Source organism: Micromonospora sp. NPDC002575 (assembly GCF_042889525.1).
GTDB lineage: Bacteria > Actinomycetota > Actinomycetes > Mycobacteriales > Micromonosporaceae > Micromonospora > Micromonospora carbonacea.
The window spans coordinates 343,716-401,088 of sequence record NZ_JBIARA010000004.1 but is presented as its reverse complement, the minus strand read 5'-3'; the positions used below and the strand labels follow the sequence as shown (position 1 = coordinate 401,088).

The 57,373-nt window shown below is 72.7% G+C and carries 52 protein-coding genes (2 of these 52 only partly in view); 13 read left to right on the top strand and 39 right to left on the bottom strand.

Features of this window, described 5'->3' with window-relative positions; translation table 11 throughout:
• The 4 genes from ACFYWL_RS09575 to ACFYWL_RS09560 form a co-directional block, all read right to left on the bottom strand.
• Positions 1–150: the 5' end (the start) of an ATP-binding protein gene (locus ACFYWL_RS09575; protein WP_386969794.1), read on the bottom strand. It extends 3,090 nt beyond the left edge of the window; only the first 150 of its 3,240 coding nucleotides appear in the window; the start codon lies at positions 148–150; its stop codon lies beyond the left edge, outside the window.
• Positions 150–803, bottom strand: coding sequence for a hypothetical protein (locus ACFYWL_RS09570; RefSeq protein WP_386969680.1), 654 nt, complete (start codon positions 801–803; stop codon positions 150–152). Before ACFYWL_RS09570 ends, ACFYWL_RS09575 begins: the two co-directional genes overlap by 1 nt.
• Positions 790–1,845, bottom strand: a complete 1,056-nt coding sequence (locus tag ACFYWL_RS09565) for a DUF559 domain-containing protein (RefSeq protein ID WP_386969677.1) — start codon at positions 1,843–1,845, stop codon at positions 790–792. Before ACFYWL_RS09565 ends, ACFYWL_RS09570 begins: the two co-directional genes overlap by 14 nt.
• Before the next feature lie 286 nt (positions 1,846–2,131).
• The gene (locus ACFYWL_RS09560) at positions 2,132–3,001 is read right to left on the bottom strand and encodes an aminoglycoside 6-adenylyltransferase (RefSeq protein ID WP_386969675.1); all 870 of its coding nucleotides are present in this window, start codon (positions 2,999–3,001) and stop codon (positions 2,132–2,134) included.
• Positions 3,002–3,108: 107 nt separating this feature from the next.
• On the opposite strand from ACFYWL_RS09560, the gene ACFYWL_RS09555 reads away from it, so the two are divergent.
• Both ACFYWL_RS09555 and ACFYWL_RS09550 read left to right on the top strand, forming a co-directional pair.
• Complete coding sequence (locus ACFYWL_RS09555; RefSeq protein WP_386969672.1) at positions 3,109–3,309, top strand: hypothetical protein; 201 nt, start codon at positions 3,109–3,111, stop codon at positions 3,307–3,309.
• Positions 3,310–4,016: 707 nt separating this feature from the next.
• Positions 4,017–4,820, top strand: a complete 804-nt coding sequence (locus ACFYWL_RS09550) for an HAD family phosphatase (RefSeq protein WP_043961455.1) — start codon at positions 4,017–4,019, stop codon at positions 4,818–4,820.
• A 59-nt stretch (positions 4,821–4,879) separates the two neighbouring features.
• Here the strand turns inward: ACFYWL_RS09550 and ACFYWL_RS09545 are convergent, their stop codons facing one another.
• A complete protein-coding gene (locus ACFYWL_RS09545; RefSeq protein ID WP_386969669.1) occupies positions 4,880–5,626 on the bottom strand; it encodes an oxidoreductase in 747 nt (248 codons plus the stop codon).
• Positions 5,627–5,839: 213 nt separating this feature from the next.
• Between ACFYWL_RS09545 and acs the strand changes: the two genes are divergently transcribed.
• From acs to ACFYWL_RS09525, 4 genes are all read left to right on the top strand, one after another.
• The gene (gene acs / locus ACFYWL_RS09540; protein ID WP_386969668.1) at positions 5,840–7,804 is read left to right on the top strand and encodes an acetate--CoA ligase; all 1,965 of its coding nucleotides are present in this window, start codon (positions 5,840–5,842) and stop codon (positions 7,802–7,804) included.
• 260 nt (positions 7,805–8,064) lie between these two features.
• Entirely contained in the window at positions 8,065–10,857 is a 2,793-nt protein-coding gene (locus ACFYWL_RS09535) for an immune inhibitor A domain-containing protein (RefSeq protein ID WP_386969665.1), read from the top strand.
• 333 nt (positions 10,858–11,190) lie between these two features.
• Complete coding sequence (locus tag ACFYWL_RS09530; protein ID WP_386969791.1) at positions 11,191–13,623, top strand: immune inhibitor A domain-containing protein; 2,433 nt, start codon at positions 11,191–11,193, stop codon at positions 13,621–13,623.
• A gap of 110 nt (positions 13,624–13,733) precedes the next feature.
• A complete protein-coding gene (locus ACFYWL_RS09525; RefSeq protein WP_386969662.1) occupies positions 13,734–14,666 on the top strand; it encodes an alpha/beta fold hydrolase in 933 nt (310 codons plus the stop codon).
• A 46-nt stretch (positions 14,667–14,712) separates the two neighbouring features.
• Here ACFYWL_RS09525 and ACFYWL_RS09520 read toward each other — a convergent pair whose 3' ends face one another.
• Both ACFYWL_RS09520 and ACFYWL_RS09515 read right to left on the bottom strand, forming a co-directional pair.
• Positions 14,713–15,078 carry a hypothetical protein gene (locus tag ACFYWL_RS09520; RefSeq protein ID WP_386969789.1) on the bottom strand — a complete coding sequence of 122 codons (366 nt, stop codon included), beginning with the start codon at positions 15,076–15,078 and terminating at the stop codon, positions 14,713–14,715.
• The gene (locus ACFYWL_RS09515) at positions 15,075–18,185 is read right to left on the bottom strand and encodes an SseB family protein (RefSeq protein ID WP_386969659.1); all 3,111 of its coding nucleotides are present in this window, start codon (positions 18,183–18,185) and stop codon (positions 15,075–15,077) included. Before ACFYWL_RS09515 ends, ACFYWL_RS09520 begins: the two co-directional genes overlap by 4 nt.
• Positions 18,186–18,335: 150 nt before the next feature.
• Here ACFYWL_RS09515 and mycP point away from each other — a divergent pair, with 150 nt between their 5' ends.
• Positions 18,336–19,553, top strand: coding sequence for a type VII secretion-associated serine protease mycosin (mycP, locus tag ACFYWL_RS09510; RefSeq protein ID WP_386969656.1), 1,218 nt, complete (start codon positions 18,336–18,338; stop codon positions 19,551–19,553).
• Between the two features lie 89 nt (positions 19,554–19,642).
• Here the strand turns inward: mycP and ACFYWL_RS09505 are convergent, their stop codons facing one another.
• Together ACFYWL_RS09505 and ACFYWL_RS09500 are read right to left on the bottom strand one after the other, a co-directional pair.
• Positions 19,643–19,936, bottom strand: a complete 294-nt coding sequence (locus ACFYWL_RS09505) for a WXG100 family type VII secretion target (protein WP_386969653.1) — start codon at positions 19,934–19,936, stop codon at positions 19,643–19,645.
• Between the two features lie 25 nt (positions 19,937–19,961).
• On the bottom strand, positions 19,962–20,279 hold the full coding sequence (locus tag ACFYWL_RS09500; RefSeq protein ID WP_386969786.1) for a WXG100 family type VII secretion target: 318 nt from the start codon (positions 20,277–20,279) through the stop codon (positions 19,962–19,964).
• A gap of 230 nt (positions 20,280–20,509) precedes the next feature.
• On the opposite strand from ACFYWL_RS09500, the gene eccE reads away from it, so the two are divergent.
• From eccE to rarD, 4 genes are all read left to right on the top strand, one after another.
• The gene (eccE, locus tag ACFYWL_RS09495) at positions 20,510–22,393 is read left to right on the top strand and encodes a type VII secretion protein EccE (protein WP_386969650.1); all 1,884 of its coding nucleotides are present in this window, start codon (positions 20,510–20,512) and stop codon (positions 22,391–22,393) included.
• Between the two features lie 71 nt (positions 22,394–22,464).
• The gene (locus ACFYWL_RS09490) at positions 22,465–22,851 is read left to right on the top strand and encodes a phage holin family protein (RefSeq protein ID WP_386969648.1); all 387 of its coding nucleotides are present in this window, start codon (positions 22,465–22,467) and stop codon (positions 22,849–22,851) included.
• A gap of 82 nt (positions 22,852–22,933) precedes the next feature.
• The gene (locus ACFYWL_RS09485) at positions 22,934–23,374 is read left to right on the top strand and encodes a GNAT family N-acetyltransferase (RefSeq protein ID WP_386969645.1); all 441 of its coding nucleotides are present in this window, start codon (positions 22,934–22,936) and stop codon (positions 23,372–23,374) included.
• Positions 23,371–24,321 carry an EamA family transporter RarD gene (rarD, locus tag ACFYWL_RS09480; protein WP_386969642.1) on the top strand — a complete coding sequence of 317 codons (951 nt, stop codon included), beginning with the start codon at positions 23,371–23,373 and terminating at the stop codon, positions 24,319–24,321. The genes ACFYWL_RS09485 and rarD overlap by 4 nt, the downstream gene beginning before the upstream one ends.
• 337 nt (positions 24,322–24,658) lie before the next feature.
• Here the strand turns inward: rarD and ACFYWL_RS09475 are convergent, their stop codons facing one another.
• Together ACFYWL_RS09475 and ACFYWL_RS09470 are read right to left on the bottom strand one after the other, a co-directional pair.
• Complete coding sequence (locus tag ACFYWL_RS09475; protein WP_386969639.1) at positions 24,659–25,357, bottom strand: anti-sigma factor family protein; 699 nt, start codon at positions 25,355–25,357, stop codon at positions 24,659–24,661.
• Entirely contained in the window at positions 25,354–25,848 is a 495-nt protein-coding gene (locus tag ACFYWL_RS09470) for a sigma-70 family RNA polymerase sigma factor (protein ID WP_229406618.1), read from the bottom strand. The genes ACFYWL_RS09475 and ACFYWL_RS09470 overlap by 4 nt, the downstream gene beginning before the upstream one ends.
• Before the next feature lie 249 nt (positions 25,849–26,097).
• On the opposite strand from ACFYWL_RS09470, the gene ACFYWL_RS09465 reads away from it, so the two are divergent.
• A complete protein-coding gene (locus tag ACFYWL_RS09465; protein WP_386969637.1) occupies positions 26,098–28,224 on the top strand; it encodes a PhoX family protein in 2,127 nt (708 codons plus the stop codon).
• Positions 28,225–28,316: 92 nt separating this feature from the next.
• Here ACFYWL_RS09465 and ACFYWL_RS09460 read toward each other — a convergent pair whose 3' ends face one another.
• The 24 genes from ACFYWL_RS09460 to ACFYWL_RS09345 form a co-directional block, all read right to left on the bottom strand.
• Positions 28,317–29,099, bottom strand: a complete 783-nt coding sequence (locus tag ACFYWL_RS09460) for an IclR family transcriptional regulator (RefSeq protein WP_386969634.1) — start codon at positions 29,097–29,099, stop codon at positions 28,317–28,319.
• A 176-nt stretch (positions 29,100–29,275) separates the two neighbouring features.
• Positions 29,276–30,358, bottom strand: a complete 1,083-nt coding sequence (locus tag ACFYWL_RS09455; protein ID WP_386969631.1) for a polyprenyl synthetase family protein — start codon at positions 30,356–30,358, stop codon at positions 29,276–29,278.
• A 90-nt stretch (positions 30,359–30,448) separates the two neighbouring features.
• Positions 30,449–32,002, bottom strand: coding sequence for an NADH-quinone oxidoreductase subunit NuoN (gene nuoN / locus ACFYWL_RS09450; protein ID WP_386969629.1), 1,554 nt, complete (start codon positions 32,000–32,002; stop codon positions 30,449–30,451).
• Complete coding sequence (locus ACFYWL_RS09445; protein WP_043961437.1) at positions 31,999–33,534, bottom strand: NADH-quinone oxidoreductase subunit M; 1,536 nt, start codon at positions 33,532–33,534, stop codon at positions 31,999–32,001. The genes nuoN and ACFYWL_RS09445 overlap by 4 nt, the downstream gene beginning before the upstream one ends.
• Before the next feature lie 64 nt (positions 33,535–33,598).
• Positions 33,599–35,542, bottom strand: coding sequence for an NADH-quinone oxidoreductase subunit L (gene nuoL / locus ACFYWL_RS09440; protein ID WP_386969626.1), 1,944 nt, complete (start codon positions 35,540–35,542; stop codon positions 33,599–33,601).
• 26 nt (positions 35,543–35,568) lie between these two features.
• On the bottom strand, positions 35,569–35,868 hold the full coding sequence (gene nuoK, locus ACFYWL_RS09435) for an NADH-quinone oxidoreductase subunit NuoK (protein WP_007074133.1): 300 nt from the start codon (positions 35,866–35,868) through the stop codon (positions 35,569–35,571).
• The gene (locus ACFYWL_RS09430) at positions 35,865–36,635 is read right to left on the bottom strand and encodes an NADH-quinone oxidoreductase subunit J (RefSeq protein ID WP_386969622.1); all 771 of its coding nucleotides are present in this window, start codon (positions 36,633–36,635) and stop codon (positions 35,865–35,867) included. The genes nuoK and ACFYWL_RS09430 overlap by 4 nt, the downstream gene beginning before the upstream one ends.
• Positions 36,632–37,273, bottom strand: coding sequence for an NADH-quinone oxidoreductase subunit NuoI (gene nuoI, locus ACFYWL_RS09425; RefSeq protein WP_386969619.1), 642 nt, complete (start codon positions 37,271–37,273; stop codon positions 36,632–36,634). The genes ACFYWL_RS09430 and nuoI overlap by 4 nt, the downstream gene beginning before the upstream one ends.
• A 1-nt stretch (position 37,274) precedes the next feature.
• A complete protein-coding gene (gene nuoH / locus ACFYWL_RS09420; protein ID WP_386969616.1) occupies positions 37,275–38,627 on the bottom strand; it encodes an NADH-quinone oxidoreductase subunit NuoH in 1,353 nt (450 codons plus the stop codon).
• On the bottom strand, positions 38,624–41,119 hold the full coding sequence (locus ACFYWL_RS09415; protein WP_386969613.1) for an NADH-quinone oxidoreductase subunit G: 2,496 nt from the start codon (positions 41,117–41,119) through the stop codon (positions 38,624–38,626). The genes nuoH and ACFYWL_RS09415 overlap by 4 nt, the downstream gene beginning before the upstream one ends.
• Positions 41,119–42,435 (bottom strand): NADH-quinone oxidoreductase subunit NuoF, encoded by a 1,317-nt coding sequence (gene nuoF, locus ACFYWL_RS09410; protein WP_386969610.1) that lies wholly within the window; start codon positions 42,433–42,435, stop codon positions 41,119–41,121. The genes ACFYWL_RS09415 and nuoF overlap by 1 nt, the downstream gene beginning before the upstream one ends.
• Positions 42,432–43,523, bottom strand: coding sequence for an NADH-quinone oxidoreductase subunit NuoE (nuoE, locus tag ACFYWL_RS09405; protein WP_386969607.1), 1,092 nt, complete (start codon positions 43,521–43,523; stop codon positions 42,432–42,434). The genes nuoF and nuoE overlap by 4 nt, the downstream gene beginning before the upstream one ends.
• Positions 43,520–44,845, bottom strand: coding sequence for an NADH-quinone oxidoreductase subunit D (locus ACFYWL_RS09400; RefSeq protein WP_386969605.1), 1,326 nt, complete (start codon positions 44,843–44,845; stop codon positions 43,520–43,522). The genes nuoE and ACFYWL_RS09400 overlap by 4 nt, the downstream gene beginning before the upstream one ends.
• Positions 44,842–45,570, bottom strand: a complete 729-nt coding sequence (locus ACFYWL_RS09395; RefSeq protein ID WP_386969602.1) for an NADH-quinone oxidoreductase subunit C — start codon at positions 45,568–45,570, stop codon at positions 44,842–44,844. Before ACFYWL_RS09395 ends, ACFYWL_RS09400 begins: the two co-directional genes overlap by 4 nt.
• Positions 45,567–46,244 carry a NuoB/complex I 20 kDa subunit family protein gene (locus ACFYWL_RS09390; RefSeq protein ID WP_386969599.1) on the bottom strand — a complete coding sequence of 226 codons (678 nt, stop codon included), beginning with the start codon at positions 46,242–46,244 and terminating at the stop codon, positions 45,567–45,569. Before ACFYWL_RS09390 ends, ACFYWL_RS09395 begins: the two co-directional genes overlap by 4 nt.
• A 14-nt stretch (positions 46,245–46,258) precedes the next feature.
• Positions 46,259–46,624 carry an NADH-quinone oxidoreductase subunit A gene (locus tag ACFYWL_RS09385; protein WP_043961418.1) on the bottom strand — a complete coding sequence of 122 codons (366 nt, stop codon included), beginning with the start codon at positions 46,622–46,624 and terminating at the stop codon, positions 46,259–46,261.
• A 136-nt stretch (positions 46,625–46,760) separates the two neighbouring features.
• On the bottom strand, positions 46,761–48,035 hold the full coding sequence (locus ACFYWL_RS09380; protein ID WP_386969597.1) for a geranylgeranyl reductase family protein: 1,275 nt from the start codon (positions 48,033–48,035) through the stop codon (positions 46,761–46,763).
• A gap of 134 nt (positions 48,036–48,169) precedes the next feature.
• Entirely contained in the window at positions 48,170–48,397 is a 228-nt protein-coding gene (locus tag ACFYWL_RS09375) for a hypothetical protein (protein ID WP_386969594.1), read from the bottom strand.
• Between the two features lie 145 nt (positions 48,398–48,542).
• Entirely contained in the window at positions 48,543–49,256 is a 714-nt protein-coding gene (locus ACFYWL_RS09370; protein WP_386969592.1) for a demethylmenaquinone methyltransferase, read from the bottom strand.
• Between the two features lie 103 nt (positions 49,257–49,359).
• Complete coding sequence (locus ACFYWL_RS09365; protein ID WP_386969590.1) at positions 49,360–50,595, bottom strand: cell wall anchor protein; 1,236 nt, start codon at positions 50,593–50,595, stop codon at positions 49,360–49,362.
• Positions 50,596–51,099: 504 nt separating this feature from the next.
• On the bottom strand, positions 51,100–52,290 hold the full coding sequence (gene mqnC / locus ACFYWL_RS09360) for a cyclic dehypoxanthinyl futalosine synthase (RefSeq protein WP_386969587.1): 1,191 nt from the start codon (positions 52,288–52,290) through the stop codon (positions 51,100–51,102).
• Positions 52,291–52,491: 201 nt separating this feature from the next.
• Positions 52,492–52,686: a DUF397 domain-containing protein gene (locus tag ACFYWL_RS09355; protein WP_386969584.1), complete on the bottom strand. Its 195-nt coding sequence runs from the start codon at positions 52,684–52,686 to the stop codon at positions 52,492–52,494.
• Between the two features lie 167 nt (positions 52,687–52,853).
• On the bottom strand, positions 52,854–53,048 hold the full coding sequence (locus ACFYWL_RS09350) for a DUF397 domain-containing protein (RefSeq protein WP_386969783.1): 195 nt from the start codon (positions 53,046–53,048) through the stop codon (positions 52,854–52,856).
• A 7-nt stretch (positions 53,049–53,055) separates the two neighbouring features.
• The gene (locus ACFYWL_RS09345) at positions 53,056–53,904 is read right to left on the bottom strand and encodes a helix-turn-helix domain-containing protein (RefSeq protein ID WP_386969582.1); all 849 of its coding nucleotides are present in this window, start codon (positions 53,902–53,904) and stop codon (positions 53,056–53,058) included.
• Positions 53,905–54,041: 137 nt separating this feature from the next.
• Between ACFYWL_RS09345 and ACFYWL_RS09340 the strand changes: the two genes are divergently transcribed.
• Positions 54,042–54,404, top strand: coding sequence for a hypothetical protein (locus tag ACFYWL_RS09340; protein ID WP_386969579.1), 363 nt, complete (start codon positions 54,042–54,044; stop codon positions 54,402–54,404).
• Positions 54,405–54,505: 101 nt separating this feature from the next.
• Here ACFYWL_RS09340 and ACFYWL_RS09335 read toward each other — a convergent pair whose 3' ends face one another.
• From ACFYWL_RS09335 to paaD, 4 genes are all read right to left on the bottom strand, one after another.
• Complete coding sequence (locus ACFYWL_RS09335) at positions 54,506–55,156, bottom strand: hypothetical protein (RefSeq protein WP_386969576.1); 651 nt, start codon at positions 55,154–55,156, stop codon at positions 54,506–54,508.
• Positions 55,157–55,236: 80 nt separating this feature from the next.
• Complete coding sequence (locus ACFYWL_RS09330) at positions 55,237–55,929, bottom strand: SDR family NAD(P)-dependent oxidoreductase (protein ID WP_386969574.1); 693 nt, start codon at positions 55,927–55,929, stop codon at positions 55,237–55,239.
• Between the two features lie 64 nt (positions 55,930–55,993).
• The gene (gene paaE / locus ACFYWL_RS09325; protein WP_386969571.1) at positions 55,994–57,112 is read right to left on the bottom strand and encodes a 1,2-phenylacetyl-CoA epoxidase subunit PaaE; all 1,119 of its coding nucleotides are present in this window, start codon (positions 57,110–57,112) and stop codon (positions 55,994–55,996) included.
• Positions 57,109–57,373, bottom strand: partial view of a 1,2-phenylacetyl-CoA epoxidase subunit PaaD gene (paaD, locus tag ACFYWL_RS09320; protein ID WP_386969568.1) — the 3' portion only. Its footprint extends 236 nt past the window's final position; 265 of the gene's 501 nt are visible here — the last part of the coding sequence; its start codon lies beyond the right edge, outside the window; its stop codon occupies positions 57,109–57,111. The genes paaE and paaD overlap by 4 nt, the downstream gene beginning before the upstream one ends.

Here is a 57,373-nt window from a genome sequence, read left to right as displayed (position 1 = left end):
CGCGGCCTCGTCCACGCCGGCGAGCACCTCCCTGACGACCGGGACGTGCAGGCCCTCGACGTGGAAGGGCAGCGGACGCCACACGTCGTCGGGGACCGGCGCCCAGTCGAACCGCAGGGCCGCCAGCGCGGTCCGCTCCGCCTCGTCCATCACACGCCGATCGCCAACAGGTGGTTGTCCTGCCCGCCGAGGCGCAACGCGGCGGCGATGTCCGCTTCGGTGAGCGTCCTCTGGTTGGACTCCGGCGCGATGGCGACGCCCTCGGTCCGGCTGAGCCGGCGCAGCGCCTCGTCCAGGTCCTCGCGCGGCACGTCGGCGAAGAACGGGCGGAGGCGGCGCAGGCTCACCCAGGCCCCCGGCGCGTCGGCGAGCGCCCGGTACGCGCTGACCACGCGCGCCGTCAGCGCACCGGCCGCATCGGCGGCGGCCGTGGGCGCCGACGCGCGTACGTCGGTCACGGCGAACAGCTCGGCCAGCGTGGCGCAGCCGCTGCGCGCCAGAACCCGGTCGCGCAGGTTGGCCTGGAGGGCGGTCAACGCGGCACCGAGCGCCGACGCGCCGCGCAGCGCGAAGTCGAGGTCGCTCTGCATCCGCACCCAGCCCTTGTCGTCGAGCTGGAGGGCGTACGTCGATCCGCTCTTACGGCTCGCGACGTAGTGCAGGCGGGTGAGCTTGTCGCGCTGCGGCTTGCGTACGTCGAGGTTATAGCGCTCGCGAAGCTCGGTGTTCAGCACCTCGCGCGCCTCGGCCATGAGCACGACGAGGATCGCGCTCTCGGATGCCGTCAGGTCATCGCCGGCCATGCTGCCGTCCTTCCGCCATGTCCCGCCGACGCTCCCGCAGATACGTGCCGATCTGCCGGACCACGGCACCGACGTCGTGGGTTACCCGGGCGTTGGTGAAGCGCAGGACGGCGTAACCATCCAGTTGCAACTGGACGTCGCGCTGCCGGTCGGCCTCGAAGTGGACCGGACGGCAGTGCTCCGGCCCGTCGATCTCCACCACGCACCGTTCGTCGGGCCACACTAGATCCAGCCGGATCGGCATGGCCAGATCGTGCGACCGGTAGCTCTGGTTCCACCGCCGCCCGACGGCCCAACTCTCGGCGGCGAGCGCCGCCTCCAGCCTCTTCTCGGCCTCGCTCGCCGGATGCGGCCGGCCCACCACCGCCCCCGCGTCGGACGACAGTCCGCCCGGCGCGGGTGGCACGTCGCGCGCTGTGCGTGGCGGCGCGGGCGACGCAGGTGGCACGCCGCGCGCCATGCGTGGCGGCGCGAGCGACGCGGCGCGCGGCACGGGCGGCAGCGCGACCGAGAACTCCGGGACCGCCTCCAGCCCGGCCGCACCGGCACCGAGCAGCCAGGTGACCGGCCCGCCGTGCTGCACCAGCCAGGCCGCCCCCGCCGCGGAAACCGCGCCCGTGCCGGCGGCCGGCTCGACGAGCAGCACCACCCGACGCCGGCCGAACGCCCCCGCGACGAGGCGCGCCAGCGCCGCCGCCCGGGTGCGCAACGGCAACTGCGCGCCGGACGGACGCCGGGCCGTCACCGCGAAGACGGCCAGGTCCGGCAGGAAGGAGCCGGGATAGCGGTCGCGGCGGGACCGCGCCGCAGCGGCGGCCCGGACCGCCGCCAGCCCGGACGTGTCCGGGCGTACGCCGTCCGCGGCCTCGGGCAGCCAGGCGGGCAGCAACTCGACGGCGACCTGTTCGAGCCGGTCCAACGCGGCGTACACGAAGTCCACCGGCAGCGCGATCCGGGCGGCCGGGCGGTGCACCACGGCGGCCAGCTCAGCGTGGTCCCGCGCGATCAGCATGGCCAGCGCGTCGGTGTCCGCGTCGGGCAACGCGACGACCCGGTCGGAGGGAACGTCGGGGAGGCTCCGGTTAACCAGCAGGGTCCGGCCCTCCCCAGCATCGACGCACGTCCCGAACAGAGTACGAACGCACCTCGGGTGACGCCACACCGTTGCGGGCCCGCTACGTAGGGCGTCAGGGGACGGAGGGCTCTCCCACCAGCGGCGGGACGCCCGGGCGACGGCGGAGAGTCGGCTTTCGGACCGTGGGTTGCGGACGCCCCAGGGAACAGGGGCGACCCCTGTCGAGGGATGCCGACTTCCCGGTGCTCCTGGCCTACGCGAGCACCATACGAAGGTGCTCCCGGATCGCATGGTGGGCAACGGTGAGCTCCAGCCCGAGACGCTCGGCGCACTCGCGCTCAAGTCGTTCGAACAGGTTGACGGTCGCCCACAGGGCGCGGGCGACATCGGCCGCATCGTAGCTGGCATAAGCGCTGCGGAGGCCGTGGAGGGCGTGCCGGTCGGCCCACCGTTCAAGAAACCGTCCGCCATGCCACGTGTCCACCTGCGGATGCGACGCCCGGGCATGCCACGCGAGCAGCTTGACCAGCAGAGTCTTCAGGTAGCAGTCGCAGCATTCCTTGGCGGTCCAGATCTCGCCCCGTCGCAGCTTCTTGGCGGTCCACAGCGCGTGATACCAGAAGTCGTGGGTCAGGTGCCCGAATGCAGCGGCATCGGGCGGGGTCGGCGGCACCGGGGCGCCGACACCCGGCAGCTTCCGCTCTAGGTCGACCTTGTCGGCCAGCACCCGGAACCCTCGGCGCAACACTGCGGCGGCCTCGGGATCCGCACCGATCTGCTCCGCCGCGCCTGACGGCAGCAGCGCGAAGTCGACGTCCTGCCCGGTGTCAAAGAGCACTCGCCGCTCGATGAACCCCCCGACCGCAGTGGATTCGGTGAAGGTCAGCAACGGCCGACCGAACGTTGCCAGCCAGCTACCGTCGGTCGCGTAGGTCGTCGGATCGTCGACCACGAGGACGACGTCGATGTCGGACCACTGATCCGCTGGAACGCACGTGCGGGCGTGAGATCCGACCACCAGCACGGCATGGATGTCGTGCCGCTGTTGAGCCCACAGTTGGATGGCGGCCAGCAAGCTCTCGACGTTGTCCACCACGGCAGCGTTCACGGTCGCAGCCAGCATGGGCAATCGATCGCCCGACAGCGCCGGCCGGAGGCACTCACGACGTGCGCCGCCTCGACGTCGGAGGCGCGAGAATAGACGATGGTTCGGGACGCAGGAGGTGAGCTGTGACGTCGAGTAGCGCTGAGCAGGTGCCCGAGTGGCCGACTGCTGAGCACGTGCCGGCTGAGGAGCTGGCGCGTCGCCAGGGAATTCGGCCAGTCGCCTCCGTCGACGACCTGGCGCGGCCCGGCCTGTTCGAGTCGGACGAGGAGTTGGATGACTTCCTCGCCGACCTTTACGCCTCCCGGCGGGCTGGCGTCGCGTGAGCTTGGTCGTCCTGGACACCGACGTAGCGTCGGCAATCCTCGGGGGCGGCTGCCTGACCGTCTCCGTACTCGCCTGGCCGGTAAGACCCTCTGCATCACCTTCGTGACGCTCGGGGAGCTGACCAAGTGGACCGCGCTGCGGAACTGGGGAGCCACGCAAGCTGGCTGAGATTGCGGCGTGCTGCCTGGTCGACCGGCTGCCGTTGGCGACGTTCAACGGCAAGGACTACGCCGACTTCGCCGAGTACGACGGCCTTCGCCTCTTCGACGTCTCCTAGCTCCCAGCAACGCGGACGACCGCCTACTCCTGTCGGACGGGCCGGTGCGGCCATGGATCACCGGGGTCGCCTCCACCTGGCCCGGAACGGAACCGGGAAAGGGACGACCCCCGTCGGGGGGAGACGGGGGTCGTCGGGAGGTTCGGCTCCGGGGGGGTTGAGCCGAACCGGCTCGGCGGTCACGGGGGGTGCGATCGCCGAGGGCCTGCTGTCGTACGACAACGCGAATGTGCGTCGCAAGACCAAGCATGCCTGAGCAAACCGGTATACGTCGAGTGGTGTCGCCTCCACTCCCTGCGAAATCATGGCCGGAGAGTGTGACCGCCGTCACTGATGGCAGGGGGTGGAGGAGGTTGCCGTAGGGGCCGGGCCGGAGTCCGTACCCCAGGCACCCGCCGACCATAGACCATCCGGATAGACTTTCGCGCCGTGGGCCGAAGTGCCGCTTTTTTCGATCTGGACAAGACCGTCATCGCCAAGTCGAGCGCCTTGGCGTTTGGTCGGCCGTTCTACCGGGATGGGCTGATCACCCGGCGGGACGTGGTGAAGTCGGCGTACGCGCAGCTGATGTTCCGGCTGGGCGGCACCGACGAGCAGACCATGGCCAAGACCCGGGACTACCTGGCCGCGCTGTGCAAGGGCTGGCAGGTGGAGCAGGTCCGCCAGATCGTCGCGGAGACACTGCACGAGCTGATCAACCCCTACGTGTACGCCGAGGCGGCGGCCCTCATCGAGGAGCACCAGGCCGCCGGGCGGGACGTCGTGCTGGTCTCCGCCTCCGGGGAGGAGATGGTCCGGCCGATCGGCGAGCTGCTCGGGGTGACCGACGTGATCGCCACCCGGATGGCGGTGGCGGACGGCCGGTACAGCGGCGAGGTGGAGTTCTACGCGGCCGGTCCGAGCAAGGTCGAGGCGGTCAGCGAGCTGGCCCGGCTGCGCGGCTACGACCTGGCCGACTCGTACGCGTACTCCGATTCGATGAGCGACCGGCCGCTGCTGGAGTGCGTGGGGCACCCGTCGGTGGTCAACCCGGATCGGGCGCTGCGCAGGCTGGCCACCGAGAACGCCTGGCCGGTGCTGGAGTTCCGGCACCCGATCCCGCTGGGCCGCCGGCTGCGGGAGCGCCCGGCGGTGCCGGTCGCCGCGGCGGCGCTGGGCGTCGGCGTCGGGGTGGCGATCGGCATCGCCTGGTACGGCCGGCACCGCCGCACGCGCACCACCCCCGTGGCCTGACGGGCGGCCCGCGACCGGTCAGGGCGGCCCGGCCAGGCCAGCCGGGTCAGCCAGCCGGTTCAGGCGGCGGCGAGGATCTCGTCGCCGACGGCGGTGAGCTGGTCGGCGCCGAGTTCGACGGCGGCCATGTAGTGCCGCAGCCAGGAGCGCAGCCCGTCGGGGGTGCCGGTGGCGAACGCCCCGGCCGCGCCGACGTACTCGGGTTCGCGCTCGCGGTGGCCGACGTCGACGCCGACGAGCCCGCGGGGGTCGAAACCGGTGGACATCAGGACGAGCCGGGCGGCTCCCCGGGCCACCAGGCCGGACGGCCCGGCGAACGGGCGCAGGTTGAGCAGCTCGCCGTGCACGACGGCGGCGAGCACGAGCGGGGGCACGGCGGTGCCGCCGGCGACGAGCCCGGCCAGGCCGTCGAGCCGGGCGGCGACCACCGGGTCGGCCACCGGCCGCCCCAGCTCGTTTTCGGGTACGACGTCCCGCGCGGCGAGCACGTGCAGCCGGGCGAGGACCTGCCGGGGCGAGGTCGGCCAGCGCTCGGTCAGGCCGAGCAGCGCCCCGGCGACCCGCAGCGCGCCCTGGCTCACCGGGTCGGTGACCGTGCCGGCCCGGACGGACTCGCGGTCGTGGGCGTACCCCTCCAGGGCGGCGCTGGCCACGGCGGAGCGGAGGCTGACCTCGGCCGCGACCTGGCCGCCGTGCCGGCGCAGCGCGCGGTGCCGCATCGCCTGGTCGACCCGGTCGCGGGCCCGCTCGGCGGCGGGGGCGACGTCGGCGAGCGCGAGCAGGGGCGCGAGCGGATCAGCGGTCACGCTGCCACGCTAGCCACCTGCGGGAACGGGCGGTAAGAAGGGGACCCTTCTCTACCGTATGCGTTAACAGGGGGCCCTTCCTTGCAGCTCGGCGCGTGGCGGGGGCCGCTCGGCGCGCGTGGGTTCGGGGAGCTGTCGCGGCCTCCGGCCGCCCCGGCTAACCTCTGCGGGGGTAGGAGACGCAGGTCACGCGAGCGACGAGGGAGTCACGGCATGAGCGAGGCACTGGCCAACTTGCTGAACGAGACGCGGCAGTTCCCGCCGCCGGCCGCACTCGCCGCCAACGCCAACGTGACCGCCGACGCGTACGCCGAGGCCGCCGCCGACCGGCTGGCGTTCTGGGAGCGGCAGGCCGGGCGGCTGGCCTGGGCGCAGCAGTGGGAGCAGGTGCTCGACTGGTCGAACCCGCCGTTCGCGAGGTGGTTCGTCGGCGGCCGGCTGAACGTGGCGTACAACTGCCTCGACCGGCACGTGGAGGCGGGCAACGGCGACCGGGTGGCGATCCACTGGGAGGGCGAGCCGGGCGACACCCGCACCATCACGTACGCCGACCTGCACCGGATGACCTGCCAGGCGGCGAACGCCCTGACCGACCTGGGCGTGGTGGCCGGCGACCGGGTGGCGATCTACCTGCCGATGGTGCCGGAGGCGGCGGTGGCGATGCTGGCGTGCGCCCGCATCGGCGCGACGCACAGCGTGGTCTTCGGCGGCTTCTCCGCCGACTCGCTGAGCAACCGCATCTCCGACGCCACGGCCAAGGTGGTGATCACCGCCGACGGTGGGTACCGCCGGGGCAAGCCGTCGGCGCTGAAGCCGACCGTGGACGAGGCGGTGGCGAAGTGCCCGTCGGTGGAGCACGTGCTGGTGGTCCGCCGCACCGGTGAGGAGGTCGCCTGGTCGGAGCGGGACCACTGGTGGCACGAGACGGTGGAGACCGCGTCGGCGGAGCACGCCGCGCAGCCGTTCGACGCCGAGCACCCGCTGTTCATCCTCTACACCTCGGGCACGACGGCCCGGCCGAAGGGCATCCTGCACACCACGGGCGGCTACCTGACGCAGGCGGCGTACACGGCGCACGCGGTGTTCGACCTGAAGCCGGAGACGGACGTCTACTGGTGCACCGCCGACATCGGCTGGGTGACGGGGCACTCCTACATCGTGTACGGGCCGCTGGCCAACGGCGTCACCCAGGTCATGTACGAGGGCACGCCGGACACCCCGCACAAGGGCCGGTTCTGGGAGATCGTCGACAAGTACAAGGTGAGCATCCTCTACACCGCCCCGACGTTGATCCGCACGATGATGAAGTGGGGCGAGGACATCCCCGCCGGGCACGACCTGTCCTCGCTGCGGCTGCTGGGCAGCGTCGGCGAGCCGATCAACCCCGAGGCGTGGATGTGGTACAGGCAGCACGTGGGCCGGGGTGAGCTGCCGATCGTGGACACCTGGTGGCAGACCGAGACGGGGGCGATCATGATCTCGCCGCTGCCCGGGGTCACCGAGACCAAGCCGGGTTCGGCGATGACCCCGCTGCCGGGCGTCGTGGCGGACGTGGTGGACGACCAGGGCAAGTCGGTGCCGAACGGCGGCGGCGGTTACCTGGTGCTGCGCGAGCCGTGGCCGTCGATGCTGCGCACGATCTGGGGCGACGACAGCCGGTTCGTCGAGACGTACTGGTCGCGGTTCGAGGGCATGTACTTCGCCGGGGACGGGGCGAAGAAGGACGACGACGGGCACATCTGGCTGCTGGGCCGGGTGGACGACGTGATGCTGGTGTCGGGCCACAACATCTCCACCACGGAGGTGGAGTCGGCGCTGGTGTCGCACCCGTCGGTGGCGGAGGCGGCGGTGGTGGGGGCGACCGACCCGACCACGGGGCAGGCGATCGTGGCGTTCGCGATCCCGCGCGGCTCGGTCGACACGGCCGGCGAGGCGGGCGAGCAGTTGATCTCCGACCTGCGCAACCACGTGGCGCGGACGCTCGGCCCGATCGCCAAGCCGCGGCAGATCATGCTGGTGCCGGAGCTGCCGAAGACCCGCTCCGGCAAGATCATGCGCCGGCTGCTGCGGGACGTCGCGGAGAACCGGTCGCTGGGCGACGTGACCACCCTCCAGGACTCCTCGGTGATGGAGCTGATCTCCTCGGGGATGGGCGGCGGCAAGTCCGACGAGGACTGACGGCAGGCGTACCCCTTCGGAGGGTGGCGGGCCCCGCGCGGGCCGCCACCCTCCGCGTCTGCGCGGTCGCGCAAACGGTGCGTGACCGGAAAATCTCGGTCGGTCGGCTGAGGGGCACCGGCTGAACGGACACAGGGGACGCCACCCCCTGTCGGAAGGGTTGTTTCTCCTTATAGGTTCAGCCGCATCGGTCGGTTCGACGGACGTCTCTGCCGTGCGCGCCGGCCGGCTCCACGCCCATGCCCGAGAAACGGAGCGGCATGCACATGATTCCGCAACGACGGTCGCGCCGACGCCTACTCGTCGCGCTGCCCGCCATCGCCCTCGCGGCCACGTCACTGACCGTGACGGGGACCGCGTCGGCCGAGACGTCCGGCCCGGCTCCTGCCACGATCGGGGCGGACGAGCACTACATCAACTACGCCGAGCCCGAGGTGCAGCCGGACACCGCAGGCAAGGAGGTCAAGGGCGCCGACGGCGTGTACACCACGCCGGCGGACGAGGCACGGGCCTACGACCGCAAGTACGCCGCGGGCAACCCGACGACCGCCAAGCAGCTGGCGAAGCTGGAGGCCCAGTCGATCCGCTCCGGCAAGAGCCCCCGGTGGATCAAGAAGGCCCCGACCACCCAGAAGGCGAAGCTGCTCACCCTGCTGGTGGAGTTCAACGACCAGGCCAACGACGACTTCACCGGCACGATGGTGCCGAAGACGGTCTTCGAGGACCGGACGTGCGTCCCCGGCACGGTGCAGAACGGGCCGAAGCACAACAACATCCCTAACCCGGCGAGCCTGCCGCACAAGGACAACAACTCGATGTGGGTGCCGGACTTCTCGCCGGCCCACTACAACAAGATGCTCTACACGAAGACGGGCATCACCGAGCGGGTCCGCAAGGACCTGAAGGGCCCGGACGGCAAGAACGGCATCAGCCTCGCCGGCCGGACCATGCACAACATGTACCTGGAGATGTCCAAGGGCGCGTACACGGTGGACGGGCAGGCCAGCCCGTGGATCACCGTGCCGCACTCGGAGGGCTGGTACGCGGCGTCGCGCTGCTTCCAGGACGAGAACGGCAACTGGGTCGCCGGGCGTGAGCAGGCGATGAACGGCCACCCGGACAACCCGGCCGGGGCGGGCCGGCTGGCCACGGACGCGATCGACGCGCTGGCCGCCATGGACCCGAACTTCCCGTGGGCCGACTACGACATCGAGGACCAGAGCGACCGCGACGGCGACGGCAACCTCTTCGAGCCCGACGGGGTGATCGACCACCTGGTGCTGGTGCACGCCGGCCAGGGCAAGTCCCGCGGCGGCGGCGCCGAGGGCACGTACGCGGTGTGGGCGCACTCCTCGACCGTTCCGGGCGGCTACACCATCCCCGGCACGCAGCTCAAGGTGTCGAACTACATCGTGCAGCCGGAGGACGCCGGCGTCGGCGTGTTCGCCCACGAGTACGGGCACGACCTGGGCCTGCCGGACCTCTACGACACGTCCGGCAACGCCGACTCCGACGTGGACTTCTGGGACCTGATGGCCTCCGGGTCGCACAGCGGCGAGATCTTCCAGGCGCTGCCCACCCACATGGGCATCTGGGACAAGTGGGTGCTCGGCTGGGCCGACCCGGTGACGGTCGCCCCCGGTTCTTCGCCGCGCACCATCAAGCTCGGGCAGACCTCCCGCACGCCGGTCGGCACGGCCGACGGCATCAAGGTGGACCTGCCGGACAAGGTGATCACCCTGGCCACCCCGCACAGCGGGTCGAAGATGTGGCACAGCGGGGCCGACCAGAACTGGGCGGACGTCAAGCTGAGCCGCTCGGTGAGCGTGCCCTCGGCCGCCGACGCCAAGTTCTGGATGTGGAACAACTACATCATCGAGGAGGACTGGGACTACGGCTTCGTCGAGCTCTCCACCGACGGCGGGGCCACCTGGTCCGAGCAGAAGGTCTACGACGCGAACGGCGCCGTGGTCACCACGCCGGACAACTACGCCGACCCGAACGGCCGGATGGCCGACTTCGGCGGCAAGAAGTACGGCCTGACCGGCTCCTCCGGCGGCTGGCGGCACGACTACGTCGACCTGTCGGCGTACGCGGGGCAGACCGTGCAGCTGCGGCTGCGGCAGGCCACCGACGAGGCGTTCGTGGAGCGCGGCTGGTTCGCCGACGACTTCTCGGTCACCGGCGGCGGCGCCACCACCTGGAGCGACGACGTCGAGGGCGGCGCGAACGGCTGGACCGCCACGGGCGGCAGCTTCACCGACACCACCGGCGCGGGTTGGAAGACCAACTCGGGCACCGAGGTCCGGGCGCACTACTACCTGGCCGAGTGGCGTAACTTCGACGGCTTCGACGAGGGCCTGAAGTACGCGTACGACACGGTGTACTCGCACGAGGCGTGGAAGGTCGACCGGATCTCCTACAACGCCCCGGGCATGCTGGTCTGGTACCGCGACACCGCGCTGGGCGACGTCAACCACGTCACCGGCCAGCTGACCGCCCTGCCGAGCTACGGCGCCAAGGGCGGCCTGCTGATCGTCGACTCGCACTTCGACCCGCTGCGGCGGCAGGGCACGGCGGCCGAGAAGGACCCGTCGGTGCTGGACAACCTGCCCAGCCGGCCCCAGTCGTCGAACGCGGCGTTCGGCCTGAAGAAGACGTACTCCTTCAAGGAGTGCCTGGAGGCGGCGGACGAGCCGTACAGCGAGTACTGCACGAACTTCCCGGCGCAGCCGGCGGTGCCGCAGTTCACCGACTCCAAGGGCTGGTACCCGGGCATCGAGATCCGGGACGGCTCGCCGTACGCGCGGGACAGCGACGCCTCCGTGGTGCTGCCGTCGCGCGGCAACGCGCAGTACACGACCCGGGTGGTCAACCCGGACGGCACCCCGGCGCCCTCGTTCTACGGGGTCACCCTGGGTGGCGGGGCGATCGTCCTGGGCACCGGCAACCCCGGTGACGCGGGCGTCGCCTACGGTGTCTCGCTGACGGTCAAGAAGGCCACGGGGAACAACTCCGTCGCCACGGTGAAGGTGACCGCGGCGACCCCGTGACGACGGGCCGCAACTGATCGGAAGATCAACGAAGGGGCCGGTGGCGTCGCCGCCACCGGCCCCTTCCGCATATGTCGGACCACACCCATCGAAATTCGTCGCTGCAATTCATGGTCGGGCGTCCGCGCTGCTCAGCGGGCCGGCGAAGGCGATCGGTGTGACGGTGAAAAGCGTTCCCAACAAAAGTTTGCAACAAATCGACGTACGCATCTTCCCACCCGTCCCGGGAGACTCTATGTTCACCATTGGTCCCACAGTCGGGACGACTCACCGGCTCCTACCCCCGTTGGGCCGGTTCCCTCACACCGGAGGTACCACGTGCGGAAAGTCGCAGTGGGTCTGCTCGGGCTTTCGTTGACGGCGACGGGCCTGGTGGTTGCCACCACCGCCAACGCGGCGCCGACCGCGAAGGTCCCGACGGCCGCCCCGTCGGCCGCCGAGAAGGCCCCAGCGGATCACGATCTGCCGGACAAGCTCGAGGACAAGCGCCGCGCGCTCCGCCAGGAGGGCCTCAGCGAGGTCCTCTCCGGCCGGGCCAAGGCCCAGAAGATCAACGGCAGCACCGTCGTCAAGGTCGGCAAGACCGCCGGCGGCGCGGCCTCCGCGGCCGGCGCGCGCAGCGCCAAGAAGGGCCAGAAGGACCAGTACGTCGAGCTGTCCCGGGAGCGCACCGACAAGATCTTCGTCATCCTCGCCGAGTTCGGCGACGAGCGGGACCCCGCCTACCCGGACAAGGACATCAACCCGGACATCGCCGGGCCGACCACCTTCGACGGGCCGCTGCACAACGAGATCCCCCAGCCCAACCGGTCGGTGGACAACTCGACCGTGTGGCAGGCCGACTACAGCGCGGACTACTTCCGCAAGCTGTACTTCGGCACCGGGCAGGGCGACGAGTCGCTCAAGCAGTACTACGAGGCCCAGTCGTCCGGGCGCTACAGCGTCGACGGCATGGTCACCGACTGGGTGAAGGTCAAGTACAACGCGGCCCGCTACGGCCGCTCCGACGACCCGATCGCGGACGACGACACCGACAACCCGGCCAACGACCCGGCGGTCTGCGCGGACAACATCTGCCAGAACACCTGGGACCTGGTCCGCGACGCCGCCAACCAGTGGGTCGCCGACCAGAAGGCCAAGGGCCGCACCGACGCCCAGATCAAGGCCGACATGCAGTCCTACGACCAGTGGGACCGGTTCGACTACGACGGCGACGGCGACTTCAACGAGCCGGACGGCTACATCGACCACTTCCAAATCGTCCACTCCGGCGGCGACCAGGCCGACGGCGACCCGCACCAGGGTGAGGACGCCATCTGGAGCCACCGCTGGTCGGCGTACAACACGTCGCGCACCGGCCCGGCGAATTTCCCGATCGGCGGCACCCAGATCGGCAACACCGGCGTCTGGATCCGCGACTACACCATCCAGCCGGAGAACGGCGGCCGGAGCGTCTTCTACCACGAGTACGCTCACGACCTGGGCCTGCCGGACGACTACAACAACCTCAACGGCGGCGACAACAACAACGAGCACTGGACCCTGATGGCCCAGAGCCGGCTCTCCGCCAAGAACGACGCCGGCATCGGCGAGCGCGGCGGCGACCTCGGCGCCTGGAACAAGCTCCAGCTCGGCTGGCTCGACTACGAGGTGGTCAAGGCCGGCCAGAAGAAGACCCTGGAGCTCGGCCCGCAGGAATACAACACGGCCAAGCCGCAGGCCGCCGTGGTGGTCCTGCCGCAGCGGGAATACACCTTCGACTACGGCGCGCCGTTCGAGGGCAGCAAGCAGTTCTTCTCCGGCAACGACGACGACCTGGACAACACCCTGACCAGGACGATCGACCTGACCGGGAAGACGTCGGCGGCGCTGTCGCTCAAGGGCCGGTTCGACATCGAGTCCGGCTACGACTACCTCTTCTTCGAGGCGTCGACCGACGGCGGCACCACCTGGAACGCGCTGCCCGGCACCGTGAACGGCAAGGCGATCCCGCCGGTGTCCAGCACCGACCCGACGCCGGGCCTCAGCGGCAGCAGCAACGGCGCGTGGACCGACATCAACATCCCGCTCAACGCCCTGACCGGCAAGAGCATCCAGTTCCGCTTCCACTACATCACCGACGGTGGCGTGGCCGAGGGCGGCTTCTTCGGTGACAACATCACCGTCACCGCCGACGGCCAGACGCTGGCCAGCGACGGCGCCGAGAGCGGCACCGGCGACTGGGCGGCCAAGGGCTGGAGCATCGTCGAGGCGTCCTACACCCGGCTCTTCGACAACTACTACATCGCCGGCCACCGGTCGTACGTCTCGTACGACCAGTACCTCAAGACCGGCCCGTACTACTTCGGCTACGGCAACACCCGCCCGGACTACGTGGACCACTACGCGTACCAGGAGGGCCTGCTGATCTCGTACTGGAACCTCCGGTTCGCGGACAACGACACGTTCGAGCACCCGGGCGAGGGTCGCAACATGATCATCGACTCGCGTCCGCAGCCGATCTACAACCTGACCGGCAACCCGTGGCGGGCCCGGGTCCAGGTGTACGACGCGCCGTTCAGCACGAAGAAGGCGGACTCGTTCACGCTGCACATCAACGGGCAGGCCCAGTACATCCGGGGTCAGGCCGCGCAGCCGCTGTTCGACGACACCAAGCAGTACTGGTTCCCGGAGCTGCCGAACCACGGCGTCAAGGTCCCGGCCACCGGCACCAAGATCAAGGTGCTGGAGCAGAACGGCACCTCGATCAAGGTCCGCTTCTCCTGATCCACAGATCGGCATGAGCTGATCGACCGTTCCACCGCGATGCCCGGGCGGGCCACCTGCCCGGGCATCGCCCTTTCCGCCCCGGTGCTCCGGGGTCCTAGGCTGGGGTCATGACCGAGCAGCGCGGCGGGGCCGTCGACGAGTCCTGCGTCCTGACCGAAGGGCCGTGGACGCACCGGTTCGTCGGGGCCAACGGCAGCCGCTTCCACGTCGTCGAGGCCGGCACCGGCCCGATGGTGCTCCTCCTGCACGGCTTCCCCGAGCACTGGTGGGCGTGGCACGACGTGCTGCCGGCCGTCGCCGACGCCGGGTTCCGGGCCGTCGCGGTCGACCTGCGCGGCTACGGGGCCAGCGACAAGCCGCCCCGGGGGTACGACGGCTACACCCTCGCCGCCGACGTCGCCGGCCTGATCCGGGGCCTCGGCGAACGCTCCGCCACCGTCGTCGGCACCGGCGCCGGCGGCCTGATCGGCTGGACCGCCGCCTCGTTCCACCCGTCGCTGGTCCGCCGGCTCGTCGTGCTCGGCGCGCCCCACCCCCTGCGGCTGCGGGCCGCGATCTTCGCCGACCCGCGCGGCCAGTTCGCCGCCGCCACCCCGGCCCTGAAGTTCCAGCTTCCCCGCTACGAGCACGTGCTCACCCGCGACGACGCGGCGGCCGTCGAGGAGATGCTGCGCCGCTGGGGCGGCCCCCGCTGGGTCGACGGCCCCGACTTCGCCGCGTACGCCCGGCGCTGCCGGGAGGCGATGCGGATCCCGCAGGCCGCGTTCTGCGCGCTGGAGGGCTACCGCTGGGCGTTCCGGTCGGTGCTGCGGCTGCACGGCTACCGGTTCGTACGGCTGATGCAGAAGCCCCTGGTCACCCCGACCCTGCAACTGCACGGCGCGTTGGACGTCGCGTCCCTGCCGCGCACCGCCCAGGGCTCCGGCCGCTACGTGACGGCCCCCTACGAGTGGCGGCTGCTGGACGACGTCGGCCACTTCCCGCACGTCGAGGCGCGGGACGTGGTGCTCGGCGAGATCCTGCGCTGGGCGAAGTCCTGAGCCGGTCCCGCCCCGGCCCCGGCTCCCGACCCGGCCGCCGGTCGGGTCAGAGCCGCTGCTCGCGCAGGTCGGCGACCGCGCCGGCCGGGGCCCAGCCCTGATAGACCCCGAAGTCGAAGACCTCCAGCCCCATCGCCTGCGCCACCGGCCACCGGCCACCCGTGTACTCGACCCGCAGCCAGCCGTCGTGCTCGGCGAGGACGATGAACGGCTGGCCCTGCCACGTGCAGGTGGTCCGCACGTACGCCAGCTCCTCCACCTCGGCGGCCGGCAGCACCCGGACGTAGCGGCCGGGGCGGATCTCCTCGAACCCCTCGCCGGGCTCGGGCTGGTAGAGCCGCACGTCGTCGCCGTCGGGGCTGGCCTGGTATTCCCGGCCCCGCCAGCGGGCCACGTAGCCGTCGCGCATCAGCCATCACCGGCCCGACGCCACAGCAGCGCGTCCGTGTCCAGGGTCGCGACCACCCGTTCGGTGCCGTCCGCCCCGATCCGCCAGAGCTGCGCGCCGTGCGGCAGCCGGGCGCTGTCCACCTTGAACTCGGCCACCACGTCGCTGCTGTCCCCCGGCGCGAAGCCGTTGCCCCGGAACGGCGGACGTTCGATGACCCAGCCCTCCATGGCCCGCATGGCGCCCTCGTTCTGCCCGCCGTACGGAATGCGGTAGAGGCTCGGCCGATGGGCGGGCCAGCGCAGGACGTAGATCTCCTCCGCGTCCCGCGAGAACGGCGAGCCGGGGTGGCTCAGGCCGAGCGCGTCGTGCAGCTTGGCCGGGGTGTTCAGGTGGGCCAGCTCGCTGGCCCGGTGCACGAAGCCGGAGACCCGGTCGTAGCCGCGCTCCAGATAGTAGGAGAGCTGGCTGGGGGCGACGGCCTTCTGCATCACCACCGGCCGGTTCGGGTCGACCGGCGGCGGCACCTGCCGGGACGCCCCGGCCGACGCGCCGACCGCCGGCTGCGGCTCCGGCTCGCTCTCGACGTCGTCGCCGAGCCCCACGTCGGCGGCCCAGTTCGCCAGCGCGACGATCTGCTCCCCGGGCAGCTTCGCGCCCACCGGGGTGTTCGGGTTCACCGCGAACGACCAGGCGTCGTCCGGCCAGCGGCGGATGAGCTGGGCGAACTTGACCGACACGGTCTCCACCGGACCGTCGGCGTGGTCGGCCATCCGCTCCGGGGAGGTGTAGACCACGACGTACCGCTCGCCGTCGAGCCGCTCGGTGCGCCACACGAAGCCCGGCTCGCCGGGCCGGCTGCCGTCGGCCGAGTCGGGTGCCACCGGGAGCAGCACCCGGGCCAGCAGCAGGGTGGACAGGAAGGTGTCGGTGCTGCCGGTGCCGGCGGCGGCGAGCAGGTCCTCCTCGACCTCGTTCGCCGGCCGGAACTCGGGGGCGGGCGGCGCGACGGGCGCCGGATCCGGATCCGGAAACTGCTCCGCAACGGCAGCGCCGGCGACCGCGGGCTCGTCGGCGACCGCGGGCTCGTCGGCGACCGCGGGCTCTCCGGCCGGTGCGGCACCGTCGGCCGGTGCGGGCACGCCGGTCGACGCCGGCGGGGCGGGCGCGGGTGGGGCCGGATCGGTGGGGGCGCTCGGCTGGAGGACGGACCCGGCCGACGGGTCCGGCGCGGGCCGCTTCGACGGCGTGAACAGGGACACCGTCGCCTCCGGGTCGGCACCGCCGACGGGCGGGGCGGCGGCTGCGGAGCCGGCCAGGGTGATGGGCAGGGTCACCGGGTCGGCGGGCGCGGCGGCGGACGGGTCGGAAACCGGCCCGGCCGGAACCGCGGTGTCCAGCGGGACGGTGGCGTCCGGCGAAACCGCCGGGCTCAACGCGACCGTCGCATCCGGCGAAACCGCCGGACTCAGCGCGACCGTCGCGTCCGGCGAGGCGACCGGGTGCGGCGGGGTCGCCGGTGCCGGTGCGGGCAGATCCCGCGCCTCGATGATCGTGCCCTCGATGACGATCGGGGAGAAGGACTGGCGGGGCGCGGGCGGCCCGGAGACCGGCTCGGCGATCGAGGCGGTCACCTCCTCGACGAGTTCCTCGGCCGGGGCGGGGCCGGGACGCTCCGCCAGGGGCCGGGTGGGCTCGTCGTCGGCCGCGCCGGGGCGGGGGCGCGCGAACGCCTGCTCGGCCCCCGGCCCGGGACCGCGACGCGGCGCGTTCTCCGCCACCCCGGCACCGGTCGTGCCGAGGGGGCGGGTCGGCTCGTCCGCGCCACCCGCCGGGCCGAAGAGGCCGCCCGCCGCACCGCCGGCCGGCGCGAAGGGACGGGTCGGCTCGTCGCCGGGCGGCACGGCCCGGAAGGCTCTGGTCGGCTCGTCGGCCGGCGACGTCCGGGGCGGCACGACGGGCGGCATGCCGCCGCCGGGACGCAGGCGACGGGTCGGCTCGTCGTGGGTCGCAGCCGGGCCGGATGCCTCGGCCGGCGACGCCGCCGGTGCCGCACCGGCCCGGCTGATCGGCATCGTCGGCGGCTCCGGGGCGGGAGCGGGGGGCGGACGGAATGCCTGGGTCGGTTGCTCGGCGAGTGGGTCCGGCACGGGACGCCGCCGGGGGAACGGCTGGCCAGCGCCGCCGAAGCCCCGGGACTGCGGGGTGGGCCGCTCGACGGGACGACGGGGCTCGCCGAGCACGCGGGCCGCACGGCTGCGACCCGACGCCGGCTCGAAGAAGGAGGTGGGCTGGCCGGGTGGCCCCGGCGGGGCGGCGGGTGGGCCGCTGCTGGTCGGCGTCGCCTCGCTCGGCGGCGCCTCCACGGGCGGTCGCCGCCGGGGGACGTTCAGCCACGCCGAGCCGCCCGAAGCGGGCTCGCCGTCGGCCGTGCCGGCGGAGCTGGGGGCACCGGCGGCGGGGGCGCGGACGCCCCCCGGCCCGTCCGGGTGCGGCGGGGCCGGGGGAAGGTCGGTCCCCTGCGGACGGGGCGGGGCCGGCGGCGACACGGTGAGCCGGGTGGTGGGCGCACCGGAGACGTCGGCGGGCCCGGTGGCCGGTGCGCCCGGCGGCGGGCCCACGGCCGCCGGGCCGGGGGCGGGCGACACCGGCGCGTCCCGGCCGGGGACCACCGCCGTGGCGCGGGCCTTCGCGGCGGACTCGACGCGGTCCAGGCGGGCGCGGGCACCCAGGGTGCGGCCGGGCAGCCGCACGTCGCCCCTGGAGAGCTGGGAGACGAACCAGGCGGGCAGGTAGCCCTCGATGGGCAGCCCCGGGTTGACCGCCAGCCACCACTCGTGGTTGGGCCATTCGGCGGCGAGGTCGGGGTACGCGCTGCGCCGGCTGGGCGCGGTGCTGCCGCCGAGGCAGGCCCGCAGCGCGGCGGGCGAGGTGAAGGCCAGCACGTGCGTCCGGCCGCCGGTGGTCCAGGTGCCCCACCCCATCGGGACCTGCCCGGCCAGCGCCTCGGCGGAGACCGGCAACAGCAGGTCGGTGCGGGCGAGGATCCGGAAGTAGAGCTCCTGGTCGTTGGCGCGGAGGGCGTCCCGCATCGCCGCTTCGGCCTCGGTAGCCGGCTCCCAGTCGGTCACGGCCACCTCTCCTCCCGCAATCAGGCCATAGCCATCGCGTACAACCTACAAGGTGGTAACAAGATCACAATGGCTGGCCGGGGACGCCCCGCCGGACAATCCGGGTGCGGATAACATCCGGTTTCGAAGCCGACACGATACGGAGGCGCGATGCCCCGGCCCACCGCGCGTCCGGCCCTCGCCGCAGCCGCCGCGGCCCTGCTGACCGCGCTCCCCACCGCGCCGGCGCAGGCGGCCGGGGCACATCGCGCGGCCCCCGGCTGCGCCACCCCGCCGGCGCCGGCACGGCCGGTCGCGGCCACCCCGTGGCCGCAGCAGCGGTACGCCCCGCAGCGGCTCGCCGCCCTGGCCAGCGGGGCGGGCGTCACCGTCGGGGTGATCGACTCAGGCGTGGACCGCCGGCACCCGCAACTGGCCGGGCGGGTCGGCCCCGGGGCCGACTTCCTCGACCCGGGCGGCGACGGCGGCGGCGACTGCGCCGGGCACGGCACCGGTGTGGCGAGCATCATCGCGGCCGAGCCCCGCACCGGCGTCGCGTTCCAGGGCCTCGCGCCGGGCGCCCGCATCCTGCCGGTACGCGTCAGCGAGCAGCAGGTGGTCGAGGGGCGCGAGTCGGGGCGGACGGTCAGCGCCGTCGACTTCGCCCGGGCGATCCGCTGGGCGGTCGACCACGGGGCCGACGTGGTGAACCTCTCCGTCGTGCTGTACACCGACAACCCGGCCGTCCGGGCGGCGGTCGGCTACGCGGTCGAGCGAGACGTGGTCGTGGTGGCCGCCGCCGGCAACCTGCACGACAGCGGCGACCCGCGGCCGTATCCGGCCGCGTACGACGGGGTGCTGGGGGTGGGTGCGATCGGCGCGGACGGTCGGCGGGCCGACTTCTCCCAGACCGGCCCGTACGTCGATTTGGTCGCCCCGGGCGGCGAGGTGCTGATGGCCGCACCGGGGCAGGGCCACCGCCAGGCCGAGGGCACCAGCTATGCCGCCCCGTTCGTGGCGGCCACCGCCGCCCTCGTCCGGCAGTATCGGCCGGAGTTGACGGCTGCGCAGGTGACGCGGCAGATCCTCGCCACGGCCGACCCGGCGCCCGGCAACGGCCCCGGCGGCGGGTACGGCGTGGGTGTGCTCAACCCGTACCGGGCGGTCACCGAGACCGGGGCGGGCTCGCCGGGGCCCGCTCGCCGGGCCGTGGCCCTCGCGGCGGACGAGGCCGACCCGGCGCTCGCCGCCCGCCAGGCCCGTCGGGCGGCGGCCCGGGACCGGGCGGTGGTCGTCGCGACCGTCGTCGGGGCGGCCGTGGCGAGCGCCGTGCTGCTGGCGGTGGTGCTGCCTCGGGGCGGTCGCCGCCGGTGGCGGCCGGCGGCCTGACCGCCCGCGGTGGCGACGCCCGGCGTCGCCGCCGGACGCCGCCGTCGCCGCCCACCGGAACGCCGCCCCCACCGGAACGCCGCCGCCGCTCACTGGAACAGGTTGACGTTCCGCTTCTCGGTGTCGAGGTAGTCGGACGCGGAGTCGTCGACCGCCAGCTTGATGTCGCGCAGCATCGCCTGGAGGTCCTGCGAGGCGGAGCGCCACCGGGCCTGCCGCTGCTCGTACGCCTGCCGGGCCTCGCCGTCCCAGCCCGCCACCAGCGGGGCGGCGTCGCGTTCGAGCTGGCCGAGCTGGCTGTCCAGGGTGTTCAGCGCCCGCTGGATGTCGGCACCCGCCTGCTGCAACGCGGCGAAGTTGACGACCAGAACCCCATGGTCCATCGGATGATCCCCTTTCCGGGAGGTGCTACAGCGGCAGCTGGATGCCGCGGTTGGTGCCGGCGACCCGGCTGGCGGCTTCGTTGTCGGACACGTCGTACTGCTGGCCGGCGGTGCGGATGGCGGTGGCGGTCTCCCGCAGCGCCCGCTGCAACGCCGCCTGGTCCTGCGACCACTGCCGCTTCACCTGCTCGAACGAGCGTCCGCCGGCACCCCGCCAGGCCTGCTGCAACACCTCCAGCTCGGCCAGCAGGCTGGTCAGCATGGCCTGTAGGGACTGGTCAACCTGCTCGAACTTCGCGGCGGTCTGCTGCATCACCGCGGCTTCTGCCTGGGTCTGTGACACCCCGGACGTCACCTCGTCTCCTCGATCGTGGCTGGCCGTCGGGCGCGCCCGCGGCGGACGCGCCGCTCGCCTGTCCCGGCGGCGACGCCGGGGCGGGATGGGGTCAGCTAACTCGTCGCTGACGGTAGCGGCCCGGTGGCCGTTCTGCTACCCCGCCCGGCTCCCCTGTGGACAACCGCGGCTCCCACGATGGCGGGGCGGAACCATACGATGACGCTGCGGAACCGACCGTGGCCACGCCCGGGCCCGGCGGCGTCCCGGGCGAGTGTCGAGGAGGCGCGGTGACGACCAGCACGACCACGGCCCCGGTCCAGCCGGCGCACCGGCAGCCGTTGCCCCCGCAGTGGATTTCGGCCACCGCCCGGCGGGGCCCGGCCGGGGTGCGGGTCGGCCAGGTGGTCGCCACGCAGGCGGCGGTGGCGCTGGTCGCCGCAGGGGTCGGCCGGGGCGCGGCCGTGACCGTGGCCGCCGTCGCGGTGGCCGCGCCGCTGCTGGCCGGCGCCTGGGTCCGGGTGCGCGGGCGCTGGCTGTTCTCCTGGCTCGGCGTCGCCGGCGGCCACCTGTCCCGTCGGCGCGCCCCGGCGTCGACCACCGACCCGGGTGCGCTGCTGGGGCTGCTCGACCCCGGCGCGGTGATCCGGGTTGCGGAGCTGGCCGGCGGCCCGGTGGCGATGGTCGACGACGCCGAGGGCCTGACCGCCGTGCTGGAGGTCGGCGACCCCGGCGACCTGCTCGGCGACGGGGCCCGGGCGCTGCCCGCGCCGTCGACGCTGCTGCCGCCGGTCTCGCCGGAGCTGCCCCCGATCCGGCTCCAGCTCCTGCTCAGCGGTTCTCCCGCGCCGGTTGTCGCGGCCGGGGGGAGCACGGTGGCGACGTCGTACCGGCAGCTCACCGACGGGCTGCTGGCCGGGCGCGACTCGGCGCTGCTGGCGGTGCGGGTCCTGCGGGTGGACGGGTGGACCGACGAGGACCTGCGGGCCGCCCTGTCCGGGGTGGTCCGGCGGATCGTGCGCCGGCTGGGGCCGGTGACCGTCCGCCCGCTCGGCGAGCACGCCGCGCCCCGTGTGCTCGCCGAGCTGGCCCACCTCGACGGCGGCGGGCCGGTGCTGGAGACCTGGCCGACCGTGCGGACGGGGGCCCTGTGCCAGACCACCTTCCGGGTGCGGCGCGGGCCGGACCCGGCCACCGAGGCGGGCCGGCGGCTGGTGCCCCGGCTGCTCACCCTGCCGGCCGCCGCGACCACGGTCTCGCTCTGCGTGGGGCCGCGCGCCGGTGCCGGCGGCGCGACCGTGCCGGCCGAGCTGACCGTACGGCTGGCCGCCTGGACCCCGGCCGGGCTGGCGGCGGCGACGCAGTCGTTGCGGCGGCTGGCCGACGGCGCGGGCGCGGAGGTCGACCGGCTCGACGGCCAGCAGCTTCCCGCGCTGGCGGGCACGCTGCCCCTCGCCCTTGCCGTGCCGGGCGCGACGGCCGACCCGGCGGTCCTCGACGGGCTGGAGCTGCCGGTCGGCGACGCGGGGCTGATGGTCGGCGCGAACCGGCGCGGTGCGGCGCTGACGATCCGGCTGTTCCGGCCGGAGGGCACCCGGTTGATGCTGGTCGGCGGGGTGCGCGCCGCGCAGCTGCTGGCCCTGCGGGCGCTGGCGCTGGGTGCCCGGGTCGCGGTCCAGACGACCCGGCCCCGGGCGTGGGAGCCCTTCGTCCGGGGCGTCGCCACGCCCGACGGGCCGATCCCGGTGCTGCCGCCGGGCCGCGCGGTGGGCGCGGTGGCCGGTTCGGCGCTGCGGCCGTTGCTGCTCGTGGTGGACGCGGGCCCGCTGCCCGCCGACGCCGGCCCCGGGCCGGCCTGGCGCTCCACCCTGGTGGTCCGGGACGGCCTGACCTCGTCCGACGCCGACCAGTTGGGCCGGGCCGACCTGGTGGTGCTGCAACCGTTGCGGCCCGCCGAGGCCGCGTTGGCCGGCGTCGCGCTCGGCCTCGGCGGCTCGGCCGAGTGGCTGACCCGCATCCGGGAGGACATGGTGGCCGTGGTGAACCGCCGGGCGCTGCGCTGGGCGCTGCTGTCGCCGACCCCCATCGAGTCGCAACTGATCGGCCGCCCCGGTCGGGGTTGACGCCGCCGGGCCGGGGTTGACGCCGCCGGGCGGGTTCCGCCGGTGGCGGGTCCGTGGCACGATCCGTGGCCATGGGTTTCCTGAAGGGTCTTCTGATCCGGCTGGGCAGCACGGCGGTGGCCTTCTGGTTGGCCACCCTGCTCATCCCGGGCATCACGCTCGACACGGGTTCGGCCATCGAGGCGGTCATCACGCTGCTGCTCGTCGCGGTCATCTTCGGGGTCGTCAACGCCGTGCTCCAGCCGATCATCAAGACCGTGGGCTGCGGCTTCTACCTGCTGACCCTGGGGTTGATCGCCCTGGTGGTCAACGGCCTGCTCTTCCTGCTGACGAGCTGGATCGCGGGCGAGGCCGGGCTGCCGTTCCACGTGGACGGCTTCTGGCCGGAGGCGGTGCTCGGCGCCCTGTTCGTCGGCGTCGTGACCTGGCTGCTCGGCGCGGTCCTCGACCGCGACTGAGGCGAGCGGGGCCGATCCCGGCCCGGGCGGGGTGGGCGGATTCACGGCGCGCGCCACCGGGCGGGCGCGCTAGCGTCGCAGGGTGTTCACCCTGACCCGCGACGACGGCCACCAGCTCAGCACCGACCCCGCCCGGCTCGACCTCGACCTCGTGCACCACTGGCTCTCCACCGACGCGTACTGGGCGCTGGGGCGGGACCGGGAGACCGTCGGCCGGGCGTTCGCCGGCTCGCTGCCGTACGGCGTGTACCGCCCCGGCGACGGCCGGCAGGTGGCGGTGGCCCGGGTGGTGACCGACGGCGCGACGTTCTGCTGGCTCTGCGACGTCTACGTGGACCGGGCGGTGCGGGGGGTCGGGCTGGGCACCTGGCTGGCCGGCGCGGTCCGCGACCACCTGGCCACGCTGGGCGTACGCCGGATCGTGCTGGCCACCTCCGACGCGCACGGGGTCTACGCGAAGATCGGCTTCGCCCCGGTCGAACCGGACCGTTTCATGGAGTACGACGGGCGGGGGCAGTCGTGAGCCCGCTGCGCCTCGGCTACCTCTACGGCATCGGCGCGTACCTGCTCTGGGGGTTCTTCCCGCTCTACCTCAGGGCGCTCAAGCCGGCCGGCCCGCTGGAGATCCTGGCGCACCGGATCGTCTGGTCGGTGCTCTTCGTGGCGCTGCTGCTCGCCGCGCTGCGCAACGTGGGCTTCCTGCGCCGGCTGGCGCGCCGCCCCCGGGCGCTGGCCGGCATCGCGGTGGCCGCCGCGCTCATCGCGGTCAACTGGGGCACCTACATCTACGGTGTGAACTCGGCGCGGGTGGTGGAGACGGCCCTCGGCTACTTCATCACCCCGCTGGTGTCGGTGCTGCTCGGGGTGACCGTGCTGCGGGAACGGCTGCGCCCCGGGCAGTGGCTGGCGCTGGGCATCGGCGCGGCGGCGGTGGCCGTGCTCACCGTCGACTACGGCCACCTGCCCTGGCTCGCGCTCACCCTGGCCGCCAGCTTCGCCGCGTACGGGCTGGTCAAGAAGCGCCTCGGGCTGCCGGCGGCGGAGGGGCTGTTCGTGGAGTCGGCGGTGCTCGCCCTGCCCGCCCTCGGCTATCTCGGCTGGCTCGCCGCCGCCGGTGGCCCGACCTTCGGTCACGTCTCGGCCGGGCACACCGCGCTGCTGGTGCTGGCCGGCGCGGCCACCGCGACCCCGCTGCTCCTCTTCGCCGGCGCCGCGAACCGGCTGTCGCTGACCGCGCTGGGCATGCTCCAGTACCTCGCCCCGATCCTCCAGCTCGGCTGCGGGGTGCTGATCTTCCACGAGCCGATGCCCCCGGCCCGGCTCGCCGGGTTCGCCCTGGTCTGGCTGGCCCTGCTGACCTTCACCGCCGACGCGCTCCGCCACGGCCGCAACTCCCGGCGCTCCCGCCGCCCCGCCGCGCCCCGGCCGCTTGCGCCGGCCTCAGCGGGACAGGGGACGACGGTGCCCTGAATCCGCTGCCGCGTCTCGTGACGTCCCGTGACGTGACGTGACGATGCAGCGCCGAGCGCCGCAGGCCGCCGATCTCACCCTCAGTCACCACCGCCTGACCTCGCCCAGGATCTCGCGATCCCTTTGCTCTGCACCCACCCACGCAGCACCTGTGACGGCCTGGAGAAATAGAAGATCACGGCTTTGCGACGGCCCGGCGTGTGGTTGCGGCGCGTGGTTGCGCCGCGTAATCGTTGCGTATCCGGGTGCAGAGCAAAGGGCTGGAATCGGGGGTGGCGCGGCCGGCCGGGCCGACTACAGGCCGCAACGCCGCGCGGGCGGGTTCAGCGGGCGGGGCTCAGCGGGCGTCGTAGGCGAGGACCGGGGTGCCGTCGGCGCGCAGGAGTTCCAGGCGGACCAGTTCGCCGTCGGTGAAGTGGGTGGTGGCGGTCAGGCTCAGCTCGTCGCCGGGGGCGGCCAGCCAGGAGCCGATCTGCTCCGTCGCGCCGTCCGGGCCGTGCGCCACCAGCCGGAAGGTGTACGCCTCGCGGTGCCCGGCCCGCCGGTCGTACCCGCAGCGCATGGTGACCTCGGTGCCCCACGGCGTGCCGGTCAGCCCCACCTCGGCGCGCACCGGCACGGTGCCGGCGATCGGCCGCATGGACGCCAGCGCGATCTGCGGGGTGGGTGTCGGGGTGACCTCGACGGGCGGCCGAATTGTGGCCGCGCCGAACCCGGCGAGCACCGCCAGGACGGCGGCGGCCAGCGCGGTCAGGGCGTACCGGCGGCGGGCGGCCGACCGCTCGCGGCGTCGGCGGCGGCGGGCGGCGTCGAGCAGCGCGGGCACCCGGGAGACCTCGGCGGGCGGCTCCAGGAACTGCTCCAGCCCGGCCGGGTCGAGCCGGCCGAGCAGCCCGGGGAGCACGGCGATCTCGGCGACCGCGTCCCGGCAGGAGGCGCAGCCGCCGAGGTGCCGTTCATAGGCGGCCCGGTCGGCGGGGGCGAGGGCGCCCAGCACGTACGCGCCGTCGTCGTGCGCGAAGTCGCAGCGGGTCATCCCGTCACCCCCATCTCGGCCAGCGCCAACCGTAGCGAGCGCAGCGCGTAGTGGGTGCGGGACTTGACCGTGCCCGGCGGCACGCCCAGCCGGACCGCCGCCTCGGACACCGAACGCCCCTGGTAGAAGCACTCGATCAGCACCTCGCGGTGGGTCGGGCTGAGCCGGTTCAGCGCCTCGGCGACCGTCCACGCCTCCACCGCGCGCTCCGCCTCGTCGATCGTCTCCGGGGGTTCGGGCAACTCGTCGGTGTAGATCTCGCCGACCCGGGTGGAGCGCCGCCGCCACGCGTCGATCGCCAGGTTGCGGGCGGTGGTGAACAGCCACGCCCGCACCGACCCGCGCGTCGGGTCGAGCGACTCCGGGTGCCGCCAGGCCCGCAGCAGCGTCTCCTGCACCAGGTCCTCGGCCCGGGTCCGGTCGCCGTTGACCAGCCGCAGGGCGTGCGCGTAGAGCGCGTCGGCATGCTCGTCGTGCAGCGCGCGCAACAGTTGGGCGTCGTGGTCGCTGATGACGACCTCCTCGCTGTCGCCGAGTGTCCAGCGGTGCGTTCGCCCGACAGTACGTACGGTGTCGCCGATCGGTTCATCCGCAGGTCGACGGGGAGGTCCGGCGCAGGTGTTCACATCCGGTTCATGTTCGGGCCGACCCGCGCTCACCACGCCCTCCTAGCGTCCGCCGGGTACGCACGTCGGAGGGCTGACCCCGGCGTGCACCGACTTCCTTGGAGGCACCTCCCGATGAGCGACCGACCCCGGCTGCTCCCCCTGCTGGGCGCCACCCGCCACGGCAGCCGTGACGCCATGACCTGTCTCTACCGGTGCGGCAACGCCTGTGACCACCCGGTGCCCAACACCTCCGACAACCCGTACCTCGGCGACATCGTCGACGCCGAGGTGTCCCGGCGCGGCGTGGTCCGGGCCGGCGCGGTCGGTGCGCTCGTCCTGGGCTTCGGCGGCGCTGCCGCCGGGGCGCTGGCCGGCGCCGGCGCCGCGTCCGCAGCGCCGGCCACCCCGGTCGTGCCGGAGGCCGCCGGGTTCGGCCGCCCCGCCGGCGGCGTGGGCAACGGCGCGCTGACCTTCCGGCCGATCCCGCCGAACAAGCTCGACACCCTGGTCGTGCCCAACGGGTACGACCACAGTGTCGTGATCCGCTGGGGCGACCCGGTGGTGCCGGGCGCGCCGGAGTTCGACGTGCACGCGCAGACCGCCGCGAAGCAGGCCAAGCAGTTCGGCTACAACAACGACTTCGTCGGCGTGCTGCCGCTGGACAAGCGGGGCCGCCGGGCGCTGCTCGTGGTCAACCACGAGTACACCAACGAGGACCTGATGTTCCCCGGCTTCACCAGCCTCGACGCGCTCACCGTCGAGCAGGTGAAGGTCGCCATGGCGGCGCACGGCATGTCCGTGGTCGAGTTGGAGCGGGTCGACGGCACCGGACAGTGGCGGCCCGTCGACAGCGGCCGGCGGCCGTACAACCGGCGGGTCACCGCGCTGGCCACGAAGTTCGAGCTGACCGGCCCGGCCGCCGGCTCGGCGTGGCTGCGTACCGCCGCCGACCCGAAGGGCCGGACGGTGGTCGGCACGCTGAACAACTGCGCGGGCGGCGTCACCCCGTGGGGCACGGTGCTCTCCGGCGAGGAGAACTTCAACCAGTACTTCGTCGGCGGCGACGCCGCGCCGGAGGAGCTGAAGCCGAAGCTGGCCCGCTACGGCATCAACACCACGGAGCGGTACCCGAGCGGCAACCGCAAGTGGGACCGCGCCGACGAGCGCTTCGACCTGGCGAAGCACCCGTACGAGGCGCACCGCTTCGGCTGGGTCGTCGAGATCGACCCGTTCGACCCGGAGAGCCGGCCGCGCAAGCACACGGCGCTGGGCCGGTTCAAGCACGAGGGCGCGAACGTCATCGTCGCCCGCAGCGGCCACGTGGTGGCCTACATGGGCGACGACGAGCGGTTCGACTACCTCTACAAGTTCGTCTCCGACAAGAAGTTCATGGCCGGCGACTCGTGGGTGGCCCGCAAGCACAACCTGACCCTGCTGGAGTCGGGCAGCCTGTACGTGGCGCAGCTCGAAGGCAACTCGGCGGCCGAGATCGACGGCACCGGCAAGCTCCCCGCCGACGGGGCGTTCAACGGCCGGGGCCGCTGGATCAAGCTGGTCAGCGGCAACCGCTCGTACGTCGACGGGATGACCGCCGCGGACGTGCTCACCTTCACCCGGCTGGCCGGCGACAAGGTCGGCGCGACCAAGATGGACCGCCCGGAGGACGTCGAGCCGAGCCTGCTGACCGGCAAGGTGTACGTGGCGCTGACCAACAACACCGACCGCGGCAAGGCGGGCAAGGCCCCGGCCGACGAGGCCAACCCGCGCAACCTCAACAAGCACGGTCAGATCCTGGAGCTGGTCGAGGACGGCAACAACAACGCCGCCGAGACGTTCGCCTGGTCGCTGCCGATCGTCTGCGGCAACCCGACCGACCCGTCGACCCACTTCGCCGGGTACGACAAAGCCAAGGTCTCCCCGATCTCCTGCCCGGACAACGTCGCCTTCGACGCCACCGGCAACCTCTGGATCTCCACCGACGGCAACGCGCTGGGCAGCAACGACGGCCTGTTCGCCACCGCCGTGGAGGGGCCCGAGCGGGGGCACCTCAAGCAGTTCCTCACGGTGCCGCTGGGCGCGGAGACCTGCGGCCCGTTCATCACCGGCGACAACCGCTCGGTGTTCGTGGCGGTGCAGCACCCGGGTGAGATCACCGGGGCGAGCGTGGAGAACCCGGCGTCGACGTGGCCCGACGGCGACTACGCCAAGCCCGGCGTGGTGGTCACCTGGCGGCTGGACGGCGGCCCGATCGGCAGCTGAGCCCGCTGGGCGTCGCGGCGGGCCCCCTCCCCACCAGGGAGGGGGCCCGCCCTGTCTCAGCTCCCGGCCCCCGGTCCCCGGTGGCGGCGGTGTCAGCTCTCGGCGGCGACGGCGTCGGCGATGGCGCGGGCGGCGGTGAGCAGCTTGGCCCGGACCACCCGGGCGGAGGTCATCATCTCGCTGGCCGGCAGCGAGCAGGCCAGCACCATCCGGCGTTCCATGTCCTTGTCGGGGACGACGAGCACGGCGGCGCACGCCACGCCCTGCCGGAACTGCCCCAGCTCCAGCTGCATGCCCCGGCGGTCGCCGGCCGCCACGTCCGCCTCGAACGCCTCGGGCGTGGTGAGGGTGGCGTTGGTGAACGGGCGCATGCCGTATTCCCGCAGGTAGCGGAAGCGTTGCTCGGCGGTGAGGGTGGCCAGCAGCGCCTTGCCGAGCGCGGTCGCGTGCGCGCCCTCGTCGAAGCCGGGGACCAGGTCCTCCAGGTGCGGGGAGCGGTGCCCCTCCGCGACGGCGGTGATGGCCACCTGGCCACCGACGAAGCGCCCCAGGTAGTGGCTGTAGCCGGTGTCCAGGGCGGCCCGGCGCAGGCACTCGCCGACCGCCGCGGGCCCGCGGAACGCGGTGACCAGCTCGCGGTAGCGGTCGGCGATCTCCAACCCCACGATGTACGTGCCGTCCTCGCGGCGGATCACGTAGCCCTCGTAGGCCAGCGTGCGGACCAGGTGGTAGGTGGTGGCCACGGTCAGCTCGCAGCGCCGCGCGATCTGCTTGACGGTCAGCCCCTTCGGGGCCCGACCGACCGATTCGAGCACGCGTAGCGCGCGGGAGACACTCCGGATGAGGTCCGAAGGTTCCGCCAAGGGGTCGCGCACAACCACCTCCGCCGCCGGGGACTTACACCATATGAAATCCAGGCGTCCGGCGAAATGCCTGTTCGGGTCGACGCTGCCAGATCATCCTAAACGGTCAGTGCGTCGAGCGACACGGTGAGTTGTCCGAGGCGGACTCGCGAAGGGTCACGCGGAACCCGCCCCGGGACCCGGGTCGGTCAGCCGGTGCGGTCGGCGATGTAGTCGCAGAGGGACTCCAGGGCACGCCGCGACGGGGTCTCCGGCAGCAGGGCGAGCTGCTCCCGCGCCTCCTCGGCGTAGCTGCGGACGGTCTCCCGGGCGCGCTTGAGCGCCGGGGACTCGCGCAGCAGGCCGAGGGCCTCGGCGTGCAGGGCGTCGTCGACGAGCGGGCCGGTGGCCAGGATCTCCCGCAGCCGCACCGAGGCGGCGTCGGAGTCGTCGGCGGCGAGCGCGTAGAGCACCGGCAGGGTCGGCACGCCCTCGCGCAGGTCCGTGCCGGGGGTCTTGCCCGACTGCACCGACTCGCTGGCGATGTCGAGCAGGTCGTCGGAGAGCTGGAAGGCGACGCCGATCGTCTCGCCGTATCCCGCCAGGGCCTCGGTGTGCGCGGCGGACGCCCCGGCGAACAGGCCGCCGAAGCGGGCCGAGGTGGCGATCAGCGAGCCGGTCTTCTCGGCGATCACGCTCAGGTAGTGGGTCACCGGATCCTGCCCGTCCCGGGGGCCCACCGTCTCGGCGATCTGGCCGTGCACCAGGCGGGCGAACGTGCGCGCCTGGAGCCGCACCGCCTCCGGGCCCAGGTCGGCCGAGAGGTCCGCCGCACGGGCGAAGAGATAGTCGCCGACCAGGATCGCCACCGAGTTCGTCCAGCGGGAGTTGGCGCTCGGGGCGCCCCGCCGCACGGCGGCCTCGTCCATGACGTCGTCGTGGTAGAGCGTCGCCAGGTGGGTGAGCTCCATCACGACGGCGGCGGAGACGACCCGCGGGTCGGACGGATCGCCGAACTGGGCCCCCAGCGCGACCAGCAGCGGCCGGAACCGCTTGCCGCCGGCCTCCACGAGGTGCCGGGCGGCCTCCGTCACCAGCGGGTCGGCGCTCGTCACGGTGGCCCGCAGCTCCGCCTCGACGGACTCCAGCAGGCCCAACACGGACGCCTCGACGCGGGCATCGGCCAGATGCAGGCCGAGCGCGCCGAACTGACCCATGCTCATCCGACCCCGCCGAGCGGAGCCGGTGGCACCTGAACGCTCGCCAGCCGGATTCACCACGCTATCCACCATGCCACACCCGTTCGACCTGCTCCGGGGCGGGGATGCGGCGACGGGGCCGGCACGCTGTCGCGTACCGGCCCCGTCGCGGGGAAACGTCGGTCATCGCACGAATTCGGCGGCGCCGTTGGCGAGGTCGAGCAGCGGGCCCGGCACGACGCCCAGCACCAGCGTGGCCAGCACGCCGATCATGAGCGCCGCCGAGGTCAGGCCGCCCGGCACCGTCACCGTCGGGGTGGACTCCCCCGGCTCGGACAGCCACATCATGACCACGACCCGCAGGTACGGGAACGCGAGCACCATGCTGGTCAGCACGCCGGCCACCACCAGCCACGCCTGGTCGGCGTCCAGGGCCGGGGCGAAGACGGCGAACTTGCTCATGAAGCCGCTGGTGAGCGGGATGCCGGCGAAGGCCAGCAGGATGAAGGTGAAGATCGCCGCGAAGAACGGCGAGCGCTTCCCCAGCCCCGCCCAGCGGGACAGGTGGGTGGCCTCCCCGTCGGCGTCGCGGACCAGGGTCACCACCGCGAACGCGGCCAGCACCGAGAAGCCGTACGCGGCCAGGTAGAACATCGTGCCGGCGAGCCCATCCCGGCTCGGCGCGAGCACGCCGACCAGCAGGTAGCCCGCGTTGGCGATCGACGAGTAGGCCAGCAGCCGCTTGATGTCGGTCTGGGTGACCGCCAGCACCGCGCCGACCAGCATGGTGAGCACCGCCACCGCGCCGAGGACCGGGGTGAAGTCCCACGCCGCACCGGCGAACGCCACGTGGAAGACGCGCAGCAGCGCGCCGAACGCGGCGACCTTCGTGCAGGCCGCCATGAAGCCGGTGACCGGCGTCGGGGCGCCCTGGTAGACGTCCGGGGTCCACACGTGGAACGGGGCGGCGGCGGCCTTGAACAGCAGGCCGATGGCGAGCAGCGCCATGCCGGCGAAGAGCAGCACCTGGCTCGCCGGGGACTCGCCCACCGCCGCGTGGATGGTGGCGAAGTCGACGCCGGCCGGGCGGCCCGGGATGCCGGAGGTGAAGCCGTACACCAAAGCCACGCCGAACAGGAAGAACGCCGAGGCGTACGCGCCGAGCAGGAAGTACTTCATCGCCGCCTCCTGGCTCAGCAGCCGCCGGCGGCGGGCCAGCGCGCAGAGCAGGTAGAGCGGCAGGGAGAAGACCTCCAGGGCGATGAACATGGTCAGCAGGTCGTTCGCCGCCACGAAGATCAGCATGCCGCCGATGGCGAAGCTCGCCAGCGGGTAGACCTCGGTCGCCCCGTTGCTGCCGTCGGCCTGCCGCCGGTCCTCGACCGACTCGGCGGTGACGGCGGCCTGGGCGACGAACGCCCCGCCCCGCTCCACCGAGCGCTCGCCGATGAGCAGCAGCGACATGGCGGCGAGCACCAGGATCGCGCCCTGGAGGAACAGCGTCGGCCCGTCCACAGCGAGCGCCCCGCCGGCGGTGATCAGCCGGTCGTCGGCGTTGAAGATCACCATCACCAGCGCGGCGAGCACCGCGAGCAGCCCCAGCGAGAGCTGGACGAGGTGGCGGTGCTTGCGGGGCACGAACGCCTCGACCAGCACGCCCAGCAGGGCGGCGCCCAGCATGATCAGGATCGGAGCGAGCGCCGCGTAGTCGATCGACGGCAGCTTGAGCTCGGTCACTTTGCGGCCTCCTGCACGACACCGCCGACCTCAGGGGCCGGATCGGTCCTGCCGACGTCCTCCATGGTGGCCCGGACGGCGGGGTTGATGACATCAGTGACCGGCTTGGGATAGAAGCCGAGCAGCACGATCAGCGCGATCAGCGGCGCGACCACGACCTTCTCGCGCAGGTTGAGGTCGCGGCGCATCGGCTCTACCTCGGTCAGGGCCGGGTTGAGGGTGCCCTGGGTCGTCCGCTGCACCATCCACAGCACGTACGCGGCGGCCAGGATGATGCCGAGCGTCGCGATCACCGCGACCGGCTTGTTCACCGTGAAGGTGCCGATCAGCACCAGGAACTCCGAGACGAACGGCGCGGTGCCGGGCAGGGCCAGCGAGGCCAGGCCGGCGAAGAAGAGCACCCCGGCCAGCAGCGGCACCAGCTTGCCCGCGCCGCCGAAGTCGCTGATCAGGGCCGAGCCGCGCCGGGCCACCAGCATGCCCACCACCAGGAAGAGCAGGCCGGTGGCGAGGCCGTGGTTGAGCATGTAGAGCACCGCGCCCGTGCCGGCCTGGGTGGTGAAGGCGAAGATGCCGACCCCGATGAACCCGAAGTGCGCGATCGAGGTGTACGACACCAGCCGCTTCAGGTCGTTCTGGCCGACCGCCAGCAGCGCGGCGTAGATGATGCCGATCACCCCGAGCGCGAGCGCGTACGGGGCGAACCACTTCGACGCCTCCGGGAACAGCGGCAGGCAGTAGCGCAGGATCCCGAACGTGCCCACCTTGTCCAGCACGCCGACGAGCAGCGCGGCGGCCCCGGCCGGGGCGGCCCCACCGGCGTCCGGCAGCCAGGTGTGGAACGGGAAGAACGGCGCCTTGATCGCGAAGGCGAGGAAGAAGCCGAGGAACAGCCAGCGCTCGGTCCCGGTGGAGATGTCGATCTGGGTGAGCGCCTGCCAGTCGAAGGTCTTCCCGCCGACGACCCACAGGCCGATCACCGCGGCCAGCATGAACAGGCCGCCGACCAGCGAGTAGAGGAAGAACTTCACGGCCGCGTACTGCCGCTGGTGGCCGCCGTAGCTGCCGATCAGGAAGTACATCGGCACCAGCATGACCTCGAAGAACACGTAGAACAGGAAGACGTCGGCGGCGGCGAAGACGCCGATCATCGTGGATTCGAGGACGAGCAGCAGGGCGAAGTAGACCGGGATCGAGCGCTTCGACGACTCGGCGTCGTGCCAGGACGCGAGGATGACCAGCGGCACCAGCACCGCGATCAGCATCAGCATCACCAGGGCGATGCCGTCGGCGGCGAAGGTGAACCGGGCGTCCCACTGCGGGATCCAGGTGTACGACTCGCGGAACTGGAGCCGCTCACCGCCGGTCTTGAAGGCCAGCCACATGACCACGGACAGGGCGAGCACCAGCAGCGACCACCCGAAGGCCACCTGCTTGGCCAGCTCCGGCCGGCGGCGCGGCAGGACGGCCACGACCAGCGCGCCGACCAGCGGCGCCACGGTCAGCACCGAGAGGAACGGGAAGTTGGACATTATGCGGCCTTACCTCCGTCGTCACTGCGTGGTCCGCCGGCGGGGGCGGCCGTAGAGAGGTCGATCACGCCAGCCACCCCGCCTGCACGGCCAGGAACGCCGCCACCACCAGCAGCGCGCCGGTGAGGATGGACGTCGCGTACGACCGGACGAAGCCGGTCTGCAGCCGCCGGAGCCGGCCGGAGCCCCCGCCCACGGCGGCGGCGAGGCCGTTGACCAGCCCGTCGACGCCCCGGTTGTCGAGGAAGACCAGCGCCCGGGTGAGGAAGATCCCCGGCTTCTCGAAGACCGCCTCGTTGAAGGCGTCGGTGTAGAGGTTGCGCCGGGCGGCGGTGACCAGCACACCCGCCGGCTGCGGCTCGGTGGCCGTGCCGTTGCGGAACAGCGACCAGGCGAGCCCGGCCCCGGCGATCGTGACGACCAGCGACAGGATCGTGATCACCGTGTGCGACAGCACGGCGTGGTGCTCCTCGCCGGCCTCGCCGAGCACCGGCGTCAGCCAGGAGGCCAGGCCGTCGTTCCACACCATCAGGCCACCGGCGACCACCGAACCGATCGCCAGCAGGATCAGCGGGATCGTCATCAGCTTCGGCGACTCGTGCGGGTGCTCGATGTCCTCGGTCCACCGCTTCGGGCCGTGGAAGGTGAGGACGAACAGCCGGGTCATGTAGAACGCGGTGAGCCCCGCGCCGAGCAGCGCCGCGCCGCCGAACAGCCACGCCGTCCAGTCGTCGCGCGTGAAGGCGGCGACGATGATCGGCTCCTTGGAGAAGTAGCCGGACAGCGGCGGCAGGCCGATGATGGCCAGCCAGCCCATCATGAACGTGAGCCAGGTGACCTTCATGTGCTTCGACAGCCCGCCGAAGCGGCGGATGTCCACCTGGTCGTTCATGCCGTGCATGACCGAGCCCGCGCCGAGGAACATGTTGGCCTTGAAGAAGCCGTGCGCCAGCAGGTGGATGATCGCCAGGGCGTACGCCCCGCCGCCGAGGCCGACGCCGAGGAACATGTAGCCGATCTGGCTGACCGTCGACCAGGCCAGCACCCGCTTGATGTCGTCCTTGGCCGCGCCGATGACGCAGCCGAGCAGCAGGGTCAGCGCGCCGACGCTGACCACCACGAGCTGGAGCGTCGAGTTGGCCGAGAAGACCGGGTTGGACCGGGCGATCAGGTAGACGCCGGCGGTGACCATGGTGGCGGCGTGGATGAGCGCCGACACCGGGGTCGGGCCCTCCATCGCGTCCGGCAGCCACGCCTGGAGCGGGAACTGGCCGGACTTGCCGGCCGCGCCGAGCAGCAGCAGCAGGCCGAGCACCAGCACCGTGGTGCCGGTCAGCGAGCCGACGCCGTTGAACACCTCGTCGTACTGCGTGGTGCCGAGGGTGGCGAACATGACGAAGATGCCGATGGCCAGGCCGGCGTCGCCGACCCGGTTCATCAGGAACGCCTTCTTGCCGGCGGTGGCCGCGCTCGGCCGGCCGTACCAGAAGGAGATCAGCAGGTACGACGCCAGGCCGACGCCCTCCCAGCCGAAGTAGAGCATCACGTAGTTGTTGCCGAGCACCAGCAGGAGCATCGCGGCGACGAAGAGGTTGAAGTAGGCGAAGAACCGCCGCCGGCCCTCGTCGTGCGCCATGTACTCGACCGCGTACAGGTGGATCAGGAAGCCCACCCCGGTGATCAGCAGGACGAAGACCGCGGCCAGCGGATCGAACAGCAGGCCGAAGTCCACGTGCAGGTCACCGACGGCGATGAAGTCCCACAGGCTCAGCTCCGCCGACTTGTTCTCCAGGCCGCGGAGCTGGAAGAAGTAGGTCAGGCCGAGCACGAAGGAGGCCCCGATCGCGGCCACCCCGAGCCAGTGCCCCCACCGGTCGGCCCGCCGCCCCAGCAGCAGCAGGACCGCCGCGCTGGCCAGCGGAATCGCCACCAGCAGCCAGAAGCTGCCCAGCAGGCCGCTCGCCGCAGCGTAGGCGACTTCACCTGCCGGCTCAGCCGGGGCGTTCATCAGAATCTCTCCCACCGCAGGGCCCCTTAGTACTTCAGCAGGTTGGCGTCGTCGACGCTGGCCGAGCGCCGGGTCCGGAAGATGGACATGATGATCGCGAGGCCGACCACGACCTCCGCCGCGGCCACCACCATCACGAAGAACGACATGATCTGGCCGTTCAGGTCACCGTTGATCCGGCTGAAGGTGACCAGGGTCAGGTTGGCCGCGTTCAGCATCAGCTCGACGCACATGAACAGCACGATCGCGTTGCGGCGGACGAGCACCCCCACCGCGCCGATGGTGAACAGCACCGCGGCGAGCACGAGATAGTAGTCCGGGGTCACCGGTCCGTCCCCTTCAGCGTGGTCTCCTCGGCGGTCAGCTCCCGGGCCGGCATGATCTCCGGGATGCTGCGCTCGGTCAGCCGGCCGTCGGGCAGGCGGGCCGGCGTGGCCACCGAGGACGAGGTGGCGAAGACACCCGGGCCGGGCTTCGGGCCGGGGTAGTTGCCCGGGGCGAAGCGGGCCTTCATGGTGGCGATCTGGTCCATCTTGTCCTCCCGACGCCGCTCGATGTGCGCCAGCACCATCGCGCCGACGGCCGCGGTGATCAGCAGCGCCGAGGTCAGCTCGAAGGCGAAGACGTACTTGGTGAACAGCAGCCGGGCGATGCCCTGCACGTTGCCCTCGGCGTTGGCCTGCTCCAGGCCGACCGCCGAGACACCGCCGAGACCCCGGTAGAGGCCGCCGCCGACCAGGCCGGCGAAGCCGAGGCCGAGCACCACGGCGGCGACCCGCTGGCCGCGCAGGGTCTCGATCAGCGAGTCCGAGGAGTCCCGGCCGACCAGCATCAGCACGAACAGGAAGAGCATCATGATCGCGCCGGTGTAGACGATGATCTGCACCATGCCGATGAACGGCCCGGCCTGCAGGACGTAGAACACGCCCAGGCAGAGCATCGTCAGCACCAGCCAGAGCGCCGAGTGCACGGCGTTGCGGGCCGCGATCATGCCGATCGCGCCGAGCAGCGCCAGCGGGGCGAGGATCCAGAAGGTGACCTCCTCGCCGCCGGAGACCCCGCCCGCCGCGGCGAGCACCGTCTGCGTGGTCATGCCTCGTCCCCCTTGCCCGCCGCAGCCCGCTGGGCCTGCTGCTCGGCGCCGGGGAAGGTCACCCCGGGGTGCTCCTCGACCTGGTAGCGACCGGGGCTGTTCGCCGCGCGCTCGGCCCCGGCGGAGGTGCCCGGGTTGCTCAGCGCGCCGACGTAGTAGTCCTTCTCGCTGTCGCCGAGCCGCATCGGGTGCGGCGGCTGCTCCATGCCCGGCAGCAGCGGCGCGAGCAGCTGCTCCTTCGTGAAGATCAGGTCCTGCCGGTTGTCCCGGGCCAGCTCGTACTCGTTGCTCATGGTGAGCGACCGGGTCGGGCAGGCCTCGATGCAGAGCCCGCAGAAGATGCAGCGGGCGTAGTTGATCTGGTAGACCGACGCGTGCCGCTCACCCGGGGACAGCCGGTTCTCCTCGGTGTTGTCCCCGCCCTCGACGTAGATCGCGTCGGCCGGGCAGGCCCAGGCGCACAGCTCGCAGCCGATGCACTTCTCCAGGCCGTCCGGGTGCCGGTTGAGGATGTGCCGCCCGTGGTAGCGCGGCGCCGAGACCGGCGGCTTGAACGGGTAGTCGGTCGTGACGACCTTCCTGAACATGTGCGAGAAGGTGACCCCGAAGCCCTTGAACGTTCCGGTGATCGCGCCCACGTCACACCTCCCTGGAGTCCGAGCCGGCGGCGACGTTGGCCGGCTCCCGCTCGGCGACCACGCGCTTGGTGCGCGGGCTCGGTGGCACTTGCAGGTCCATCGGTGGCAGCGGGAAGCTGCCGTGCGGGCGGCTGTTGACCTGCTCCTGGAGCGTCGGCTGCGGCTCCTTCTTGCGGCTGGGCCACAGCAGCGTCACCAGCAGCAGCACGCCCGCGCCGAGGCCCGTGGCGAGCAGCCGGTCCCGGGTCTGCCAGCCCTCGATCGAACGCAGGCCGGCCAGGACCAGGATCCAGACCAGGTTGATCGGCAGCAGCACCTTCCAGCCGAACCGCATGAACTGGTCGTAGCGGAGCCGGGGCAGGGTGCCCCGCAGCCAGACGAAGACGAAGACCAGGGCCAGCACCTTGCCGAAGAACCACAGCATCGGCCACCAGCCGGAGTTCGCCCCCTCCCAGAGGGTGATCGGCCAGGGGGCCCGCCAGCCGCCGAGGAACAGCGTCGTGGTGACCGCGGACATGGTCACCATCGCCACGTACTCGCTGAGCATGAACAGCGCGAACTTCAGCGAGCTGTATTCCGTCATGAAGCCGGCGACCAGCTCCGACTCGGCCTCGGGGAGGTCGAACGGGGCCCGGTTGGTCTCACCGACGGTGGCGATGAAGAAGATGATGAAGCTCGGCAGCAGCAGGATCGCGTACCAGCCGGGGGCCGGCACCTCGACGCCGGCGATGGTCAGCCGGGTGGCGTCGCCCTGGGCGGCGACGATCCCGCTGGTCGACATCGTCCCGGCGGTCATGAACACCGCCACGATGCTCAGCCCCATCGCGACCTCGTACGAGATCATCTGGGCGCTGGAGCGCAGGCCGCCGAGCAGCGGGTACGTCGAACCGGACGCCCAGCCGCCGAGCACGATGCCGTAGACGGCCAGCGACGAGCAGGCCAGCAGCACCAGCACCGCCACCGGCACGTCGGTGACCTGCAACGGCGTCCGGTGGCCGAAGATGCTGACCATCGGGCCGAACGGGATCACCGACAGCGCGGTGACCGCGCAGACCACCGAGATGACCGGCGCGAAGAAGTAGACGACCTTGTCCGCCGCCTTCGGGAGGATGTCCTCCTTGAAGGCCATCTTCAGGCCGTCGGCGAGCGTCTGGAGCAGGCCGAACGGGCCGGCCTGGTTGGGGCCGGGCCGCACCTGCATGTAGCCGACGACCCGCCGCTCGAACCAGACGCCGAGCAGCGTGGCCAGCAGGCCGAAGACGAAGGCGAACAGGACCTTGATCAGGACCAGCCACCACGGGTCCTTGCCGAAGTCGGCCAGCGTCGGGTCCTGCGCGAGGTAGACCGCGTTCACTGGGAAACACCCCCGGTGTTGAGGAGGGGACCCGGGCGGCCGGCGACGTCGGCGGCGACCGGGGCGGTCGCGGCGGGCGCGCTGATCCGTACCACCGTGCCGGACGTCGCGCCGAGGCCGCGCCGCACGGTGGAGCCGGGTGAGTTGGTCGGCAGCCAGACGACGCCGTCGGGCATCTCGGTGATCGCCGCCGGCAGGGTGATGGCCCCCCGGTCGGTGCCCACCGTCACCGGGTCGCCGTCGGCGACGCCGAGCGCCTCCGCGGTGCCCTTGCCCAGCCGGGCCACCGGCGGGCGGGCGGTGCCGCCGAGGTGCTCGTCGCCGTCGGTCAGGCTGCCCAGGTCGACGAGCTGGTGCCAGGTGGCCAGCACGGCCTCCCCGGCACCCGGCTGCGGCACCGTGGCCGGCTGCACCGACGGCGTGGACGGCCGGTCGGCCCGGGTCGGCGGCAGGCTGCCCAGCTCGCGGCGGACGCTGAGCACGTCGCCGGTGCCGAGTTGCACGTCGAGCAGCGCGGCGAGGGCGTCGAGCACCCGGCCGTCGGTCATCGCGGCGGTGTGCAGGACCGCCTCGAAGGGGCGCAGGCGGCCCTCCCAGTCCAGGAAGCTGCCGGCCTTCTCGGCCACCGGGGCGACCGGGAGGACCACGTCCGCCCGGCGGGCCACCGCGCTCATCCGCAGCTCCAGGCTGACCAGGAACGGCACCGCATCCAGGGCCTGCTCGGCCAGCCGGGGGTCGGCCAGGTCGGCCGGGTCGACGCCGGCCACCACCAGCGCGCCGAGCTGGCCGCCCGCCGCCGCCGCGAGGATGGCGTCGGTGTCCCGGCCGGCCTGGCTCGGGATCACGCCGGCCGGGATGTCCCACGCCTCGCCCAGCTCGGCCCGCGCGGCCGGCTCGGTGACCGGACGGCCGCCGGGGAGCAGGTTGGGCAGGCAGCCCGCGTCGACCGCGCCCCGGTCACCCGCGCGCCGCGGCACCCAGGCCAGCTTCGCGCCCGTACGCCGGGCCACGTCCGCCGCCGCCGACAGGCCGCCGGGCACCTCGCCCAGCCGCTCGCCGACGATCAGGATCGCGCCGGGGGCGCTCAGCGCCTCGGCCACCGTGGCGTGCTCGGCGAGCACGCTCGCCTCCTCGCCCGGCGCCACCCGGGCCAGCTTGGCCCCGAGCTTCTCCAGGCCGCGGGTGGCGAACGGCGCGATCGCGTACACCGTCAGCTTCTTCTTCAGGTACGCCTTGCGCAGCCGCAGGAAGAGGATCGGGCACTCCTCCTCCGGCTCCAGGCCGACGAGCACCACGGCGGGGGCGTTCTCCACGTCCGCGTAGGTGACGTCGGTGCGCCCGGCGACCGAGCTGGCCAGGAAGTCGGACTCCTCGCGGGAGACCGGCCGGGCCCGGAAGTCGATGTCGTTGGTGCGCAGGGCGACCCGGGCGAACTTCGCGTACGCGTAGGCGTCCTCGACGGTGAGCCGGCCGCCGGTCAGCACCGCCGTGCCCCGGGCGGAGTCCCGGGCCGCGGCCAGCCCCTCGGCGGCGACGGTCAGCGCCTCGCTCCACGACGCCTCGCGCAGCTCACCGGTCGCGGCGTCGCGCACGAGCGGGTTGGTGAGCCGGTCGAACGCGCGGGTGTACTGGAAGCCCCAGCGCCCCTTGTCGCAGTTCCACTCCTCGTTGACCTGCGGGTCGTCGCCGGCCAGCCGGCGCAGCACCTTGCCGCGCCGCCAGTCGGTGCGCTGCGCGCAGCCGGCCGAGCAGTGCTCGCAGACGCTGGGGCTGGAGACCAGGTCGAACGGGCGGGCCCGGAACCGGTACTGCGCGCCGGTGAGCGCGCCCACCGGGCAGATCTGCACGGTGTTGCCGGAGAAGTAGGAGTTGAACGGGACGTCGCCCGCGTCGCCCTCCTCCCCGTACGCCTCGTCCCGGTAGATGTTGATCTCCTCGGCGGACGACCGGCCCATCAGGTCGATGAACTTGTCGCCCGCGATCTCCTCGGAGAACCGGGTGCAGCGCTGGCAGAGCACGCAGCGCTCGCGGTCGAGCAGCACCTGGGTGCTGATCGGCAGCGGCTTGGGGTATTCCCGCTTGTGCTCGTGGAACCGGGAGTCCGTGCGGCCGGTGGACATCGCCTGGTTCTGCAGCGGGCACTCGCCGCCCTTGTCACACATCGGGCAGTCGAGGGGGTGGTTCATGAGCAGCAGCTCCATGACCCCCTCCTGTGCCTTCTTGGCGACCGGCGAGGTGAGCTGGGTGCGCACCACCATGCCCTCGGCGACGGTCTGGGTGCAGGAGGCCACCGGCTTGCGCTGGCCCTCCACCTCCACCAGGCACTGGCGGCACGCGCCGGCCGGGGCCAGCAGCGGGTGGTCGCAGAAGCGCGGGATCTCGGTGCCGAGCTGCTCGGCGACCCGGATCAGCAGCGCGCCCTTGGGTGCGGTGACCTCGACGCCGTCGATGGTGAGCGTGACGGTCTCGGTCTGCTTGGCTACGTCGGTCATCAGTGCGCTCCCACCAGCTGCTTGTCCGACAGCTTCGGCGCGGTACGTCCCTCGATGTAGTCGAGGTAGTCCTGCTTGAAGTACTTCAGCGACGAGGTCACCGAGCTGGTCGCACCGTCGCCCAGACCGCAGAACGAGCGGCCGAGGATGTTGTCGCAGGTGTCGAGCAGGGTGTCCAGGTCCTCGTGGGTGCCCTGGCCGGCGAGGATCCGCCGGTAGACCCGGACCATCCAGTAGTTGCCCTCGCGGCACGGGGTGCACTTGCCGCACGACTCGTGGTGGTAGAACTCCAGCCACCGGTAGGTCGCGTAGACCGGGCAGTCCTGGTCGGAGAAGATCTGGGTGGCCGTGGTGCCCAGGATCGAGCCGGCCGCCGCCACCCCCTCGAAGTCCAGCGGCACGTCCAGGTGCTCGGCGGTGAGCAGCGGGGTGGACGAGCCGCCCGGGGTCCAGAACCGCAGGTTGTGGCCCGGCTGCATCCCGCCGGCCAGCTCCAGCAGCTCGCGCAGCGTGACGCCCATCGTGCACTCGTACTGGCCGGGGTTGGCGACCCGCCCGGAGAGCGAGTAGATCATCGGCCCGGACGACTTCTCCGTGCCCATGGTCTTCCACCAGTCGGCGCCGCCGAGCACGATGTACGGCACGCTGGCGATGGTGCCGACGTTGTTGACCACGGTGGGGCTGGCGTAGAGGCCGTGGGTCGCCGGGAACGGCGGGCGCAGCCGGGGCTGGCCCCGGAAGCCCTCCAGCGAGTCCAGCAGCGCGGTCTCCTCGCCGCAGATGTACGCCCCCGCGCCCGAGTGCACCACCAGGTCCAGGTCGAACCCGGAGCCGAGGATGTTGCGCCCGAGGTAGCCCTTGGCGTACGCCTCCTGGACGGCGTTGCGCAGCCGGCGCGCGGCGTGCACCGCCTCGCCCCGGATGTAGATGTACGCCCGGCTGGCCCGGATCGCGTACGACCCGATGATCACGCCCTCGACCAGCGAGTGCGGGTCGTGGGTCATCAGCGGCAGGTCCTTGCAGGTGCCCGGCTCGCCCTCGTCGGCGTTGACCACCAGGTAGTGCGGCTTGCCGTCGCCCTGCGGGATGAAGCCCCACTTCAGGCCGGTCGGGAAGCCCGCGCCGCCACGACCGCGCAGCCCGGAGTCCTTGATGAGCTGGATCAGGTCGTCCGGGTGCGCCCGGAGCGCCTTGCGCAGGGCGGCGTAGCCGTCGAGCTTCTCGTAGGTGCCGATCCGCCAGGCGTCCGGCGACAGCCAACGCTTGGTGAGTACGGGGGTGAGCTTGGCCAGGGTCTCCGGCCGGGGAGTCGTCACTGCTGGGCCTCCGCTTCCTTGAGGGAGCGCTCCTGGGCGTCGGCGTCGTCGCCGGCGGGCTTGCCGTCGCCGGCCGGCGGGTTCGCGGCGGCACCGGCGGCCTGGGCCTCCCGGGCATCGCGCGGGGCCGGGGGCACCCCGTCGGCCGGGACCTTGGTGCCGGGGGCGTCCGGCACGGCGGTACGCGCGTCGGGCTGCCGCGTCTCGGCGGCGCGCACCTGGGGCGACTTGTCGTCCGGGGACTTCACGTCGGGGGCGGTGCTGCCGGTCGCGGCGGCGGGCGACACCGGCTCCGGCCGCGCGGCGGGCGCGGCCTTCTCCGCCTCGGCCTTCGCCCTGGCCTCGGCGGCGGCCTTCTCGGCGTCTGCCTTGGCCTTGGCCTCGGCTGCCGCCCGGTCGGCCTCGGCCTTGCTCCGGATCGGGGTGTTCGGGTCGTAGCCCGGCACCGAGATGCCGTGCTGCTCGGCCAGCCGCAGGCCCCGCAGGGTGGGCTCGCCCGGGCCGCCGTCGGCGACCGCGCCCTGGCGCTCGTCGGCGAAGCCGGCGAGCTGCACCGACATCTCCTTCAGCGTGCAGAGCCGCGCGCCCCGGGTCGGCATCGGCCGGCCGCCGGCCCGCAGCTCCTCGACCACGCCGACGGCGGTCTGCGGGTCGACGCCGTCGAAGAAGTCGTAGTTGACCGTCATGACGGGGCCGTAGTCGCAGGCCGCGAGGCACTCGGCGTGCTCCAGGGTGACCTTGCCGTCGGCGGTGGTCTCGTCGTGCCCGACGCCCAGGTGCTCGGCGAGGGTGTCGTAGACCTCCTGCCCGCCCAGCACGTTGCACATGGTGTTGGTGCAGACGCTGACCAGGTAGTCACCGGTCGGCCGGCGCTTGTACATCGTGTAGAAGGTGGCGACCGCGCCGACCTGGGCCTTGTTCAGGCCGAGCACCTCGGCGCAGAACTCGACGCCGGCCGGGGAGACGTACCCCTCCTCCGACTGCACCAGGTGCAGCAGCGGCAGCAGCGCCGACCGGGACCGATCGGCCGGGTAGCGGGCGATGATCTCGCGCGCCCGCTCCCGCGTCTGCTCAGTGAAAACGCTCATCGGTCACAACCACCCATCACGGGGTCCAACGAGGCACCGCCGGCGATCACGTCGGCGATCAGGCCGCCCTCGGCCATCGCCGGGAGGGCCTGGAGGTTGACGAAGCTCGGCTCCCGGTAGTGCACCCGGTAGGGCCGGGTGCCGCCGTCGGAGACCGCGTGCACGCCCAGCTCGCCCCGGGGCGACTCGATGCCGACGTACACCTGGCCAGGCGGGACCCGGAAGCCCTCGGTGACGAGCTTGAAGTGGTGGATCAGGGACTCCATCGACTGCCCCATGATCTTGGCGACGTGCTCCAGCGAGTTGCCCATGCCGTCCACGCCGATGGCGAGCTGCGCCGGCCAGGCGATCTTGCGGTCGGCCACCATCACCGGGCCCGGCTTGAGCCGGTCCAGCGCCTGCTCGACGAGCTTGAGCGACTCCCGGATCTCGGCGAGGCGGACCTGGTAGCGGCCCCAGACGTCGCCGTCCGGGTGCGTGGGCACGTCGAACTCGTAGGACTCGTAGCCGCAGTACGGCATCGTCTTGCGCAGGTCCCACGGCAGGCCGGCGGAACGCAGCACCGGGCCGGTGACGCCCAGCGCCAGGCAGCCGGTCACGTCGAGCACCGCCACGTGCTTGGTGCGCTCGACCCAGATCGGCTGGCCGGAGAGGAGGTCCTCGTACTCCTTGAGCTTCTTCGGCATCATCTTCAGGAAGTCGCGGATCTTGCGGATCGCGTCGTCCGGGACGTCCTGCGCCACGCCGCCCGGCCGGACGTACGCGTGGTTCATCCGCAGGCCGGTGATGGTCTCGAAGATGTCGAGGATGTACTCCCGCTCGCGGAAGCCGTACAGCATGATCGAGATCGCGCCCAGCTCCATGCCGGTGGTGGCCAGCCAGACCAGGTGCGACGAGATCCGGTTGAGCTCCATCATCAGGACCCGGATCGTCGTGGCGCGCTCGGTCACGTCGTCGGTGATGCCGAGCAGCTTCTCCACCGCGAGGCTGTACGCCGTCTCGTTGAAGATCGGCGAGAGGTAGTCCATCCGGGTCACGAACGTCGAGCCCTGCACCCAGTTGCGGTACTCGAGGTTCTTCTCGATGCCCGTGTGCAGGTAGCCGACGACCGACCGGGCCTCCCGGACGGTCTCGCCCTCCAGCTCAAGGATCAGCCGGAGCACGCCGTGGGTCGACGGGTGCTGCGGACCCATGTTGACGACGATCCGCTCGTCGTTGATCGGGTCCGTGCCGGAGACCACCTGGTCCCAGTCCCCACCGGTGACGGTGAAGACCTTGCCCTCGGTCGTCTCGCGCTCGGTGGCGTAGTTCGACGTCGTCACTGGTAGGACCTCCTACGGTCCGGCGGGGGGATCTCCGCGCCCTTGTACTCGACGGGCACGCCGCCGAGCGGGTAGTCCTTGCGCTGCGGGTGCCCCTCCCAGTCGTCCGGCATGAGGATCCGGGTCAGGTTGGGGTGGCCGTCGAAGACGATGCCGAACATGTCGTACGTCTCCCGCTCCTGCCAGTCGGCGGTCGGGTAGACGGCGGTGACGCTCGGCAGGTGCGGGGCCTCGGCGGAGACCGCGGCCTCCAGCCGCAGCCGGCGGCGGTAGGTCATGGAGGTGAGCTGGTAGACCACGTGCAGCCGGCGCTCGTCCGCGCCCAGGTAGTCCACCCCGGACACCGAGGAGCACAGCTCGAAGCGGAGCGCGAGGTCGTCGCGCAGCACCTGGCAGACCTCGGCGATGCGCTCCGGGCGTACGTGCAGGGTCAGCTCGCCCCGGTCGACAACGACCTTCTCGATCGCGTCGCCGAAGTCGGGGTACGCCTCCTCCAGCGCGTCGCGGACCTCGTCGAAGTAGCCCCCGTACGGCCGGGGGGCCTCCTCGATCGGCCGGCGCTGGCGGACCAGGCCGCCGAAGCCGGAGACGTCGCCGCTGCCCTGGTTGCCGAACATGCCGCGCCCGGCGGGGCTCGACGGCGGGTGCTCGGCGGGTGCGCCGCTGCTCGCGCCGGCCGGCGTCGCCGGCACAGGCACGCCGCCGGTGCTGTTGTTGTCGCTCACTTGGGCCCCCGCTGCGGGTGGAGGTGGTTCTGCGCGTTCATCCAGTTCTCGATCCGCAACTGCTCCTCGCGCCCCTCGCGGACCGCCCGGGTCCACTCGGCGCGCCGGGCCTTGTCGTTGCGGTACGACGAGGGCATCGAGCCGTACGGCACGACGGGGACGTCGCCGCGCTCCTGGCGGGCCTGGAGCATCTTGCGGCCGTTCGGGCCCAGCGGCTCGTACATGATCTTCTCGCGGAGCTTGAGGATCGCGTCGATGAGCATCTCCGGCCGGGGCGGGCAGCCCGGGAGGTACATGTCGACCGGGACGATGTGGTCGACGCCCTGCACGATGGCGTAGTTGTTGAACATGCCGCCGCTGCTGGCGCAGACGCCCATCGAGAGCACCCAGCGGGGCTCGGCCATCTGGTCGTAGATCTGGCGCAGGACCGGGGCCATCTTCTGGCTCACCCGGCCGGCGACGATCATCAGGTCCGCCTGGCGTGGCGAGGCGCGGAACACCTCCATGCCCCAGCGGCCCATGTCGTAGTGCGGGCCACCGGCGGCCATCATCTCGATGGCGCAGCAGGCCAGGCCGAAGGTGGCGCCCCAGACGGACGACTTCCGCGACCAGTTGACCAGCTTCTCCACGGAGGTGAGCAGGACGCCGGCGGGAAGCTTCTCCTCGATACCCATCTGACGTACCTCCCTCAGTCCCAGTCCAGGCCGCCGCGCCGCCACACATAGGCGTACGCGACGAAGACCGCGACGATGAACAGGACCATCTCCACGAAGCCAAAGATCGGCAGGGCGTCGAACGAGACCGCCCAGGGGTAGAGGAAGATGATCTCGATGTCGAAGACGATGAAGAGCATCGCCGTCAGGTAGAACTTGATCGGGAACCGGCCGCCCCCGACGGGCTGCGGGCTGGGCTCGATGCCGCACTCGTACGCCTCGAGCTTGGCCTTGTTGTACCGGCGCGGGCCGGCGAAGCGGGCGGCGGCCACGGAGAACAGCGAGAACGCCGCGGCGAGGGCGAACAGCCCGATAATGGGTGCGTAAGGCGAGAGCGTCATCGTGGTCTCCTGCTCGTCCTTCCCTGCCCTCGGCGGTGGTGGGCCAAAATCACACTATTCACGTCCCTCACGACGGCTGTCGGCGGGGGTCGATCTCTGCCTGGCCGGCGGTCCTCGTCGACCTCGACCCGACGGCTCACACGGCGGGTGCCGCCTTCGTCATCGCGTTGATGACCCGGTCCATCGCGTCCCCGCCGCGCGGGTCGGTCAGGTTGGCCAGCAGCTTGAGCACGAAGCGCATGAGGGCGGGGTGCGGCATGCCGTGCTTCGTGGCGATCCGCATGATCTCCGGGCGGCCGATCAGCTTCACGAAGATTCCGCCGAGCCGGTAGTAGCCGCCGAAGCGGGCCTTCAGCTCCTGCGGGTAGGCCAGCAGCGCCCGCTCCCGCTCGGCGCCGGCCGGCCGGGCGAGGGCCTGCACCGCGACCTCGGCGGCCAGCTCGCCGGACTCCATCGCGTAGGCGATGCCCTCGCCGTTGAATGGGTTGACCATGCCGCCGGAGTCGCCGACCAGCAGGACGCCCCGGGTGTAGTGCGGCACCCGGTTGAAGCCCATCGGCAGCGCCGCGCCGAGGATCGGCCCCTCGGCGTTCGCCTCGTCGGCCAGCCCCCAGTCCTGCGGCGTGTTGGCCAGCCAGTCGGTGAGCAGCCGCCGGTAGTTGGTCTTGCCGAAGGCGGTGGAGGAGTTGAGGATGCCGAGGCCGGCGTTGACCCGCCCGTCGCCGAGGCCGAAGATCCAGCCGTAGCCGGGCAGCAGCTCGCCGTTGCCCTTGCCGCGCAGCTCCAGCCACGACTCCAGGTAGTCGTCGTCGTGCTTGGCCGGCGAGCGGTAGTAGCGCCGGACGGCCACGCCGATCGGCCGGTCCTCCCGCTTGGCCAGCCCGAGGGCGAGCGGGAAGCGGCCGGAGACGCCGTCGGCGGCGACCACCAGCGGCGCGCGGAAGGTGGCGGGCTCCTTCTCCGGGCCGACCTCGGCCACCACGCCGACGACCCGGTCGTCGGCGTCGAGCACCGGGCCTGTCACGTTGACGCTGGTGCGCAGCTTCGCCCCGGCCGAGACGGCGCGCTGGGCGAGCAGGTCGTCGAAGTCCAGCCGGGTGCGCACCAGGCCGTAGTTGGGGAAGCTGGCCAGGTCGGGCCAGTCCAGCTCCAGCCGGACACCGCCGCCGATCACGCGCAGGCCCCGGTTGTGCAGCCAGCCCGCCTCGGTCGAGGTGTCCACGCCCATCCGGATGAGCTGCCGGACCGCGCGCGGGGTCAGCCCGTCGCCGCAGACCTTCTCCCGGGGGAACTCGGTCTTCTCCAGCAGCAGCACCCGGACGCCGTGCCGCGCCAGGTGGTATGCCGTCGCCGAGCCGCCGGGACCGGCGCCCACGACGATCACGTCGGCGTCGTTCTCCACCGCGGTCATCTGCGCCTCCTCCCGCCTGCTCGTGAAATGCTTCACAAGCCAGTCGGGTGGAGTCTATGACCGGCGCAACACGCGCGCCTGGTTAGGTGGCCCTAACTTGCCGAGGTGAGGGCCACCAAGGTCCACTTCGGTCGTCAGTACGGGGCGGGCGTCGCGGCGTCCAGCCCGGCGTCGGCCCGGATCGACTCGGGCAGGTGTTCGCGCAGCGCGCCGCCGGCCACCCGGTCGAGCGCGGCCAGCACCTCGGCCACCACGCGGCGCACGTCGGCGGGATCGGCCCCGGCAAGGCCCCGGAGCTGGGCGACCAACTCCGACGCGTCGTCGTCCGGCGGCGCGCCGCCCGCCTGATCTGCTCCGGTCATGCCGCGAGCCTAAGCGGCAAAATGGATCACTTCCGCGCAATCAGGAAAATTGCGGGCAAACCAGGGCGGCACGTGCAGCGCCAGCCGCGCGGGAGAAACCGGGGCGGCACGGTGCCGCGCCGGCCGCGCGGGGGGACTCGGCGGGTCAGGCGCGCCGGGTCGCGCGGTGCAGCGCCACGACGCCGCCCGTGAGGTTGCGCCACGCCACCCGCTCCCAGCCGGTCGCGCCGATCCGCCCGGCCAGGGCCGGCTGGTCCGGCCACGCCCGGATCGACTCGGCCAGGTAGACGTACGCCTCCGGGTTGCTCGACACCGTGCGGGCCACCGCCGGCAGCGACCGCATCAGGTACGACAGGTAGACCGTCCGGAACGCGGGGTTGACCGGGGTGCTGAACTCGCAAACCACCAGCCGGCCGCCGGGCCGGGTGACCCGGGCCAGCTCGCGCAGGGCGGCGTCGGTGTCCGACACGTTGCGCAGCGCGAAGGAGATGGTCACCGCGTCGAAGCTGGCGTCGGCGAAGGGCAGCCGCAGCGCGTCACCGGCCAGCAGCGGCACCGTCGGGCGGGACCGCTTGCCGGCGTGCAGCATGCCGAGGGAGAGGTCGACGCCGACCGCGTACGCGCCCGGCTGGGACAGCTCCTCGGTGGAGACGCCGGTGCCCGCGCCCACGTCCAGCACCCGGTCGCCGGGGCCGAGCCCCAGGGCCGCCCGGGTGGCCCGCCGCCACGAGCGGTCCTGCCCGAAGGAGAGGACCGTGTTGGTCAGGTCGTAGCGGGCCGCCACCCCGTCGAACATCGCGGCGACCTCGTGCGGCTGCTTGTCCAGGCTGGCGCGCTGGCCCTGCGGGGTACGGCTCACCCCTCCACTCTGCCAGCCGCCGCCCGGACGCGGTACGGGCGGGGTGGTCGCCCACCCCGCCCGTACCGTCGTGCCCTGCCGCTGACCGGCTGTCGTGCCCGGGTCAGTCGGTCGACTTCTCGTCGCCCGGCGTGACCAGCACCACCCGGCGACGGCGGGCCAGCACCAGCAGCACGCCGCCGACCAGCAGCACGGCCGCGCCGACGCCACCGATCAGGCCGGCCTGCACGCCGGTCACCGGCAGCCCGCCACCATTGCTGTTGCTCGGCGAGGGGGTGACGCTCGGCTGCCCGGAGGGCGACGCGGTCGGCGTGGCGCTCGGCTCACCTGTGGGCGTGGGCGTGGGGGTGGGCTGGGCCGACAGGTCCACGAACACGTCGAACACGGCCTGGTTGTCGACCTCGTCCGCGTCGGCGAAGGCGCGACGCTGCGCCGAGGAGGCGACGCGCGGCTCCTCCTCGGGCTCGCCCTCCGCCCCGTCCAGCCCGTACGCGAACAGCTCGCCCGGGCGCAGGACCGGCTCGGCCGCGTCCTCGGCGACCTTCACCCGCACGTCGTCGGTGTAGTACTCGCCCGGCTTCACCACCGCGCCCGCGTCCTCGCAGAGCGCCTGGGCCAGCCCGCCGATCTCCTGCTCGACGCAGTTCTCGGGCAGCTTCGCGAAGCTGACCTTGGCCGGCAGGGTGAGCATGTAGAAGATGCCCGTCGCCCTGCGGCTGCCGTCGTTGTAGACCGCCCAGTCCAGCGGGGCGGTGCCGCCGGGCGGGATCGGCTTGAGGTCCGGCTCGCTGTTCTGCGCGCCGTCGACCACGACGTTGGCGTACCCGTCCTGCACCCACGAGGTGAGGTCGTAGCCCGGGCGGGTCACGGTGATGTCGACGGTCTCGGTGTTGTCGTCGGTGTTCGGGTCGGCGGTCGCCGAGGTGATCGTCACCGTCAGCGACCCGCCGTTGCCCTGGAGGCCCGCGCTGAACAGCGGGATGCCGAAGTCCTCGGTGGTGCCGCCGGCCAGGTCGCCGAGCAGGCAGGTGAACGTGGTGCCGGCGACGTCGCAGCCCTGCGGAACGACGAAGCCGACCCGCCGGGTCAGCCCCTTCGTCTCCACGGTGACCCGGACGTCCCGGGCCACGGCCGAGCTGCGGGTGTTGTCGACGGTGAACTTGAACGGCTTGGCCTTGGCCGCCTGCACGCCCCGGGCCAGGTTCTGGCTGAGCGGGACGAGCGCCAGGTCGGCCTGGTCGGCCGCCTGCGCCGGGGCGGCGACGGTGGCGAGGCCACCGGCGGCCAGCAGCGCCGCGGCACCGACACGGGCCAGCGCCGAACGGTGGAACGAGGTCATTGATCCCCCGAGACAGGAGAGAGGGAGGTTGCGGAATCGAGCGGACGTTATCCGAGGTAGATCCTTCGCGCCACCCGCAGCGCGCGTTGTTCATCGCTTCGACCACGACCCGTACCAACAGTGAGGGCGGGACGGTCGACCGTCCCGCCCTCACTGCGGTGCGTTATATGAACGGCCCTCATGGGCCGATGGAGGATGTGGCCCGCCGGCCGTTCCACCTCGGCCGACCCGCTCCGACCTGCGTCGGAGGGTGCGCGCCGCACGTTATCGGCCGCTGGGCGACGCCGCCACCCCCCGCGCCGGCGATGCCCGGACCGTACGTTCGGTCACCTCCGGGGATTGTCGGGATTGGTCGCTTGTGGGCGGGCCGCCACCCCGGCGCGTCCCCCGAACGGCGACCACTAAATGCCCTCCCGACGACCGGTCACGAGACTTTCGGCCGGCTACACTACGGCCCGCCGCGATCACCGCGCGTGAGGTTCGGCCTGCCCGGGATCGCCCCCGTCAGCGGGCGTCGACCAGCGGCAGGGTCTTGCCGACCCCGCCGCCCGGCAGCGCGATCGAGGAGAAGTGCGACACCACCCGGTCGTCGGTCGGGTCGTCGGCCGGGGTGTGGTGCACCGCGAGCCGGTGGTAGAGGGTGTCCCGCTGGGCGGGGATGCGGTCCGCCGAACGGATCATGCCGATCAGCTCGTGCAGGTTGGACCGGTGCCGCGCGCCCGCCGAGGAGATCACGTTCTCCTCCAGCATGATCGAGCCGAGGTCGTCCACGCCCATGTGCAGGGCGAGCTGGCCGACGTCCTTGCCGGTGGTCAGCCAGGACGCCTGAAGGTGCGGCACGGTCTCGAAGAAGAGCCGGGAGACCGCGACCAGGCGCAGGTATTCCAGCGTCGTCGCCTGGGTGCGCCCCTTGAGGTGGTTGTTCTCCGGCTGGTACGTCCACGGGATGAACGCCCGGAAGCCCCGGGTGCGGTCCTGCACGTCGCGGATCATCCGCAGGTGCTCGATCCGCTCGGCGGCCGTCTCGCCGGTGCCCATCATCATCGTGGCGGTCGACTCCAGGCCCTGCCGGTGGGCCAGCTCCATGACCTCCAGCCAACGCGCGCCGGACTCCTTCAGCGGGGCGATCGCCCTGCGCGGCCGGTCCGGCAGCATCTCCGCGCCGGCCCCGGCGATCGAGTCGAGCCCGGCGGCCTTGATCCGCGCGATCGCCTCGTCGAGGCTCACGCCCGACACCTTGGCCATGTGCAGGATCTCGCTCGGCCCGATGGAGTGGATCGCGAGCTGCGGATACGCCTGCTTGACCGAGGAGAACAGCTCCTCGTAGTACTCCACGCCGTAGTCGGGGTGGTGGCCGCCCTGGAGCATGACCTGGGTCGCGCCCAGCTCGACCGCCTCGCCGCAGCGGCGCAGGATCTCCTCGGTCGGGTGGGTCCACCCCTCCTTGTGCTTGGGCGCACGGTAGAAGGCACAGAACTTGCACGCCGTCACGCAGACGTTCGTGTAGTTGATGTTGCGGTCGATCAGGTAGGTGACGATGTTGTCGGGGTAGCGCCGCCGACGCACCGCGTCGGCCGCCTCGCCGAGGGCATGGAAGGGCGCCTCGGTGTAGAGCAGCAGGGCCTCCTCGGGCGTGATCCGCCCGCCGTCCGCGCCGCGTTGCAGGATGTCGTCGATCTCCCGGCTCACCGTCACGCCTCCGAGCGTACGCCGGGCAGCCGTCCAGCCCCGCAGGGGTGCGCACCGCGTGACGCGTCCCGCACCCCGCCGCTGGCGCTGCCACCGCCTTACGCCGATCTTGGACAGTTCCCGTCAGCTCTTGACAGCAACTGTCCAAGTTCCAGGGGGTTCCGCCACCGGCGCGGCGAGCGGGATCGTCAGCCGCCGCCGGACGGGTCAGGCCCGGCCCGGCAGGCCGGCGACGAAGGCGGTCCAGGCCCGCCGGTCGAAGGCCAGCACCGGCCCGGCCGGATCCTTCGAATCGCGTACGCCCACCGCCCGCGCCGTCTCCGCCACCTCGACGCAGTCACTGTCGGATCCGCTGCGGGACGACTTGCGCCACGTCGCTCCGCAGAGGTCAGGCGTCGTCATCGGAGACTCCCCTCTCGCTCGTGCTCCGCCGCATTCCGCGCGACGGTGTCCTTCGGCGCTCCCGCCGGCCCACGCCAGATCTTGGACATTTGCTGTCAGCTCGGCGCAGCAACTGTCCAAGGTCCGAGGGACCGCCGGCCGGAGGCGGTCACCCGCCGCCGGACGGGTCAGGCCCGGCCCGGCAGGCCGGCCACGAAGGCGGTCCAAGCCCGCCGGTCGAAGGCCAGCACCGGCCCGGCCGGATCCTTCGAATCGCGTACGCCCACCGCCCGCGCCGTCTCCGCCACCTCGACGCAGTTGGCGTTGGAACCGCTGCGGGACGACTTGCGCCAGGCCGCGCCGGACAGCTCAGGGGTGGACATCCTCGACTCACTCTCGCTCATGCTCCGCCGCGTAACGCGCGACGAGCGCCACCGAATCGACGGGGCTCAACGCCGCCTCGGCCAGCCTATCCGCCTCCCGCCGGAAGTGCGCCACCTGCGCTGCCTCCTCCAGGAACAGCCCGGTCAGCTTGTGGTCGAGATAGACCACCGACCGGTTGCGCGGGAAGTCGAAGAGCGCGAACGAGCCATCCAGGCCGGTGTGTGCGCCCGCCGCCAGCGGCACCACCCGCAGCGTCACCGTCGGCCGCTCGGCCGCCTCGACCAGGTGCCGGAGCTGCCGGGCCATCACCCGGGGGCCGCCGAGCGCCCGGCGCAGCACCGCCTCGTCGAGCAGCGCGTGGAGCGCGGGTGGGTTGGGGCGGCTCAGGATGGCCTGCCGGCCCAGCCGGGCCGCCACCCGCCCCTGCGCATCGTCGGGCGGCACCCCGCAGCCGACCATCACCGCGTGGGCGTAGTCCGGGGTCTGCAACAGCCCCGGCACCAGCAGCGGCTCCCAGTTCACGATGCCGGCCGCCTCGGCCTCCAGCCGGATCAGCGTGCGCGACTCGTCGGACAGCCCGCCGATCGCCTCCCACCAGCCGGTCTCGGCCGATCGCTCGGCCATCGCGAGCAGCCGCTTGCGCTCGTTGCCGGTGACGCCGTAGATCACCAGCAGCGAGGCGACGTCGGCGGCCTGGATGCCCTGGATGCCGGTCTCCATCCGGGACAGCTTGGACGCCTGCCAGTCCAACCGGGTCGCCACCTGCCGCAGCGGCAACCCGCGTGCCTTCCGCAGTTCGCGCAGCTCGCCGCCGAGCCCACGCCCGACGACGGTCGGCAGATTCGCCTTGGCCATGCCGTCCCCTCCACCACCCCGTCGGCCGTCACTCTGACGACACGCCTCGTGGCGTTGAGTATTGACTCCAGACATCGGGAAAGCAACTATGGCAAGCAACGTTGCTAACCATCGTCGCCACGAGTTGAGGAGTTGCGATGCGGACCTTTCAGCCCGACTGGCTGCGGCCGTACGACCCGGCGGACTCGCCCGGCCCCATCCCGTCCGTGGTGGAACGCTTCCGCCGACGGAGGCGGGACGAGCCGGAGCCACCCACCGAGGCGGAGCGGGAGGCCGCCCGCTACACGGTGGTGCTGGTGCCGCCCGACGCGGCCGAGGCGCTCGGCGACGACCGGGGCGAGGTCGGCCTGCACCTGTTCTGCGACGACGACTGGGATCACCAGCCGGCGCACCTGGACGACGCGGCCAAGATGATCGGGGAGGCATGCGGCGAGTCGGTCGTCCTCACGGAGCACCACTCCGACCTCACCTACTGGACCGCACACGTACCCAAGGGCTGAGACTCACGCGAGGAAGAGGAGATCTTGGAAGAATGAGGCCCCTCCAGGGGCCGGAATCTTCCAAGATTCACGCAGGTCCAGGGTCGGCGCCCGGTGTCGCGTCAGCGGAGGGTGAGGTCGGTGGCGGGGAAGTCGTACCAGGACAGTTCGAGCGGCGAGCCGGCCTGCGGCGCGACCGGGAACACGGCCCAGCTGGCCAGCTCGCGGCCGGGCGCGAGTTCGATCGACTCGCCGGGCCGGGTGGAGCAGTAGGTGCTCTCCGGGCGCACGGTCCGGCCGTCGGCCAGGGTGAGCAGCACCAACTCGCGGTCCTCGGCGACGGGTGAGCACTCCAGCGCCCAGGGGGCCGTCGCCGAGCCGTTGCGGTAGCGGACGTTCAGCCGCAGCTTGCTCCCGGTCACCTCGGCGCTGACCAGGGTGACCGTCATCGACGCCTGGTCGTAGAAGGTCCGGTCGAGGCGGTACGTCCGCGTCCCCCCACCCGAGGAACCCGATGAGCCCGAGGAATCGGGTGAGCCGGTGGGCGCGCCGGACGACGGCTGGGCCGGGGCGGCTCCCCCGCCGGCCTCGGGGCCGCCCGTCTGCCGGCCCGCGTCCACCGTGCTGCCCGCGTCCACGGTGCTGCCGGCGTCCACGGTGCTGCCCGCCGTCGTGCTGTCGCCCCGGGTGGCCAGGTAGGTGCCGCCGGCCGCGCCGACGACCGCCACGCCGGCCAGTACGACGACCAACGTGCCGACGTGCCGCTTCTCCATCATCGCTCCCACTCCGGCCGGCGCTGCTGGCGCGACCGTAACAAAGCCTGGCCAGTCGCCGTCGCGGGCGAATCAAGACCTCACCGGCGCGCCCGCATGTTCAGCACCACCCCGGCGGTACGTGCCAGGGCCGCCATCCGTCGGGGTCGTGAGACGACCGTCGCGCGGGTACGCAGGCAGTCCAGCACCATGTCGGCGGCCTGCTCGACCGAGAGCATCATCGGTTTGACCCGCGCCTTGGCCATCTTGGTGTCGACGAAACCGAATCGGACGACGCTGACCCGCACCCCGTGCGCCCGCAGGGCCCCGCCCAGCCCCAGCAGGTACGACGACAGCCCGGCCTTGCCTGCGGCGTAGCCGGGCGCCTCGGCCGAGGGGGCCACGTCGGCGAGGCTCGACAGGCCGACCACGTGCCCCGCTCCGGCGCGCGCCATGAACGGCACCACCATCTCCATGGTGCGCGCGGCGCCGACGAGGTTGACCTCCAGCGCCCTGGTCTGCGCGGCCAGGTCCTCCACGGCGAAGAAGTCACCGACCCCGGCAGCGTAGATGCAGACCTCGACACCGCCGAGGGTGTCCAGCGCCCCGGCGAGCACCTCGCGGTAGCCGGCATCGGTGACGTCGGCGAGGTGGTGCTCGTAGCCGCTGGATGTCAACGGGCTGCTGCTGCGCGACAGGCCCGCCACCGTCCACCCGGCGGCCAGCAGCCGCCGGGTGACCGCCAGCCCGATGCCGTCGCTGTTACCGACCACGATGGCCCGCTGCCTGTCCACAGCGCCCTTCATACCAGCACGGCGATCACGCCACTACCTGGCCAGCGTCGACACCCGCAGCCGGCTAGGCGTCGTAGTCGACCGTGAGGGTGTCGGTGGTGGGGGTGGACTGGCAGGTCAGCACGTACCCGGCGGCGACCTCGTCCGGCTCCAGGGCGTAGTTGCGGGCCATCGTCACCGCGCCGGAGACCACCTTCGCCCGGCAGGTCGAGCAGACCCCGCCCTTGCACGCGTACGGCAGCTCGCCGCGCACCCGCAGCGCCGCGTCGAGGACCCGTTCCTCGCGGCCCATCGGGAACGTCGACGCCCGGCCGTCCAGCACGATCGTCACCTCGGCGTCCCCGGTCGGCCCGGCGGGGCGGCGGGGCGGCGGTGCGGGCGTCTCGGCGACGTGGAACAGCTCCGCGTGCACCGCCGACTCCGGCAGGCCCCGCGCGGCGAGCACCGCCTTCGCGTCGACCACCATTCCGTACGGGCCGCAGAGGAACCACTCCTCGATCGCGTCGCCCGGCACGATCGTGTCCAGCAGGCGGCCCAGCCGGTCGGCGTCGATCCGCCCCGACAGCAGCGGCGACTCGCCGGGCTCCCGGGACAGCACGTGCACCAGGTGCAGCCGCGTCGGGTAGCGGTCCTTCAGGTCGGCCAGCTCCTCGGCGAACATCACCGAGTTGGCCGTGCGGTTGCCGTACACCAGGGTGAAGGTGCTGGCCGGCTCGACGGCCAGGGCCGTGGCGACCAGCGCGAGCACCGGGGTGATGCCGGAGCCGGCGGCCACCGCGCCGTAGCGGCGGGCCCGGGCCGGGTCGAACGCCGTGGTGAAGTGCCCGAGCGGGGGCAGCACCTCGACGGTGTCGCCGTGCCGCAGCACCGAGCAGGCGTAGGCGGAGAACGCGCCGCCGGGGATCTCCCGCACCCCGATCCGCAGCCGGCCGTGCCGGGCCAGGTCGTCGGGCGTCGAGCAGATCGAGTACGACCGGCGCACGTCCGCGTCCGCCTGGTTGACGCCGGCGGGCAGCCGCACGGTGAGGTGCTGGCCGGCGGTGAACGCGAAGACCGCCCGCAGCTTCTCCGGCACGGCGAAGGTGATCGCCACGGCGTCGGCGGTGAGCCGGTCGACGGCGGCGACGGGCAGCGGGTGGAAGGCCGGCCGGCGGCGGACCGGTCGGGTGATCGTGATAGTCACAGCGCCTTCAGGTGGTCGAAGGGTTCACGACAGGCGCGGCAGCGCCACAGGGCCTTGCACGCGGTGGAGCCGAACCGGCTGACCTGCTCGGTCTCCGCCGAGCCGCAGAGCGGGCAGCGGACGGCGAGGGTCAGCGGCACGACCGTGCCGGCCCCGGCGGGCGGGGCGGTCCCGCCCCGGGTCGCGGGCGGCGGGGCGATGCCGGCGGCGGTCAGCTTGGCCCGGCCGGCGTCGGAGATCCAGTCGGTGCTCCACGCCGGG

Bases quoted from the DNA above. Each gene is read 5' to 3' on its own strand.
- ACFYWL_RS09570 (WP_386969680.1), bottom strand. From the start codon at position 803: ATGGCCGGCGATGACCTGACGGCATCCGAGAGCGCGATCCTCGTCGTG.
- ACFYWL_RS09560 (WP_386969675.1), bottom strand. From the start codon at position 3,001: ATGCTGGCTGCGACCGTGAACGCTGCCGTGGTGGACAACGTCGAGAGC.
- acs (WP_386969668.1), top strand. From the start codon at position 5,840: ATGAGCGAGGCACTGGCCAACTTGCTGAACGAGACGCGGCAGTTCCCG.
- ACFYWL_RS09535 (WP_386969665.1), top strand. From the start codon at position 8,065: ATGCACATGATTCCGCAACGACGGTCGCGCCGACGCCTACTCGTCGCG.
- ACFYWL_RS09525 (WP_386969662.1), top strand. From the start codon at position 13,734: ATGACCGAGCAGCGCGGCGGGGCCGTCGACGAGTCCTGCGTCCTGACC.
- mycP (WP_386969656.1), top strand. From the start codon at position 18,336: ATGCCCCGGCCCACCGCGCGTCCGGCCCTCGCCGCAGCCGCCGCGGCC.
- ACFYWL_RS09505 (WP_386969653.1), bottom strand. From the start codon at position 19,936: ATGGACCATGGGGTTCTGGTCGTCAACTTCGCCGCGTTGCAGCAGGCG.
- ACFYWL_RS09490 (WP_386969648.1), top strand. From the start codon at position 22,465: ATGGGTTTCCTGAAGGGTCTTCTGATCCGGCTGGGCAGCACGGCGGTG.
- ACFYWL_RS09475 (WP_386969639.1), bottom strand. From the start codon at position 25,357: ATGACCCGCTGCGACTTCGCGCACGACGACGGCGCGTACGTGCTGGGC.
- ACFYWL_RS09465 (WP_386969637.1), top strand. From the start codon at position 26,098: ATGAGCGACCGACCCCGGCTGCTCCCCCTGCTGGGCGCCACCCGCCAC.
- ACFYWL_RS09455 (WP_386969631.1), bottom strand. From the start codon at position 30,358: ATGGTGGATAGCGTGGTGAATCCGGCTGGCGAGCGTTCAGGTGCCACC.
- ACFYWL_RS09445 (WP_043961437.1), bottom strand. From the start codon at position 33,534: ATGTCCAACTTCCCGTTCCTCTCGGTGCTGACCGTGGCGCCGCTGGTC.
- nuoL (WP_386969626.1), bottom strand. From the start codon at position 35,542: ATGAACGCCCCGGCTGAGCCGGCAGGTGAAGTCGCCTACGCTGCGGCG.
- ACFYWL_RS09430 (WP_386969622.1), bottom strand. From the start codon at position 36,635: ATGACCACGCAGACGGTGCTCGCCGCGGCGGGCGGGGTCTCCGGCGGC.
- ACFYWL_RS09415 (WP_386969613.1), bottom strand. From the start codon at position 41,119: ATGACCGACGTAGCCAAGCAGACCGAGACCGTCACGCTCACCATCGAC.
- nuoE (WP_386969607.1), bottom strand. From the start codon at position 43,523: ATGAGCGTTTTCACTGAGCAGACGCGGGAGCGGGCGCGCGAGATCATC.
- ACFYWL_RS09390 (WP_386969599.1), bottom strand. From the start codon at position 46,244: ATGGGTATCGAGGAGAAGCTTCCCGCCGGCGTCCTGCTCACCTCCGTG.
- ACFYWL_RS09385 (WP_043961418.1), bottom strand. From the start codon at position 46,624: ATGACGCTCTCGCCTTACGCACCCATTATCGGGCTGTTCGCCCTCGCC.
- ACFYWL_RS09380 (WP_386969597.1), bottom strand. From the start codon at position 48,035: ATGACCGCGGTGGAGAACGACGCCGACGTGATCGTCGTGGGCGCCGGT.
- ACFYWL_RS09375 (WP_386969594.1), bottom strand. From the start codon at position 48,397: ATGACCGGAGCAGATCAGGCGGGCGGCGCGCCGCCGGACGACGACGCG.
- ACFYWL_RS09365 (WP_386969590.1), bottom strand. From the start codon at position 50,595: ATGACCTCGTTCCACCGTTCGGCGCTGGCCCGTGTCGGTGCCGCGGCG.
- ACFYWL_RS09355 (WP_386969584.1), bottom strand. From the start codon at position 52,686: ATGACGACGCCTGACCTCTGCGGAGCGACGTGGCGCAAGTCGTCCCGC.
- ACFYWL_RS09350 (WP_386969783.1), bottom strand. From the start codon at position 53,048: ATGTCCACCCCTGAGCTGTCCGGCGCGGCCTGGCGCAAGTCGTCCCGC.
- ACFYWL_RS09345 (WP_386969582.1), bottom strand. From the start codon at position 53,904: ATGGCCAAGGCGAATCTGCCGACCGTCGTCGGGCGTGGGCTCGGCGGC.
- ACFYWL_RS09340 (WP_386969579.1), top strand. From the start codon at position 54,042: ATGCGGACCTTTCAGCCCGACTGGCTGCGGCCGTACGACCCGGCGGAC.
- ACFYWL_RS09335 (WP_386969576.1), bottom strand. From the start codon at position 55,156: ATGGAGAAGCGGCACGTCGGCACGTTGGTCGTCGTACTGGCCGGCGTG.